Consider the following 46633-nt stretch of genomic DNA (forward strand, 5'->3'; position numbering starts at 1 on the left):
GCGAAATGCAGGGCGGTACGCTTGCCGTGGCGCTTGACGAGCGGCGCTCGGCCAAAGAGATCAGCTTGCTCATCATGCGGTTCAACACCATGGCCGAAGAGCTGCAGGGCATCTATTCGAACCTTGAAGATCAGGTGGCCGATCGAACGGTTGATCTGCGCGAAGCGAACGACGCCCTCGAACGGCAACGTGATGCGCTCGAGCAGCTCAACGAGAAGCTCGAGCAGGAAATGCGATTCAAATCCGACCTGCTTTCCATGGTCAATCACGAGCTTCGCACGCCTCTGACCTCTATCATCACGTTTGCGCAGATAGCTCGCGAGCGCAGTCAGTTGGGCGATGAAACCGAGCGGCATTCGTGGGAGGAGATCGAGAAGAACAGCCAGATTCTTCTGAGCATGATCAACAACATGCTCGATATTGCACGTTCCGACGCGGGGAGCGTGAGGGCAACGTGCGAACCGATGGACCTTGGCGACATCGTAGCATCGGTGCGCACGACCATTGCACCGCTTGCCCGCAAGTACGACGTCGGCTTCGGTACGAGCGTCGCGCCCGACGTTCCGCTTGTAAACGGCGATTACGAGAAGACGGCGCGCATTCTCGAAAACCTGGCGAGCAACGCGATCAAGTTCACTCCCGACGGCGGGACGATTCGCCTTATCGTCGAATGCGATGAGGATACGGGCGGCGTGCGGATTGTGATGCGCGATACCGGAATCGGCATTGCCGAAGAGGACAAAGAGCGCATATTCGACAGGTTCTTCCAGGTCGACAGCACGTCGACGCGCAAATACAACGGCAGCGGCCTAGGGCTGGCGCTCGTAAGGGAGTATGCCGCCTTGCAGGGCTTCGCCGTTTCGGTGGAAAGCGAATTGGGCAAAGGGAGCTCGTTCATCATCGAGATTCCCCGCGAATCGGTGATAGGAGACGGCGATGTATAAGGTGATGCTGATCGACGACGAGGACAATCTTCATGCGGCCATCAAAGAGCTGTTGGTTGCGAACGGTTACGAGTACTGCGGTGCGACCTGCGGGGAGGAGGGCCTCGCCATGCTCGGGTCTGAAAAGCCCGACTTGCTGTTGCTTGATGTGATGCTGCCGGGGATCAACGGATTCGATCTGTGCCGGAAGATCCGCGACGAGGGCAGGCGCATACCGGTCATCTTCGTTTCCGCGAAGAACGACATCGTTGACAAGAGCATCGGGTTCAAGGCGGGCGGCGACGATTACGTGACCAAGCCGTTCAACGCGACAGAGCTCTTGCTGCGTATCGAAGCGAACATCCGCCGCCATAAAGACACGATCGAATTCGCCCATTGCTGCAACCGCGAGGGCGTCGCTTCCATTGGCGATCTCGAAGTGCATTTCGATGAGTACCAGGTGTTCGTGAAGGGCAAGCCGGTGCAATTGACTACCAAGGAGTTCGAGATCGTGGCGTTTTTGGCGACCAACCCCGGCAAGGTGTTCACGCGCAGCCAGATTCAGGAGTACATTTGGGGTGATGCCGATGCGAAGGACACGAACAGCATCACGGTGTTTGTGCGCAAGATCCGCGAGAAGATAGAGGAGAATCCCTCCGAGCCGAAGTATCTGCTCACGGTGCAGCGCGTCGGATACAAGATGGCCGATGCGCTGTAGCGGGTTGTTTGCGCCGGCGTTTACGGCGGTTTGCCGCCACGCGGAATGCTTGCAGGTCAGGATAGCCGCCGCAGGCGCTTTCGGTTTCTCGTTAATATCGGGTTAATAACTTTTTAATCCAAAACTTATTTTCGGTTAATCGCAATAAGCCCCTCTTCTCGATAGAGTTGGATCATGGGAAAACCAGGGGAAGAGTTTTCCTCAACCGATCGCCAGGATCATCCATACCTCCCCCGGATACCTGGCGGGTCTAGGTTGAAAGTCGGACTCGCGACTTGAGACAGAAGGAGAGAACATGCAAGACGAAAAAACGCATGGACTGACACGAAGGAGCTTCATCAAGGGTGCAGCAACGCTGACGGCAGCAGGCGCGCTTGTCGGATGCAGCCCCAAAGCGGAGAACCTGGAAGAGGTAAAGGAGCCCGAGGCGGTTGTTTCGGATGAGATCTACACCGGAGTATGCAGGTCGAACTGTTTCGGCGGGTGCTTGCTGAACGTTCATGTACGGGATGGGCAGGTTGTCCGTACTTCGGCGGGAGATTTTCCAAACCCCGAGTACAATCGTATCTGCTCAAAGGGCCTTACGCAGGTGGCCCGTGTGTATAGTGCCGACCGGCTTCAATACCCTATGCGCCGAACGGGCGAGCGCGGCGCAGGGGAGTTCGAGCGGATAACCTGGGATGAGGCGCTCGATGAGATTACCGATAAATGGAAGGCGATCATCGACCAATATGGCCCCAACGCAATTGCGACATGGATGAACTCGGGAAATTTTGGGACGTGCACGGGGGGCGGTTTTGCCGGCATAATGCCCCGTTTTGGTGCGGTTATGGGATTTTCTTCTATAAAAGGAGATATTGATGCGGCGCAGGGATTTGCGGCGACGAAGATATACGGCGGGATGTCTGAGGCTCAAGCTAACAACGAGCCGACCGACTACGTGAATTCGAAGACATTCATCAACTGGGCGTCGAACCCGACCATCTCGCAACCGCAGATCGTTCACTTTATGCTGGATGCCAAAGAAAACGGTACCAAGCTTATTGTGATCGATCCCGTTTACAACGCAACTGCCGCGAAAGCCGATTGGTACATTCCCATCAATCCTGCAACCGATGGTGTCTTAGCCATGGCGATACTCAATGAAATCATGGTGGCCGGGAATGAGGATCAGGAATTTGTGCGCTCGCATACCGAGGCGCCGTTGCTGATAAAGGAAGACGGCATGTTTTTGAGGATGAGCGATTTGGGGGGTGGAGCCAACCGAAGGCGATGCCGATCCTCTTACTGGCAAGCCGGCCGTCATCGATCCTTATGTCGTATGGGACGAGGAGTCGGGCGGAGCTGTGGCGCTCGAAGAGGCGAAAGCTCCGTCGTACAAAGAAGTTGCGCCCATTGAGGGCATTGCCGTTCAAACCGTGTGGGACAACGCGGCTGAAAAGGTGGCTGCCTGGTCTGCCGAGGTGGCATCGCCCGTATGTGGCGTTTCGGTTGACGACATCAAGGAACTTGCTCGGATATACGTGGAGGAAGGACCCGTCAACACCTATGTGCAGCTGGGGGCCGACCACTATATCAACGGTCACTATAATTACTGGCCCATGTACGCGATCTCTGCGGCAACGGGAAATATTGGCAAGCCTGGCGCTGCTTGCGGCCCTATTTGCGTGTTGCCGAACAATTGCATCGATTTCATGGTGTCGGTGGCTCCAACCGACACCGCTGGCAATCCTGCCCAGGGAGCCGGTCCCAGTTACAATGCCAACAGCGTTCTTGGGATTGTCGATACGGGTAAATTTGGAGATCAGGATGCCGTGATAAAAGGGGTGTATATCGCCACCACGAACCCTGCAACGGTGTGGGCTGATCACGGAAAGACCGTCGATCTGCTGAACAAGATCGAATTCATCGTCGTTGCCGACGTGACTATGACGGAGACGGCGATGTATGCCGATGTCCTTCTGCCCGTTGCGCATTGGTTCGAGGTAACGGATATGCATACGAATTGTCACACGCATCCCTATTTCGTATGGCAGGAAAAAGCTATCGAACCTCAATTCGAATCGAAGAGCGACTTCGAGATATTCAAGCTTCTTGCCGAAAAGATGGGCTATGGGGATTTCTTCGATTTCAACGAAGAAGAGTTTATTGCTATGGGCCTCGACAACGACGGCGCGAAGGCGTTGGGCTTAACAGTCGATCGGCTGAAGGAAGAACGTGCTGTCCGGTTTATGCCTGGAGAAACGTACATCTCATTCGAAGGCGGCAAATTCCTTACCGCAACGGGGAGGGCTAGCTTTTACAAGGAGAGCGTAGCCCCTGCATACAACGTCGGCCAGGATATCGATTTCAGCAAGGAAACATGTTTGTACTGGGAGCCGACCCTTGAGGCCGATAAGAGCAGCGCCGTTCGCGCGCAGTACCCGTTCCACTGCATTTCGGAACACATGCGCACGCGCACTCACAGCCAATGGTACGACGTAGACTACCTCAGGGAGTTCGATCCCGAACCAATTGTCCGGATAAACCCCGATGATGCGGCTGAGCTTGGGATCGTCGAGGGTGATACGGTGAGAATGTACAACGATCGCGGTTCGGTTGTGATGAAGGCGACCGTGAATGCCGGGTACCCGCGCGGTATCGTCGGAAGCCCTCGGAGCTATCGAGAGAAAGAGTTTATCGAGGGGCACTTTGCGAGCCTGTCAACGAATCAATACAACCAAGTCTGCGCAAACCAGGCATTCAACGATGTCGCTGTTGCGATCGAGAAAGCATAGGGTGATGTAAATGACTCGATATGGAATGGCTATCGATCTTAATCGCTGCTTCGGTTGCCAAGCATGTGCGGCAGCTTGCAAGGTGGCGAACAACCTCCCAGCAGAGCTGTCATACAACGTGGTTTATACGAAGACGGATAGGGACTTCAGCACATTTGGGACTGCTGTCGTCAAAGGCGCCGTCGCAAACGACAATGCGGGCGGAACGTATCCTGATTGCACGTTAAGCTACCTTCCCGTGCAATGCCAGCATTGCGACAATCCTGCGTGTTTGGACGTCTGCCCGACTGGAGCTACTCAGAAAGACGAGGAGACGGGCATCGTAACCGTTGACGACGAATTGTGCATCGGGTGCGAATCGTGCATTCAGGCTTGCCCCTATGAGGGAGTGCGTACCCTGATCAAGGGACAGCCCGAGTATTACCTCGATGTGGTGGTCGGAGAAGCTGATGCTCCTGCTCACAAGGGCGGCACGGTCGAGAAATGCACGTTCTGCAAGAACCTGATAGATCGCGGCGAAGTGCCGGCATGCATGCAGCTTTGCCCTGGGCGTGCTCGCTTCTGGGGGGATCTCGACGATCCCGAGTCCGATGTCAGCAAAGCGATAGAGGGACGCGAGTTCATCCAGCTGCACGAAGAGGCAGGAACGGCTCCGAAGGTATACTATCTTCAGTAAATACGATTTGAGCAGGCAGCTCAGAGGTTGATTCTGGGCTGCCTGGTAAGCGGGGTGCGGAAATGGACAAGGATCTACAATTGGCAAGAACCATAGGGAAGGCGGACATGTGCGAGCTTCTTACGCACGCATTCGCATATCCCGACGATAAGCTCGCACATGCTTTGCTGGACGAATCGTTCATCGGGGATTGCTCGTCTTGCTTTGCGGACATCGGTTGCGATGGCTGAGGTGCGGAGGCACTGCCTTTGCCGCATGGTGAATCGGGTGACGGGGTGCTCGCTTTCATGCGTAAAGAATATACGCGGATTTACCTTAGCCCCGTCCGTGTTCTCGTATATCCCTATGAAAGCGCGTTTCTCCATGTTGAATCCGGTCGCGAGGGCGTTCCGGTCCTCTTCCGTTCCGCCGTTACGCTCGACGTCGAAGCGCAGATGCGCGAGGCGGGCGTCATGCCCAAAAACGCCCGCAAAGAGCCGTGCGACAGCGTCTTCCAGGAATTCGAGTTCATGTCCTTCATGTACGGGAGCCTCGCCGCTGCGATCCAAGAGGGCGACGAGGCGGCTTGCGACCTCTGGCAGGGCAGGGTCGAGCGGTTCCTCGACGAGCATGCGCTAAAATGGATGCCCGCCTTCATGGAGCGGACGATCGAACATTCGGGCGAGGGGCTCTATGCTTCGTTCGCGAGGATCGCCCTGGTTTTCCTCGGCATGCTTTCCGAGGAAGTCGTCGAACGCGAGAAGGAGCTCGTATGACGTTTCTCGGAGCGCTGCTGCTTGCCGTGGTTTTCTCGGTTGCGCTGAAGAAGCCGATCAAGAAGTACCCGGTGCTTTTTTACGCGATCGCCATCGCGATCGACGTGCTGTTCATCTGCAACTCGTATATGGCTTTGCCTCGCATCGTGTCGAGCGCCCTGTTCTTGCTCGTCCACAAATGCACACTCTCGCTCGCCCTGTTCGTCGTCGTGATGTACATCGGCGTCTTCGCGCGCGAGTCGAAGGCCAGGGCGTATTTGCTTCCCATCCGCGCGGAACTTTCCATCATTGCGTGGATCCTCTCGCTCGGGCACATGACGGTGTACCTCATGTCGTACGTGCCGCAGGTTATGGGCGGCATCGACCACATGAGCGGCCTCGTGCTCGGGTCGCTTGGGGTCGCACTCGTCTTGTTCGCCCTGCTGCTCGTGCTCGGCGTGACGTCGTTCGCGGTCGTGAAGCGGAGCATGAAGCTGCGCACTTGGAAGCGGGTGCAGCGGCTGGCGTATCCGTTCTTTGGGCTCGTCTACGTCCACCTGTTGCTCATGCTGCTTCCGCCCGCCCTCAAAGGCGGCGAGGCCGCGCAGGTCAGCGTGGCGGTGTATTCGGTGGTCTTCATCGGGTATGCGGTGCTGCGTCTGTGCCGGGCGGCGAAAGACGAAGCGGATTGCAGCTCGGCGCAAATCGAGGCTCTCGACGGGGCGGACCTCGCTTAGCCAGCCCCCGCCTGGCCGGATCCTGCGAAACCGGACCCTGCTTATCCGGATCCCGCTTCGCGGAAGGGCCCCCTAGGCGTGCGGGAGCCCGCGTCTGCGGCGCTGTGAAAAGAGATGGCCGCCGGGGCTGTCTTGCAACAGTTCCTTGCTTCGCCGCCAGCAGGAATCGCCTTGCGTCCAAGCGGCTTCGGAGCGCCGAGTTGCTGTCGGGCGCTCTGCGAAAGCGCTTCAGCGGGGGCTGGTCGGTGAAAACGCCCCGAATTGCACACTATTTCGCGATATGTTGCGTTTGCGGGGCTTTTCGGGCGGCCAAGGGCCTCGAAAACGATGCCTGCGGCAACGGGAAAATGAGAGCGAGTCTGTGAGCAGGCGTTATGAAAAGGCGAGCAGCGCCTGTATTTTCGCAGCGCAACACTTCGGCATTTAGTGTGCAAGCGAAAGCCGATTCGCCGGCGAGCCGTGTCGGCGGCGGCCGATCGTCGCGTTCCCCCTAAATATCCACGCCCAGAAACTGCTTTACCGCGATGCCGATCACAAACGAAAGCGCAGCCACGCCGAGGCTTATGCCCGCCATCTGCCCGAAGCGCTTCTTGAAGGGGAGCCCCTGCGCAACCGAGAGGTAGTAGTTGAAGGCGACGAGAATCAAAAGCACGATGACGATCATCGTCGCCAGCGCCCACAGGTAATGCGCTTCGTCGAACAGAAGGTAGGGAAGGATCAGCAGCGCTACGGTGATGAGATAGGCGACGCCGGTATAGCTGGCGGATTTGAGGGCGTCGGAGCGCCCTTCGCTTTTGGACGAAAGGTACTCGCTCGAAGCCATCGAAAGCGTTGCAGCGATTCCCGTGATAAGCCCCGAAAGCGCGATGAGCCTCGTATTCTGCATGGCGAGCGTAAGCCCGGCGAGCGTGCCGGTCATCTCTACCATTGCGTCGTTCATGCCGAGAACCATAGACCCCACATACGAAAGCCGCTCTTCGTCGAGCATTTCGAGCAGCGCTTGCTCATGTTCTATTTCGTCGGCTCGGATCTCCATTGCCTCGGGCACTTCGACGGCGAGTTTCTCGTAGGCGTCTTTTGCATTGTTTTCGCCGTTTTCCATCAGCTTGACGGCGAAGGTGAATCCAAATATGCGTGCGATGGCGGTATGGAACAGCACTTTGCGCTTCTCGGGTCTCATCTCCTCGTCGGTGTAGTGCTGCCACCGCTTTGCATGGTAAGACTCTTCTTGCGATATGCGCGAGAGTGCGTCGCGGTTTCGCGCGTCTTTCGTGCGCGCTGCAATGCGGCGATAGATTTCCGCTTCGGTCACTTCCCCTTGCTGGAAAACCCGTATCTGAGCAAGCGCTTCAGGTGAAATCGAAGGCTTTGCAGATTCGGTGCTGCTGTCGGACATGGTGCGCTCCTCGTGTAGGTGCCAGGCTCAACTGCATAGGATAACGCGTTCGGCCGTCGGTCGACCGCGTTGTTTACGATTCGTCCCGAAATGGCTTTGGGGCTCGGCGGCCGTCGGTGCATTGGGCGGCGTACACGTACGGGAGCGCTTCAAGCGCCTTCGCGCGTCGGCGCCGCCCCGTCAGTTCGACCGGGCGGCGCCGACAAGGATGGCCGAGCGCTATCGGAGCCGATGTCCGGCAAGTCGGGCATCGGACGAGTCGATGGCTACTCGATGCCGAGTGCGTGATGCGCGGCGATGTAGGCCATCGTGCCGCCGGGGCACAGCGTTGCGCCGCCGCCGAGGTAGGCGCCGCCTGCGATGGAGGCCGTGCAGTTGCCGCAGGCGTACAGACCGCCGATAACCTCGCCGTCGTTGTTGATAACCTGGGCGTTCTCGTTGATCTTGACGCCGCCGCAGGTGCCGGTCATGGCGGGCAGGTACACCGCTCCGTAGAACGGGCCCTTCTCGATGGGGCCGATCATCTGGTTTGCCAGGTCGGGACGGTCGATGTTTTTGAGCCACGCGCTCTTGCTCGACTCTTTTTCGCCACGATGGTAGTCTTCGTCAACGCCGGTTTGCGCATACCCGTTGAACTTGGCGACTTCCGCAACAAGGCCTTCTCTGTCGATGCCGAGTTTGTCGGCAAGCTCTTCGATGGTGTCGGCGGATACGAACCACGAATTTTCGCCCTCGTCCATGCTGGGAAGGTTGTAGGTTTCGGTATAGGTTGAATCGCAGATGAAATAGGCGGGAACATTCTCGTAGGTGAGCGTGTCGGAGCTGAAGTTCTGCATGCTCATGTTGTATACGGGATACGTCGCCGACTCGTCGCCGAAACGATGCCCTCGGCCGTTGACGATCATGCTGTTCGGGTAGCCGCGATAGCGGTTGAAGTCGTTGCCCTTGATATCGAATTGCACTGATGCCGAGGGATCGAACGCATCAGGTTTTCCGGGGAAGAAGTTCGGCATGGCCCAGATGAAGCTCATCAACCCGAGTTTGGCGTTGATTCGGCCGGCAGCGCGATGCCCGTCGCCGGTGTTGGTCTGCGCGGCGTTCGAATAGAAGATGGGCGCGGGAAGGTTCTCGCGCGTCATCTCGGGGTCATGATCGAATCCGCCGGTGCCGAGCAGCACCGCTTCGGCTTTGATGTTGACCTCCTTGCTTCCCTGCGTCGCCTTGACGCCGATCACGTTGCCCTCTGCATCGGTGTAGAACTCGCTCAAGGCGGTGCCCATGAGTATCTCGCATCCGCGCTCCTGCAGCTTCGCCTGGATCGCGTTCCAGATATCGCCCGCTTTGCCGCTCTTCACCTTCGAGTTGCGGCCGTAATTGAGAAATCCCTCGACGTTGTCGTAGTAGTCGTGCGCGCCGCCAACGGCGAATTCGACGCCGGTGGTGTCGCTCAGCCACGACATCATCACGTGTGCGGTATCCACGAACGCTTCAACGGTCGCCTTGTCGGTACGGCCGCCGCCGCATCCCTCGATATAGGAGATCGCTTCCTCGCGGCTGTCGGTCACGTCGACATCGGATTGCCATTTGTTCATGGGCGTCCAGAAGCCGCCGCCTGAGGTGGTGGAGGTTCCGCCGAAGAGCGCATCGGATTTTTCGATGAGCATAACCGATTTGCCCTCGGCGTCGGTTGCGGCGAGGGCGCCGATGGCGGCAGTGCCCGATCCCACGATCAGGAAGTCCACCTCGTGATCCCAGGATGCAGGCGCCGAAGAACCGCTCTCCGCGCTCGCCTCCCCCGATGCTGCCGGCGAGCATGCGGCAAGGCCCATGCTCGCGCAGGCCATGCCCGCTCCGACGATAAACGCCCTGCGGCTCAGTCCGCTCGCTTGGCGCTTCGATGCTGTTTGGTTGTTGGTACGCATCCCTTTTCTCCTTCGTATCGTTTGCACGCGGTTGACGGATCGGCGTCGGATGCAATAGGATCGATGTTCGCAAAAGCAACCTGAGAAACTGCTTTCCGATCGCGCATCCGAGCGCCAATCCGCCGTGGTATGAGCGTGCCATGGCGCAATGCGGGCTGCCATCGCACGCATCATGCGAAATGTCGGCGGCGTGCGTGTCATCCATTTCGAGTGAGGGACTTTCATGAGGGGTTTTCCTGTAGGATCGCAAAAATCATTCGGTTTCGCTTCGCTTGTTCCCATCGGGCTCATCTCATTCGCGCTCACGCGCGTATGGATGACGCTTGCCATCAACCTCCATATCACGATCGGCCCGTCGGCCGACGCCGTTGCCGCCATTCAGGCCCTCGTGACCATAACCATCGTTGCCCGGTTCCTCACCGACGCCGTGCTCGTTGCCTTGGGAAGCAGAATCTCATCGCTCGCATCGCATGCCACGGTTGTCGCCGCCGTGCCCATAGCCCTCTCGTTCGGCACCTTGTTCGTCACGTGCGCCGCCAACGGATGGATCGACAGCTTTGCGCTGCTTGCCATCGGCGCTGTTTTCTGCGGCGTGGGCATCGAGGCCTTCTGGCTTTTATGGAGCGAGCTGTTCGTCAAGATGGATTTCGATGCAGTGAAAACGATCATATTGGCCAAGATCGGCATCGACGCCGTATGCGCGCTTGCTTTGAACTCCATCCCCTTCGACGTTGCTTTTGTAATGTTGATCGTCGTGCCGCTGATCTGCCTGGCCGGATATAGGCTAGCTTGGTCGCTTCGAAGGAGCGAGAGCGCTTCCGGTCAGGCAAAACCGTGGAGGAACATATCGCTTGGGCAATTCGCGCCGATCGGCATCGGTGTTATGCTTCTGTGTTTCGGATTCAACTTCTCCCAATCGGGGTTCCAAGACGCGCTCTCGGGAATCGACAATTCGTATACGCTGGGCATTTGGGTGTCTATTCTGGGGCGGTTCGTCACGTTCGCCGTGATGGCCGTTGCGCTGAAATTCATGAAAGATTACCACTTCGAGGTACTGTTCCGCGCATCGATCCTCATTGCCGCGATTGGCTTTCTTTCCCTCATCCTCCCGTTCGAGGGGAGGTTCGCGTGTTTTTGCGTCGCCGTGATCGTTGCGTCGTTCATTGCGGAAAACGCCATCACGTTGCTTACCGTGTATGCGGCGAAGCATGCGACGAATTCGCCGGTGCAAATCCTTGCCTGGGGTCAGTTGGCGCTTCGCGCGGGAGGCCTGTGCGGCGTTATCGCCGGAAATGCGATTGCGCTCACCATGTCGGCGGGCGTGCATGAAGAGGTGCTGCCGTATTTGGTGTCGCTCGAGGTGCTGCTGCTCACCTTCGCCGCCATGTACTTCATTCGCGAGCAGAGCGTCAACAAGTTTTTGTGGGAAGTCGTCCCCGAATCGTCTGACGAGGAAAGCTCCGATGCTGCAGCGCCTTATACGACGGCGCAGCTTGCCGGTTCGTATGGGCTGACGCAGCGCGAACAGGAAGTGCTGGGATTGCTGCTGAAAGGTCGCAGCATCCCCTATATCAAGGAGACGCTCTACATCAGCACGAACACCGCCAAAACCCACGTGCGGCATATCTACCAGAAAATGGGGATCCATGAGAGGCAGGAACTCATAACGCTCGCCAACACGTTTCGCGGCAAATAGGGCGGGTTTCTTCCAGGCGCGCTATACTCGTAGTTGAACATGATATGCAGGCGGCGGCGATCGCCGTGCGCGTGCGCACCCGCGTTCAATGGGAGGAGCCAGGGCGCTACGCAGGGATGACCGACCAACGCGCACGTTCGCGCCCGCGTTCGAACGGATGCTAAAGGCGATGCTGACCGGCAGGCGGGTCGCGCGTGCATGCAATTGCACCGCAGATGAGGGCCGAGATGCGGCTCTCGCAAAGACAGGAGCACGATATGACAGAGCAGGATCATGCGGATTTCAGCGATTTCGTTGCAACCATCGCCGCGCTTCGCGCGCCTGACGGCTGCCCGTGGGATCGCGAGCAGACGCACGGGAGCATCGCGAAGAACATGATCGAAGAAGCATACGAGGCGGTCGACGCAATCGAGGCGAACGATATCGTCCATCTGCGCGAAGAGCTCGGCGACGTGCTCTTGCAGGTGGTGCTGCAAAGCCAGATCGCTGCCGATGCGGGCGAGTTCACCATCGACGATGTCTGCCGCGATGTGAACGCCAAGATGGTTCGCCGTCATCCGCACGTGTTCGGGAGGGCGAAAGCCGAGAGCGCGGGCGACGTGCTCGCCTTGTGGGATACCGTCAAACTCGCTGAAAAGGGCGACGCCGATGCGCAGGCCGAAAGCACAGGCGCTGAGCGCGAAGGCCTGCTCGACAGCGTGCCAACGGCATTTCCCGCGCTTATGCAAGCCCAGAAGATTTCGCGTAAAGCGGTTTCGGCGGGCTTCGAGTGGGATACGGTCGAAGAGGTGTGGGCCAAGGTCGCCGAGGAAGCGGGCGAGCTGCGCGAAGCGTTCGATGCCGCGCCGAAAACGGATAAAGGCACGGTCGCCGAAACCGCCGAGACCGTCGTGGAGCTCGAATTCGGAGACGTGCTGTTCACCTTGGTGAACGTTGCTCGCAAAATGGGCATCGATGCCGAGAGCGCGCTGCGGGCCAGCTGCGGCAAATTTCGAAACCGCTGGTCGTTTATCGAGGGGGCCGCATGGGCCCAGGGGCGCAAGGTCGAAGAGCTTTCGATGGACGAGATGCAGGCTTTGTGGGATAAGGCGAAAGAGCGCGAAAGGGAATAGCCAACCGGCGGTTGATTGCCCGACTGTCGCAAGTGTTTGTATAGCGAACGGCCTCGATGAGCGGTATCATATAAAACCTATTTAGTCAGCGTTGCAAACGCAGAGACGAGGAGGCGCTCGATACCGGTGGGTGACCCATATGCACACGGGGCAAAGCGACTCAAAAAGCCGTTTGCCGAACAGGTTGCGGCGGCTTCTCGCAACGATGCGATTACGGGGCTCTACGATGCCGACGGCTTTGCCGATACGGTGCGTCGTCTGCTCGAAGAGAACCCGCAGACCGAGTTCATCATCGTCTACGGCGATCTGGATCGGTTCAAGGTCTTCAACGATCTGTACGGAGCAAAGGCAGGCGACGATTTGCTCGCGGCCGTCGGCAGGATGATCGCCGACAGGCTGCCCGAGCACGCCGTGTCGGCCCGCCTGCGCGCCGATCACTTTGTTTGCTGCATGCCCAAGGAATCGTTCGATCCCGTCTTGTTCCTCGCCGAACTCGATGTTTGGCTTGCCGCCTACCCTGTCGACTTCGCCTTTTTCGTGCGCTTGGGCATCTATGCGATCGATGATCCCGCACTCGATGTCGCGCGCATGTGCGATCGGGCGCTTCTCGCCCTGCACGAAGCGAAGAAAGGAGCCGGCGCAAGCAGCTGCGCGCGCTACGACGACAGTTTGCGCGACACGCTGCTCAAGGAGCAGGAGATGGTGGGGGATATGGCGAACGCTTTGGAACAAGGGCAGTTCGGTCCGTTTTTCCAACCCCAGTACCGTTATTCCGACGGATCGATAGTCGGGGCCGAGGTTTTGGCGCGGTGGAAGCACCCTGTGAGAGGTTTGGTGGGCCCCGGCGAGTTCATTCCCATATTCGAACGCAACGGCCTTGTCGCGAAGCTCGATTTCTATCTGTGGGAAGCGGCTTGCAAGGCGCTGCGCTCGTGGCTCGACGACAAGACGATAGAGCGGGTGCCTCCCTTGGCGGTGAACATATCGCGCGTCGACATCTACCGCGACGACCTATGCGATTTTCTCAAATTGCTGGTCAAGCGCTACGATATCGCTCCGGATCTGCTTCATCTCGAAATAACCGAGAGCGCATACATGGAGGCGCCCGAACAGCTGATCGGCGTTGTCGCCGAGCTGCGCGAAGCCGGTTTCAGCGTTGCCATGGACGATTTCGGCAGCGGGTACTCTTCGCTCAACACGCTCAACGACGTGCCGGTCGATGTCCTCAAGCTCGATATGGGCTTCCTTGAGGCACGCAACGATACGCGCGGCGGCATCATCCTCGCTTCGATCGTCCGCATGGCCCGCTGGCTCGATCTGCCCGTTATCGCCGAGGGCGTGGAAACGCAATATCAGGCCGATTACCTGGCGGGAATCGGATGCGATGTCATGCAGGGGTACTTGTTCGCCAAGCCGCTTGATCGCGATGATTACGAGAGTCTGCTGGTCGGGCAATCGAGCGGAGCCGCCGGCCCGCATATGGGAGAAGAGGTTGAAGACGTCATACCCGATGTGTGGGATGCCGATTCCCATTTTGCGCTTCTGTTCAACAGGTTCGTGGGGCCTGCCGTGTTGGCGGAATACAGCCTTGCCAACCAAAATCTTGAAATCATCAGAGGAAACGATGCGTTTCGCAGCTGGTTCAGCGGACGGTTCACCGAGAAGGTGGGGTGGAGCGTCCGGTTCCTCACCGAGCTTTCCGACGGCGATCGCATGGCGGCCGAAGCAACGATAGAGCAGGTGGCTCGCAGCGGCGAGAGCGGCGAATGCGAGGTGAGGGTTTGCGGCGAAGGCGGCGAGAAGGCGTGGGTCCGCATTCGCGTGCGGGCGCTGGCTCGGACGTCGGATGTGTGCTCGCTGTTCCTGCAGTTCGAGCAAACGTCCGAACCGCAGGTGCTGCGGGATCGGCTGAGGGCGACCATCGACAGCATTCCCGGCGGCATACTGTTCCTCGAGATCGGCAGGGGTTCGGCGAAGCTGCTCGACTTCAGCGACGCTGCAGCGGAGATGTCCGATTGCACGCGGGAGGAATTCGAAGAGGCTGCGCAGCCCGATGTGAGGAGCATCGTCGTCAAGCGGGACCGAAAATTCATCGAAGCCGGCATCGATGACATGCGAAATGGCTCCGATCGGTTTGCATGCACGGTTCGCATTTACGGGAAGAAGGGCGGCATCCGCTGGGTGCATGTATCCTCTTCTGTCATGTACCGCGATGAGGAAACGCTCTGCATCGCGGCGGTCCTCATCGACGTCACGAAAGACAAAGAGGTACAGCAGCGGGTGAAGTTGCAGGCGGCAACCCAGATGCGTCTATACGATGCCATGCCCTGCGGCATCTTGCGCTATGCCGCCGAAGGCTCTCTCAAGCTGGTTTCGATCAACCGCACGGGATGCGAGATGTTCGGGTGCGCCAACAGCGACGAGTTCTTCGAAATGGTGGGCGACGACGTGTTCGGGCCGCTCGCGCCGGAAAGCAAAGACGATCAGCTCGCCGCCCTCGAAGAACTCAAGCGCGGCACCTCGTCCATCATGCCGTTCGAATGCAGGGCAATGCGCAAAGACGGATCGATGATCTGGATCGAGGGCTATTCCTCGCTGACCGAAGGCGAGGACGGAACACCGCTTGTTCAAGCTGCGTTCAACGATGTATCGCATCAACGGCTCGAGGAGCATGAGCGCGACATGCGGCGCTACTCTTCGGTGCTGTGCTCGGTGTACGACGAGGTTCTCGAATACGATTGCGTGCAGAACACGTGCCGCGTCGTGTACTCCGCGCACAGGCCATCGGCGAATGCCGAACCCATCCCGATGAAGCTGGCGATCGAGCGATGGTCGAAGCACATTCCCGAAAAATCGGATCGGGACAAGCTGCGCGCCGCCCTCGAGGCCTGTTCGGGCACCTCTGGGCGGGAGCCGTTCGTGTGCTCGTACCGTCTGATGGCAGGGGGTAAGGCCGTTTGGTGCCAATCGACGTTCCTGCGCGTTTCGGATGATTTCGTGCTGTGGTGCAACAAAGACGTGAGCGAACACGTATCGGCCGAAGATCGCCGCATGATCGCGCGCGTTTCCGATATCGTCGGCAAGCTGCCGGTCGGCATCGGCGTCTACCGCTACACCGACGAGGGCGTGTATCCTTTTTACGTAAGCGATCTCATGTGCTCGATGTTCGGTCGCGAGCGATCCGAATACAACGAGATCATCGAAACGGGTTCGGCCCTATCGGTGCTGCCGGTATTCTTGGACGCGGGCGGCGGGATCGCCATCGGGGATATCGTGCAAAACGGCATCGACGTCGAACTTGAAACGAAGCGTCTCGACGGTACGTCGATCAACGTCCACGTGCAAGGCCGTGCGGTGCGCGAAGGCGAGGGCTTCGAGGCGGGCGACGGCGAGGGCGTGTTCATCTACGTCGTCGCAACCGACGTCACCGAAGCGGTTCGCGAGCGCCGCGCTGCGGCGTGGCTCAACGAGCGCTATCGGATTCTCAGCGAAATGACCCATGCGATCAGCTTCGACTACGATTTCGAGAGCGATACCGTGTACTTCTACATCGATCGCACCGGAAGCGGGATGGAGGCGCAGGTCATACCCCGTTACTTTGAGACCTTGTCCAAATCGCGCTGCGGCGTCGTCCATCCCGACAGCATCGATACCGTGCATGCGATGTTCGAACGGGTGCGCAACGGCGCGGAAAGCGGCGCCATCGAATACCAGGCCGATTACTACGGTCGCGGTTACGAGTGGTATCGCACCAATCTGTTCGTGGTGAGCGACGATGCTGGATCGCGCCACTTGGTGGGATTGATCGAAAGCATCCAAAACGAATTCGTTTTGCGCCGCCGCGCGGAGCTCGATGAAACGACTGGGCTTACCAACCACGCTACGGCGAAGGACCTCGTCAACCTTGCCCTGTCCGATCCGCAGGTTCGCGGATCGAGCGTTTGCGCCGTTCTCGACATCGACGATTTCAAGCTGGTGAACGATACGTGCGGCCATATCGAGGGCGATGCGCTGCTCCATGAAGTGGGTACGGTGCTCATTTCGAGCTTCCGCGAAAGCGATATTCTCGGACGCGTAGGCGGCGACGAGTTCATGCTGCTGCTCAAGAACATCGAACTCGAAGACGCCCTGAGCAAGTTGCGGGGTGTGGCGGATCGCATCTCGGAGTATGTGTTGCCCAAGCTGGATGCATCGCCCTCCTTGAGCATCGGAGTATACGCGATCGGCGAAGACGATCTGACGTACCGCGATGCGTTCGTGAAGGCGGATGACGCTCTGTACCGCGCAAAACGGGCTGGCAAGAACCGCATCGTGGTGTATCAGCCCAACTGCATGCCGGAGTGATGCCCAAACGCCGCAAGCTCCCGACAAACCTAAAGATTTGCTGACAATTGGGCCGAGGGCAAGCTTGGAGCGCCGATACTTCGGTATGCTGGAGCGTACTGACGCACATGCGTGCACGGATGCGATCCGTGCCACCGTATAACGATAGGCGGGTTACATGGGAAATACGGTATCGGCCGAGCCGGAGCTCGACCTTGCGGTAGCCGAAGGAAGCGAGATCCTCAAATCGCGCAACCTGACGATCGACGACATCAAGAGGATGCGCGATCTCGAAAGCGCAACGCGCGGCATCATGCAGAAATACCACGCGGCGATGCGTCAGATGGAGGTGCGCTTCGAAATCATCGACGCCGACCTGAGTGCAAGGCAGAACCGCAACCCCATACACCACGTCGAGTCGCGGCTCAAAAAACCGGCGAGCATATTTGAAAAGCTGCAGCGCTACGGCAGGCAGACGACCATCGAAGATATGGAAGCCTACATCATGGACATCGCGGGCATCCGCGTCATCTGCTCTTACATCAGCGATGTCTACAAACTGCTCGATCTCATCAAACGGCAGGACGATTTGACGCTCGTCACGGTCAAAGATTACATCTCCGAGCCGAAGCCCAACGGATATCGAAGCCTTCACATCATCGTGAAGGTACCCGTGTACTTCCTCGACAAGAAGGAGGAAGTGCCGGTAGAGGTTCAGTTCCGCACCATTGCGATGGATTTCTGGGCGAGCCTCGAACACGATCTCAAGTACAAGGCCGTGCGCGCCATCGAAGGAATCGATTCGTTCGACGAGCTGAAGGATTGCAGCCATATCATCGAGGATGTGGAAGCACGCATGCAGATCCTTGCCAAAGCGCTCGAGGTTGAGGAATAGGTCTCTCCCGCATCGGCGGAACGGGCGTGCGGACGCTCCGGTCCCGTCATGGGACGACGGAATGCTGTGTTGGAAATACAACAGACGGCATCACGGCTTGCTGGTACCGTATCTCGAAAACAACCTGGGAGCGTCAGGAGCGGATAATGGCTAAGGAAATGAGAACCGTCATTGCGATCGACGAGGATCGCTGCAACGGTTGCGGGCTGTGCGTGAGGGCGTGCCACGAGGGCGCGATTGCGCTTGTCGACGGCAAGGCGAAGCTTATGTTCGAGCACTATTGCGACGGACTCGGCGACTGCTTGCCCTCGTGCCCTGCGGATGCCATCTCGTTCGTCGAGCGCATGGCGGCACCGTACGATGAAGCCGCTGTCGCTGCGGCCCAGGCGGCCGCCGCATCGGCTGCCCAGGGCAGTGGCTCGGCGCAGCACGGCGGATGTCCGGGGGCTGCCGCAAAATCGTTCTCGCCCCATGCGCCATCCGAGGCGCCGCATGGGGCCTCGCCCGAAAATGCCGCGAGCGAGCTTCGCCAGTGGCCCGTGCAGATCAAGCTCGTCTCGCCTGCCGCGCCGTATTTCGCGGGCGCGGATTTGCTCGTTGCGGCCGATTGCACCGCTTTTGCCTACGGTGCCTTCCACCGTGATTTCATGGCTGGCAGGGTGACGCTCGTCGGCTGTCCGAAGCTCGATGCGATCGATTACGCCGATAAGCTGACCGAGATCGTAGCGGGAAGCGATATCTCATCGGTTACGGTGGCTCGCATGAGCGTGCCATGCTGCGGCGGCATCGAGAGGGCTGCTCGCGAGGGCGTGGCTGCAAGCGGCAAAGCGATACCTCTTTCCGTGCGCACCATAGGAACGGACGGGATGCTGCTCGATTAGCCCCGCGTGTCTTCGCCGTCTTTACGTCTCTCGCCTGCAAGCAGAAGTTGAAGCAGCGCGATTCTTCTCCCAAAAAAACGGCAAACGGTATCATTGCATCGAATGATAATGTCCATGCTCGCATAGGGGGAAATGCGGGGCGCCGCAGGATAGGCGCCCCGTTTGCAGACGCCATGAGAAAACGCATCTACGAGATCGTGCAGCGCGCCCAGCCTGGGGATGCGCTCAGCCGCGCCTACGATGTATTCATCGTCGTCGTGGCGTTCGTCAGCTTGATTCCCCTGATGTTCAAAGAGCAGGATGGCGTGCTGACGATGCTCGACGTGGTAACGGTCTACATCCTGTTCTTCGATTACGTTCTGCGGTGGATGACGCATGATCTCAAGACGGGGCAAGGGGGCTGGAAGACGTTCGCGAAGTATCCGTTCACGCCGCTCGCCATCGTCGATCTGCTCGCCATCCTCCCGTCGCTCGGCGTGCTTCCGCAAACGTTCAGGTTCCTGCGCGTATTGCGCGTTGCGAAGATATTCCGGTATTCCAAAAACCTTATGATCGTGGGAAACGTGTTCAAGGCGGAGCGCAAGACGCTGCTATCCGTGCTCGTCGTAGCCATCGCCTACATCTTCGTGTCGGGACTCATCATGTTCGTCAACGAACCCGATACGTTCGAGCATTTTTTCGAGGCGCTGTACTGGGCGACGACGGCGCTCACGACGGTCGGCTATGGCGACGTGTCGCCCATGACCGATCTGGGGCGGGGAATCTCGATGGCGTCTTCCCTGTTCGGCATCGCCGTCATTGCGCTTCCGGCCGGCATTATAACCGGCGGATACCTTGAAGAAATCCGGAAAAGCCAGGCGGATCATGCGGCGTACTTCCATTCGGCGATACCGGGCCGCTACAAAGGAAAGCCTCTGCATGCCTATATTAACGTGGGGGAGTATGCGAGGGCGCATCCTAAGGTCATGTACTACCTGAAAATCATGGCACTCGGCGTTGCGCTCGATATCGTTTTGTACGATCTCGTTTCATGGCTCGGACTGCCGCTCTGGCTCGATACGGCAGGCACCGCCCTCGTCGCCGTTGTGCTCGAGCCCGCCGCCGCGCTCATCGTCGGCTTCATCGATAATCTGTATTTGGCGATCGTGTTTCAGAATGCGGGCAACCTTCTGTACTTCGCCCTGTCGGCGATCGTCGCTTTGGTCTATGGTATTCTTTTCGCCAAAGGCAGAAAGATTACGGGGCGCTCGATCGGGTTCGCCGTGCTGTTCCTTGTTGTGGCGAGCGCAGTTATCTCGACGCTTCTGAGCTACGCGTTCGACGGCGGCGTCCCCACGCTTGCGGGTACGGTGAACTACTGGGAGATTCTCGTGGAGTGGGGCGTTCCCGCCCCGCTTGCCTGCTTCTTCGCGATCGCTTTGGACAAGCTTGTCGATTCCATCGGCGTATTCGCGATCGTTATGGGAGCGGCCCGCCTCTTCAAGCCGAGGACATTCGCTTCGGACGACGTGCAGGGCCTTCCGAGCGTGGAATTGAAAGGCGGGGCAGCCGTGGTGCATTGCATACCTGAAGCGCCTATCGAGACAGACGAGGATATGGTTCTCGGCATTGATGTGGGTGGAACGTCGACGAAGATCGGCATCTTCACCGTAAGCGGGACGTTGCTTTCCCGCCACGCGTTTCCGACGGTAGCCGTTCGGGCCGACGGATCTTTCGCGAAGCTTGACGAGGGATACGATGCGGTGCTTTCGCGCATCGGCGTAGAATCGAGCAGAATCGTTTCGATCGGCTTGGCGGTTCCCGGCATGATAGCTGCGGAAGACTCGCTGAGGCTCTGCCCGAACGTCGATCTCGATCTGCGGGCGTACAAATCGTATCTGCGCGTACGGTTCGCCCGCGCTTCGGTTCACGTGATGAACGATGCCGACGCCGCAGTGCTCGGCGACATGTGGAAGGGAAGCGCTGCGGAGCGCGGAGCCACCACATTCGCGCTGCTGACACTGGGTACGGGCGTCGGTGCCGGGGTTGTCGTGAACGGCAAGCTGATTTCCGGCAACAACGGGGCGGTGGGCGAAATCGGGCATCTGTGCGTCGATCCTGCGAGCGATGTCGCCTGCGGGTGCGGAAGGACGGGGTGCCTTGAGCAGTTCGCCTCGGCGGGGGCCCTTGTGCGGATGGCGACCGAGTATGCAAGCGATGGGTGGGGCGGCTACGAGAGCGCGAAAGACGTGTTCGATGCCGCAGGGGCCGGCGACAAGGCGGCCCGTGCCGCGATTGAACGGTTCGCCGACCGACTGGCTTTCGGGCTTTCCCAGATGGCATGTTTGCTCGATCCCGAACTGTTCGTTCTCGGGGGCGGTCTGTCGGTTTCTGCGGAGGCGTTCATCGGAGTCGTGCGCGAGCGCTACAGGGGCTATGCGCTCGAGGTTTGCCGTTCGACGCCTATCGTCGCTTCCGCTTTGGGCAACGATTGCGGCATGTACGGTGCGGCGTATCGGGCGATGAAGAAGCTCGGCCCTGCGGGATAGGGCAGCTTGCTGCATGGGGCGTCGCCCGTCTTGCAGTGCGAATTCGGTCATATGGGGTAAAGCCGATCGAACGGGATGGACGCAAGCCGGATGAAGCTTTGGGAACGGTGCCGTGCGGCAAGCCCGTCGGTCCATATTGTGCAGGGGGCTTATCCGCGCAGATATCTTGCTGCGAACCTATTCATGCAAACCGCCGCCTCCGTATTCTTTTTCGACGTGTGGAAAGTGAATATTTTTTATCGATATACAATAATTGACGTGTCGTGGGGCACCCTCTATTCCAATTGATGAGGCATTAGCGTTTATATTTTGTGCACTTGAACAAAAATAGTGCCAAAAGTGATCAAAAACGTTCGTAAAAAAATCTTGCACGTGAACAAAAATATTTCTTGCACTTGCACAAAAATGATGGTATACCATAGGCAAGGGCAAAACTGGCATAGAAAATGCCACGGAGGAATCGGGGATTCCACAAGCACGGCAGAGTCCCTTTGCGTGTTCCTGCAGCCGCGGTACTTATGCTGGGAAGCTGCATCAGGTAGTGCGCCACTTACACATTTGGAAGGCGTCGCCTTCCAGAAAGGAGACTGTCATGGCGAAGATAGTCAACTCTTGGAACGACTGGGATCCGTTGAAGCGCGTTATTGTCGGCCGTTGCGACAATTCTATGATTCCCCCCGAGGAGCCCGCGACTTCCGAGAAGGTTCCCGTTGATTCCGAGATGCGCGGCATGTGGGGCCTCCGTCCGCTCGCAACCGTCGAGCGCGGCAACGAATGCCTCGAGAACCTCGTCAAGATCCTTGAGAGCCGCGGCGTTCAGGTAGACCGCCCGACTCCGCTCCAGTGGAACCAGGCCATCGGCACTCCCGATTTCCGCAACGACTCCATGATGACCTGCATGCCTCCCCGTGACATTCTGCTCACCATCGGAAACGAGATCATGGCTTCTGCGAACTCCTTCCGTTGCCGTTATTTCGAGTATCTGGCTTACTGGCCGCTCATGAAGCAGTACTTCGACGAGGATCCCCAATTCAAGTGGACCCAGGCTCCCCGTCCGCGCCTGACCGACGCTTCCTACAAGCACAACTACTACGACGAGAAGATCTCGCTCGAAGAGCGCCTCATCCGCACGGCCAACAAAGACTTCGTCACCACCGAAGTCGAGCCGATGTGGGATGCCGCCGATGTGATGCGCATGGGCAAGGACCTGTTCATCCAGCACGGCCTTACCACCAACCGCACCGCTATGGAATGGTTCCAGCGTTACTACCCCGATCTGCGCGTCCATGCCGTGAATTTCCCCGGCGACCCGTATCCGATCCACATCGACGCCACCTTCGTGCCGCTTCGTCCGGGCCTGATCATCAACAACCCGGTTCGCCACCTGCCCGAAGAGCAGCGCGCTATCTTCGAGGCCAACGATTGGCAGATCGTCGATGCTGCTCAGCCGGCTCACGACGAGCCGCCGGCGCTGTGCTACAGCTCGGTGTGGCTGTCCATGAACTGCCTCGTGCTCGACCCGAAGACCGTTATCGTCGAGGCTTCCGAAGTGTATCAGCAGGAGCAGATGGACAAGCTCGGTATGAACGTCATCCCCTGCGATCTGCGTGACGCCTATCCGTTCGGCGGCGGCCTGCACTGCTCCACCGCCGACGTCTACCGCGAAGGCGGCTGCGAGGATTACTTCCCGAACCGCGTCAAGGATTCGACGCTCATCCATCCGGAGATGTGGAACGACTAAGTTCTCGCAACCCGCTCGTTTTACTGCTACTACCGATTCAAGACCAGTCGATAGAAAGGGGGTTTGGTCGCTTAAGCGAACCAAACCCCCGTTTTGTTTTGGGGCATACCACCCCTTAGGTCGTTGCATGCTTAAACCCATCGCATGCCGAAGGCGAAGCGGCTTTTCGCACGACTTGGCCTCGATTTCGCCCTGCGATGGGCAGCGCCTCCCGTGCTGCGCATCCGACGACCGCCCTCATTTCCCTGCTACTGGTTAAGGAGGACCAATGGCGGATAACAATGATCTCAACCCCATGGGGACAGAGAAGAAAAACGGGAACGGCAAAGACGGATCCGGCGGATACAAGATGAGGGTGGGCTTCGGTACCATCGCCATGCTGATCTCTGCCACGGGCATGGGCCTCGTACCGCTGTTCAGCCGTTGGGCTACGCGCACCGATATGTTCGACGGTACGGCGGGGTTCAACGCCGGAGATAGCATCGGGGCGCTCATGGCGGTCGGACGCATGGGCATGGGCGTCATATTCTTCGTGATCCTGCTTCTTGCCACCCATAAAGTGCATGTATTCAAGAAGCTCAAACTAACGCCCGCCATAGCGCTCGGCGGCCTCATGATCGGTCTGTCGCTTGCGTGCTACGTGACGTCGACGCTTTTGACCACGGTGTCGAATGCGGTGCTCTTCATCTACATCGGCCCTGTCATCTGCGTTTTGCTGGCGCGAATCTTCCGTAAGGAGCCCATGTCGAAGCTGCAGTGGGTTTGCTTGCTTGCGGTGTTCATCGGCATGCTGTTCGGCAACAACCTCATGGGATTCAATGAAAGCGGCTTTTTCATCGATTTCAATCTGCAAACGTCGACGCCCGAATTCCCCATGAAGGGAATCGGCGATATGTTCGGCCTCGCATCCGGCGTGTTCTACGGCGCGTCCATGTTCTTCAACGGCTACCGCAAAGACGCCGACACCACGGCCCGCGGCGTATGGAATTTCATCTTCGCAGTAGTCGGCGCCGGCGCCGTGACCATCATCCTCAACTCGCTCGGCTCGTCGCCGGATATGGCGAACTGGGCTCTCAATGTGCACTTCACGCCGTTTAACTGGGCCGGCGCCGTTCTTCTGTGGATCATCTGCGGGCCCATCGCCCTCGGGTTCTTGCTGGTTGCCGGGCGCAATCTTCCCGCAGCCGACTACGGGACCATTGCGTATTGGGAGGTCCCCGTCGCGATCTTCGTCGGGCTCGTCGTCTTCGGCGAGGCGCTTACCGTCAACACGATTATCGGCGGCATACTCATTATCGGAGGCGGCGCCGTGCCCTCTATCAAAGGCATGATTGCGGGGCGCAAGCTCAAGCAGCAGGAGGAAATCAGCCAAAAGCTTGCCGCCCATCTTGAAGAGGAAGAAAGCAAAGAAGGGTTGAGCTAGATTCTGCGATACGCACTCGGCCGCGTGTTCCTGCTTACGGTGAACGAGATAACGAAGCGCAGGCGAGCAGCCGACCGACGGGACGGTTGGCTGCTCGGCAGAATAGCGTGGAGGTTGTCGGGCGGTTGAGGCGTTTTATGTATGCTCGGATGAGCAGAAAGAGGTGTGGCACATGAAGATGACGAACAATCTGACCCACATTGCTACCGAGGTCGAGTTCGAAGCTGCAATGAGCGAAGAGGAGCTTGCCTGCGTGTTCGAGCGGCTGGGCATTCCCGGCTTTCCCGCAGAGCTCGACATTGCGGAGCGCACGGAAGATCACGTGCAGATGATGTCGCTCGAATCGCTGCTTGCGTTTGCGAAGGCGAACGGCGCGGGGGCGGTTGCCTACGACGTGACGTACTTCCCGCATGCGGACGACGAAGAGGTTGCTTACCAGCTCAAGCAGCTGGCCCGCGATTTGGAGATCAGCGCCGAAGTCATTCGCGACGTGTGCGCAGATGAGATCAAGGAGTATCTGGCGCTCGACAAGAAGCGCAACGCCGATCTTCCCGTGCACAGCATCGTGGAGGCGTATGTCGGCGGAACCGCGTTCGCCTGGTACGGCATGAATGATTACCCGCGGCTGAAGCGCGTCATCTTGAGCAAGCTCGCCAAGGGCGGCCAGAAGGCGAAGCGTTCGTTCATCGACCGCGTGAGCAGGGCGCAAGTCGAGCTGCTCGAAGATTACTGATTGTTTACAAGGTAGGTCTACTGACTGCACATATTGTTACATGATGACGAGAATCTTAGTTTTTAGGGGTATTATGCTCTAGAGGCAAGGCTATCCATTCCCGTCTTGGAAGGAGGGCTTCACATGAACTACGCGTTTCGCGGAAGGTTCCGCGCGCACATGAACGAGGCCGCACATTTCTTAGGGGATTATCATGAATGCTGAAAAAACCATGGCAACCGAGCCGTCGCTGCGCGAATTTTCCGAAGAAGAGAAGCACAGAACGCTCAAGAAGGTTACGTTCTCGTCGTTTCTCGGGAATTTCATCGAATGGTTCGATTATGCGAGCTACTCGTATCTGGCAACGGTTATCGCGCTTGTCTTCTTTCCGGGCGAAGACCGCTTGGTTTCGGTTATGAGCACCTTCGCCGTTTTCGCCCTTTCGTTTCTCGTGAGGCCCATCGGTGCGATCTTCTGGGGCAACATGGGCGATAAGAGAGGCCGCAAGTGGGCTTTGTCCATTTCGATCCTCATGATGAGCGGGGCGACGTTTCTCATTGGCTGCCTGCCCGGTTACGCGGTCCTCGGCGTCGGCGCGCCGATCCTTTTGCTGGTGCTGCGCATGGTGCAGAGCTTCTCTGCAGCAGGCGAGTACGCCGGTGCGGCCACCTTCATTGCCGAATACGCGCCAAAGAACCATCGCGGCTTCTACTGCTCGATGGTTCCCGCTTCGACGGCGACGGGCCTGCTCGTGGGTTCTCTGTTCGCCACTTTCATGTTCAACGTATGGGGCGCCGAATCGTCGTTCGTGGTCGATTGGGGCTGGCGCATTCCGTTTCTTTTGGCTTTGCCGCTTGGCTACATCACCCACTACATCCGAACGCATCTCGAGGATTCGCCGGTGTACGAGGAGATGCAGCGCAACCTGAAGCGCATGGGTTCAAGCGTGAAGAAGCCCATCCGCACGCTGTTCAAGAAGCATTTCCGCGTGTTGGTCGTTTCGTTCGGCGCCTGCGTGCTCAATGCGGTCGGGTTCTACGCCGTGCTCACGTATTTGCCGAACTACCTTGAAACGACGCTGAGCTACGATGCGAGCTTGGCCTCCGTCATCACCACCGTCGTGTTGGTGGTCTACATCGGCTTCATTTTCCTTTCGGGGCGCATATCCGATCATTTCGGACGCAAGAAGATGTTGATTATCGCATGCGTTGGCTTCATCGTATGCACCATACCGGCATTCATGCTGTTGGGAACCAAGAACTTTTGGATCATCCTCATGGTCGAGCTTATCATGTGCTTGCTACTGACCATCAATGACGGCACCCTGTCAAGCTACCTGACCGAGACGTTTCCCACCGATGTTCGTTATTCGGGATTCGCCTTGAGTTTCAATTTGGCCAATGCCATCTTCGGCGGATCCGCTTCGTACATCTCGTTCTGGCTGATCGACGCTACGGGCAACGATATCGCACCGGCGTTCTATATGGTGTTCATCGCCGTGCTCGCTCTGGTGGCAATGATCATGTCGCACGAACATACGGGCAAGGATTTGTCGGAAGTGTAGGGCCGGCCTGCTGGCTATCGAAGGATTCGAGCGGCTGCATCGTTTGCTTTGCTTGCAGCCGTCGGTTGTTGCCCCGCATGCCCTTTGGGCTGCGGGGCGATCTGCCGTATAATAGGGAGAAATACATGTGCGGGCAGCGGAGCGAACAGAGCGGGACTGTCCGATGGGAGGGCGTATGGGCGAGACGTCGCAAACACCGAAATCTCTGAAGGCGCAAATCACGCGTGCATCGCTGGTGCTGGCGGCGGCGGCTCTTCTGCGCGAAGAGGGGCCGAGCGCCGTAACGTATAGAAGGGTTGCCAAGTGGGCGGGCGCCGCCTCGTCGTCGGTCGGATACTACTTCGATTCGGTGACGGAGCTTTTGCAGGAAGCAGGCCAGCACAATATCCAAATGTGGGCGCAGCGCGCCGAACGTGCGGCCGAGGCGGCTGAAAAACTCACTCCCGAAGAATGCCGCAAGAACTGCGTCGATCTGCTGATCAAGGCATGCTTGCCCGAGGATTCAACCGTGCCGGCAGCGCACTACGCCCAGCTGATCGCGGCAGCCGAATCGGAAGCGGTCACGAAAGCCTACCAGCGGGGCAGGCAGGCTCTCGATGCGGCGGTGCAGCGCATTCTCGATCGGGCGAGCGTGTCGATGTCGCCGAGGCTTGTCTACGCCATCGTCGACGGTGCCGCCGTCGCGGCGATATCCGAAGGCTACGATGTGCACGACACCGCAGCAACGCTGCTTGCCGAAGTCATTGCCGACTATATGAAGTAGGTGTACTGCGGCCTGCTCGACGTCATTTTGGCCCGACGATGCGCTTGCATTGCCCAATTCGTTTCCCATGCGATAATTCGGACGGCGTTTTCCTTATCGCGGTTCTTCCCGTTGCGCTTCTCGCGCAATCTCCCTCTTACGGCAGACGATTCGACGGTTTCGGCGGCAAACGGTCGCTAATGCTATGCTGGCGGCATCAAATATGCGGCGGACGGTTGAACCTATAACCTCGGGACTCAACGATTACAGCTGAGTTTCACGGAGCTTCCGAGACGGTCACGGGTCGACCACGCGAGGGTTAACGATCTCCTGTAGCTCTTGCATGCAATTTCTCAGATGGTAGAACGGGTAAGAACCTAAATTCGTGTGCGCCCATGCAGGCGCGCACCCGTCTGAGAAAGGAGATGATGAGCATGAGCAAATCGAGCGGACCATCCACGTCGTCGGAAAGCGCCCCCATCGGTGCAGTCGGCAAGCCGAGCTTCAAGCGCAGCCTGAGCTTCTTCGGCTTCTTCGCCATCACCGCTTCAATGGTTATGACGGTGTACGAGTATCCCTCGTTCGCCTCGTCGGGATTCCAATTGGTTTTCTTCCTGATTATCGGCGGCCTGCTATGGTTCCTTCCGGTTGCCTTGTGCGCTGCCGAGATGGCAACGGTGAAGGGGTGGGAGTCCGGGGGCATTTTCGCCTGGGTCGGCAACACGCTCGGCAAACGCTGGGGCTTCGCCGCGCTGTTCTTCCAGTGGTTCCAGATTACCGTCGGCTTCGTGACCATGTCGTTTTTCGTTTTGGCCGCATTGGCCTACGTGTTCAAATGGGACGCGCTCTACAATAACCCGCTCGTCATGTTCATCGGCGTTGCCATCATAGTATGGGCGTTGACGTTTACGCAGCTCGGCGGTACGAAATTCACCGCGCGTATTTCGAAGGTCGGCTTCTTGGGTGGCATTCTGCTTCCAGCCGCGATTCTGTTCGTCGGCTTGGCCGCCTATTTTCTGACTGGCGGTGCGTCCCAGATAACGATGGACTTTCACACGCTTATCCCCGATTTCAGCAAGGTGGATACGCTTGTGATATTCGCATCGTTCATCTTGGCGTACATGGGCGTAGAGGCGAGCGCTTCGCATATCAACGAGCTGAAGAATCCGACGCGCAACTACCCGCTCGCCATGATCATCCTCGTCGTTATGACGATTGCGCTTGACGCGCTCGGCGGGCTGGCCGTTGCGACCACGCTTCCCGCCGAAACGCTCGACAGCAATCTTTCGTTCGGCGTTATCGAGGCGTTCAAGGCGATCTTCGTAACGCACCTGGGTGCGGAATGGGGATGGCTCGTCTACGTTGTCGCCGTGCTGCTTGCACTCGGCGTGCTCGCCGAGATCTCCGCGTGGATCGTCGGTCCGTCGCGTGCGCTGCTCGATACCGCGCACGAGGGCATTCTTCCTCCCACGTTCAAGAAGGTCAACAAGCACGGCGTGTCTGTGAAGACGGTCGTTATCCAGGCGGTCATCGTAACCGTATGGGATGCTGTGCTCTGCGGATCGATCGCCCTTTCGGGCGGATCGAGCTCGTCGGTCGGATATCTGACCGCCATCGGGCTTACCGTTGTCATCTACCTCGTGGGATACGTGCTGTTCTTCCTCGGCTACTTCGTATTGGTCTTCAAGAAGAAGGATCTGCCGCGCAAGTTCCAGCTTCCCGGCGGCACGCCGTTCAAGGCTATCTTCGCCGGCATCGGCATGGTCGTGACGATTGCGACGCTCGTCATCTCCTTCTTCCCCTCTTCGGAGCTGACGCCGCAGGCGAACATGGTTTATCAGACCACGTTGTTCGTGTGCTTCGCGGTTTCGGTGGCTTTGCCGTTCATCATCTACGGCCTGCGACATCGCTGGTCGGGTTCGGGAACGCTTCCGCCGACCGGTGGCGATCCGCTTCCTGCAGGCAACGCCGCCGCAGCGCAGGGCATCGGCGGGCCCGATGCGAAGCCGAGTGCTTCGGTGATGGAATCGGCGGCGTTTAAGGATGCGCGCGCCAAAAACCGTCCGGGCAGTTGAGCCCTCAGGTGGTAAGCACCGCGAGCCGGTCGGTTCGCCAGAAACAACGCTGAATGCATTCAACGAGAACATAGAGCAATGTATCAAGAGAAAGGTAAAACAATGAGTGAGAAAAGCACCGTGCTCGAGCAGATGGATGAGAAGACCAAATATCTCACCCCGATCTTCGGATCCGAGGCAAGCGATACCCAGATGCCGCTCGATAAAATGAATCAGGAACCGGTCGAGCCGCGTTTGGCCTACGAGATGATCAAAGAGTACCTCTCCATCGAAGGCAATGCGACGCAGAACCTGACCACGTTCTGCCAAACCTACATGGAGCCCATGGCCACCAAGATCATGGCGGAGACCATGGAGAAGAACGCAATCGACAAAGACGAGTATCCGATGACGGCCGACCTCGAGAACCGCTGCGTTGCCATGATCGGCAACCTCTGGAACGCCGATCCGAGCGAGGAGCCCATGGGCACCTCGACTGTCGGGTCTTCGGAGGCGTGCATGCTCGGGGGCCTCGGCATGCTCTTCCGCTGGAAGAAACTTGCGAAGGCTGCTGGCGTGAACATCTATTCCGAGCGCCGTCCGAACCTCGTCATCTCTTCGGGCTACCAGGTGTGTTGGGAGAAGTTCTGCCGCTACTGGGATATCGAGATGCGCCTTGTGCCGCTCGAGAAAGATCATCTGTCGCTCAACATGGATACCGTCATGGATTACGTCGACGAGTACACCATCGGCATCACGGCTATCCTCGGTATTACCTATACCGGCAAGTTCGACGATGTCGAGAAGCTCGACGAGCTCGTTGAGGCGTACAACCAGGAGCACAAGGATCTTCCGATTCGCATCCATGTCGACGGCGCTTCGGGCGCCATGGTCGCGCCGTTCGTCGATCCCGATCTCAAGTGGGATTTCCGCTTGAAGAACGTTTGGTCGATCAACACCTCCGGTCACAAATACGGCCTCGTGTATCCTGGCATCGGCTGGGTTATCTGGCGCAGCAAAGAGGCGCTTCCCGAGGATCTGATCTTCTGGGTGAGCTATCTCGGCGGTGAAGAGGCTACGATGGCCATCAACTTCTCACGTTCCGCTTCTCAGATCGTGGGCCAGTACTACGTTTTGATGCGCAACGGTTTCGAGGGCTTCAAAGAGATCCAGCAGCGCACGCTCGACGTGGCGCGCTATCTTGCCGCCGAAATCAAGGAGATGGGCCTCTTCGAAATCTACGAAGACGCTTCCAACATCCCGATCGTCTGCTGGGGCCTCAAAGATGATGCGGACGTGTCATGGTCGCTCTACGATCTGTCCGACCGCCTGCGCATGAGCGGTTGGCTTGTGCCCGCGTATCCGATGCCGAAGGATATGGAAGATACCACGGTGCAGCGCGTGGTTGCCCGCCAGGATTTCTCCATGCAGCTTGCCATCAAGCTCGTCGAGGATATGAAAAAGGAAATCGACACTCTGAACAAGGCGAGGTTCGTAACCGGAAACACGCAGGGAGTCATCAACACCGGATTCAACCACGGTGGACGTGCGGCGGTTGACAAGGCTGCCGATGTGCAGTCCTCCCAGACTGCGAAGTAATCGTTTCCGACACCCGGTGCGATAACGGCAGGGCGAAGAGGGGCGCATCCGCGTAAGCGGGTGCGCCCTTGCCGTTCTGCTTGGGATTGCACGCGGGCGCTGCATGCGGGGCAGGGTGCGCGCGGGCGCGCACGGCGTTGCAGCCGGATGCCCGGATAGCTGCCTGCGCTCAATGCGCGTGGGGAACCGGCTTGTCAGCTCCGCCGTCTTGCGAAAACGCGAAATCTCCCGCGTCTACGAGCGCGAGCAGCTCTTCTCGCGATGAGACGCCGATCTTGCGATAGATGTTGCGGATATGGGTGCGCACGGTGCTCACCGAGAGTACGAGCGTCTTGGCGATGAATACGGGATTGTGACCCCGTCCGATATAGAGCAGGATCTCTGCTTCTCGCGGCGAGAGCGATTTTTCCCGCGCGATCTCTTCGCAGCGGGTTTTCAGGAACTCTTCCACCGGCACGGCGGCGACGCTCGTCGTGGGAGCATCGCCGTGATTGCGCGAGAGGGATATGAGCGCAGCGAAGATGAGTCCGGTAAAGTAAAGCGTGCTGATAACGAGAAGCGCGGGTCCGAGGGTGTCTTCGGGGATGATCTGGCTGACCTGTATTCCCCCGAGCGAAATGACGGAGAATGCGGTAAGGGTGCCTCCGAATATGAGCGACGGCGGAAACTCGCGAGCGTGGGCGACGGCACACAGCGCGGCGAGCGCAAGCAGCCCGAGCATAGCGAAGAATACGTAGACCGCTGCGGCCCCGATCCATTGCGGGACCGTGTCAAGCGGAAAGCTGTTGAACACGATGAGCACAAGAGAGCAGATAGGCAGCAGAAGCTGGTAGATGAACGAGAAAAACGGGCGCTTGATGGGAATGAAGCAGAAGGGGATCACGATAAGCGGCGCGATCATTCCCGCGAAGATCTCGATGTCGTAGGAGCCGAACAAGCTGAACTTGCGTGCCGACATCGTGAAGGCGAACACGATGAACCCGATGAACGGGGCGGCGGCAACCGAGGCAAGCCGCTTAAAGGTCTGGATGACCGGGTCGTTGCCCTGTCGCACGGGAAGCGATTCTGCTACAAGCGAATCGGCGGCGACCCCATCGTCGCTCGGTTCTTTTTCCGATTCGGGCCTCCCGTCTGCCTCGAGTGCGATGCCATGGGAGAGCGCTTTGACGATCGGCGTGGATACGCCGATGATGAGCATTAAGAAATACGATGCAAGAAGGGCGAGCCCGTCTAGAGACGAAAGCATGAAAGCCACGAGCGATCCAATGCCGCAGAACACTGCAAGATGGAGAAGGACCCTCCTGATGTCCATCGAGGCAAGTAGCGTTCCCCATGCGACGCAAAGGGGGATGAGTCCGAAGCCGCAGGCGATGCCAGCAATGGCCTTGAGCGGAAGAATCTGCCCCCAAAAGGCATCAATCGCCATGAGCGCGAATCCCCCCAGGTAAAGAACCGTCGAGATCCCGATGGACTTCGACGAGAAGAGTGCGTCTTCTATAGGGCATCTAAACGAGGCGAGCGCTAAGGCGATGCCGGAAGCAAGGGCGCTGATCAGCAGGGGGTTGACGAACCATCCTATGGAGTCGGCGGCAACATTGATCGATTCGCCGAACGTGACAACGTTCGGCGAATAAATCGGTATGGTGGCGAAAAAGGCCGCGAAGGCTGAAAGCTCTGCTCTAAATCGAATGCTCGATCGCATAACGCCTCCCATCGTTCCCTTTCCCATGATACGTCAAAGCAGGTGTCTTCCGCTAAACGAAACGGGTTGATTGAGCTCGAGAGCGGGATTTACCACAAAAGCGTGATGCCGAAACGGAGACGTGTGCGGTTTTACCGAAATAGTGCGATTCCTCGGCAGCCAGCCATTTTCGACAATGGATGCGTGCAATGGCGAGGGCGTCTGCTTGGAAATTGGTTTCCTCCTTCCATCCCTCCCTTGGATCGATTTCCAAGCAGACGCCCTCGCTTGACGGATTTGATGCCTGTAGGAGGGAATTAGCATGAGTGAAAAAGCACTGCATGAAAAAACGATGGAAGAAAAGCAAGCGGGCTTGTCGCGAAGGGCGTTCCTCGGATGGGGAGCCGCTGCTGCGGTTGTTGCCGGGGCGGGGCTTGCGGGATGCAGTCCGGCGACATCCGCCGATGCCGAAGGTTCGGCGAACGCTTCGGGCTCGGGCTCGTCGAGCTCTTCTGCCGCCTCTTGGCGCACGGCCCCCGAAGCTCCTGCCGAGGTCGCCGAAGAAGCGACGTGCGATGTGCTCGTCATCGGATTGGGTCATGCGGGGAGCTGCGCCGCGCGAGCCGCAGCGGAGAGCGGGGCCACGGTGTACGCGTTCGAAAAGCAGACGCAAGATACTCGTTCGTACATGTCGGGCGGGCAGGTAGGCCACATCAATTCCGAGCTTTTGGCGAGCCAGGGCGTCCCCGAGGTTGATGAGCTCGTATTCATGAACGATTGGATGCTGCGCCACAACAACCGTCCGAACCCGGGCCTCATTCGCCGGTACGCCGCCAGCTCGGGAGAATGTTTCGATTGGTTGTTCGGCGATTACATTTCCGATCCCGCGAGCGTCGTTATCCGCCAATGGCCGGCAAACGATGCCTACCAGGAGCAGATTGGAGGCTTGCGCGGTTTTATCGGCTGCGCGCACACTGGCGACTTCATGGTTGAAGCGCTCGATCATTGCGCCGAGGTTGTCGAGCAAAACGGCGGCAAAGTGTACTACGGGACGAGCGGCTACCTGCTCATCACCGATGATGCGGGTGCGGTGACCGGCGCTTACGGAGAGCAATCCGATGGGACGTACGTGAAGGTGACGGCGAGCAAGGGCGTCATTCTGGCCGGTGGCGGCTTCGGCGGCAACGAGGACATGCTGACCGATCTTTACACTGAAAGCCTTGGCCTCAAGCCCGAGGGCGAAAAGCTCTCCGCGGGCATGGATCAGGACGGATCGGGCGTGGCGCTCGGCTATTGGGCGGGCGGCAAGCTCGATCCTTGCATGAGCGGCATGGGCGGTAATTACTTCTATCCGTGCGATTCGCCGAGCGACCCGGCGGGCACGGCGCCGGTGCTATGGCTCAACAGCCACGGTAAGCGCTACTGCAATGAGGGGTTCGGCTCGATCGAGCTCGCCGCTATCCCCGGCGCAAAGGAGCCTTCGGGCATTATCGCGACTGTGTTCGGCAGCAACGTCGATGATTACGTGCATGCGCAAGTCCCTTCGCATATGGCGATAGACTACGCGCATGAGGCGAGCCAGCCGAGCATGTCGGGTCTCCACGAGGCGATGGAAAAAGCGCTTGCCGGAGGCGCCGCGGGTTCTGCAGGCGCGGAAGAATCTTCCGATGGCGCTGCAGGTGGCGGTGCAGATGCTGCGGCTGGGGAAGAGGGCGGCGGAGCCCCTGCTGCTGGCGGCCCCGGCGGTAGCACGACGGTGTACTGTTCGGATGATCTTGCGACGCTTGCGGGATATCTCGGCTACACCGGGGAGGCCGTTGATAACTTCGTTGCATCGGTCGAGCGCTACAACGAGCTGTGCGATCAGGGTCGCGATGAGGACTTCGGCAAGGATGCCCACCTCATGATCAGGATGGAGGCTCCCTATTACGCGTATTGCGCCGAGAAGGAGATCGGCACGCCTATGGTTACCACGTCGGGTTTGCTTGTGAACGAGGATAGCCAGGTGCTCGATCAGAACTGCAATCCTATCAAGGGCCTGTTCGCCGCCGGCAACAACTCCGGTAGCCGTTTCGGGTATCAGTACACCACGTCGATTTCGGGCGTGAGCCTTGGCATCGCCCAAACGCAGGGCTATATGGTCGGGAAGCATGCGGCTGAGCTGTAAGCGGTAAAGCTGGGGTTTCCAGGCGGGTGAACTTGCCTAGCATGCGGGTTGGCGGGCGCGGCGCATCGCATTTGCATCCAGCGAGTGTCAGGTGCATATGCCCAGAGAAAGCGTGCGGCCGGAGGCGAATGTTTCCAGCCGCACGCATGGGTGTCCGGGCGGCCGAGCAGCCGGATGCCCGAATAACTGCCCGGCTCGTCGCCGGTTGCCTAGCTGAACAGCATCAAGCTCGCATACGCGATGATGCCGCCGCATGCGCCGAAGCCGATGACGAGCAGCGTTTTGCGCACCAGATGGTTCTTGCGCTCGCGGGCGGCTTTTTCGCGATCGACGGGCTTGCCCTCCATGAACGCGAGGATCTCGGAATACGTTTTCACGTTGTTCTTCTTCTTGATCCTGTCGACGATAACTGCGCTGACCATGGCGACGGCCCAGAGGGCGAACGGCAGCACCAGGCCGGGAAATCCCCACATGCTGAAGCACGGGCCGATCAGCGCCACGCAGAGCACTACGCAGACGAGCATGATCCATCCGAGCTTGTTCATCTTGTTGGCTTCGACGGTTTCTCTCATGGTTTTGACATCTCCTTTGACTAGTTCGTCTATCGTTACGTCGAAAAGAGCGCTCAGCAGAAGGAGGCTTTGCACATCCGGATAGGTACGGTCGGTCTCCCAGTTCGATATCGTCTGACGCGAGACGTATATCTTCTCTGCGAGATCTTCCTGCGATAACCCGCGGGCCGTACGATGGATCCTGATCTGGTTGCCGAGTTCCACTGCATTCCTTTCGCGATTCGGAGCATGTCATGTCGGGAGATACGATACCACCAAAACGGTTTGACATGAGGGTTTTGGCGCTGTCTAAAGTGTTTGACAGGCGTGGGATCTGGACGTTCGGCGCGTGTGACTCTTTGCGTCGATGGTGTTCCGTATCCCCCCGTGAAGAAAATCGTTACGTGGGTGCAGGTTATTTCGGTTTTGTACGCTTTCTCGTGCTTCTAAAGGCCATGTTCTCGCCATGCGGATGGCCCGATATTGGTAACGTCGGAAAGGTCCCAGATCAGAGAAATGGTCGATTTCCAACATGAACGGCCTCGCCTCGCCTCGACGCCGTGAAGCACGCAAAACCGAAATAACCTGCACCCAGGTCAAGCTTTTTCTCACGAAAGCTTGGGATTCTATTCGATTTGGTGGTGATTCGCGGCATCGCGTGAATACTGCGTTTCGCGAAGAGGTTGGCTCCTTGCAGCGTTCTTTGCGATGATGGGCGGCGACTTCTTGCGCAGAAGGCGATGGCGACAGGGCGACCGCGGCGGCCGCATGATTCGCGCGGGGCGGCATCGGGGTGCGCAGGCAAGCCGAAGCCAAGGCGAAGGCGGCCGGAGCATGTCCGGCCGCCTTCGCAGAGTGTAATCGATGTCGATGCTTACGGTAGCGAAATCGCTATTTCAATATCGTAAAGATGACGGTGGCGAGCGCCCAGAGGAAGAAAAGCGCGCCTTCGATCTTCGCGATGACGTTCAGCGCGGTGTTCTGCGTCTTTTTGCGCGTGAACAAAATCTCTGCGTTGAGCAGAGAAAACGACATGATCATGAGTGTATAGCTGGATACGTTGCTCTGGTTGCCCTGGTACAGCGAGTAGAAATACCCGACCCAGAAGAAAAGCAAGAATACTATCAGCACCGACTGCGACCATTTCTTGAACCTCAGATCCCTCTCGGCTTTGCTTGCTTCCTGCGTGCTGCCTTCGGCCAATTGGTTTTCCGTCATGGTGAAACTCCGTTCTCGAATACGTGGCGAACCTTATGCCGAGAACCTTACCCGTCTTTTCCCGACAGCGCTGCCCAATGGCTTTTGCATCGGGGGTTTTCGGGCCGTCAAAAGTATTTGACATATGCTTGAACTGGGAAAATACTTTAGTTTGGTTCAGGTCCTGCTTGGGAGCGCTTGCAGTCGCCCCGCTTCACCAGACCGCCCCGTCTTGGCGAAGCAGGGCGACTTCTCGGCGGGCGTCGATAGGGGCGTGCGGACGGATGCGTCGATCATCCCGAGATGACAAAAAGGCGCAGCCGAAGCTGCGCCTTTGCGAGGATCGCGTGTTGCGGCTTGTCTATCCGCCGATAAGCGAGGTGAGCGAACTCAAGAAGCTCGACATGTTGCGCCAGCACATGAACAGCGTGATCACGATGATCACGACGCCTGCGATATTCGCGAACAAGTGGTTTCTCCACTTGCCGAGATCCTTACCGTTCGCGCAGTACAGCACGAAGAATGCGATGAAGGGCAACAGGATCGCATTCGCCGCCTGCGCAACCAAGATAAGCTCCGTCGGGCTGTGACCGAGCACGATTGCCATGATGCAGCCAGCCAGAAGCACGATCATCCAAATGACTTTGAACTTGATGTCCTTGAGCGTTTTCTTCCAGCCAAGTACGCCGTTGACCGCATAGGCGGCCGAAAGCGACGCCGTGATGGCCGAAGAGAAACCGGCTGCCAGAAGGCCAAGGCCGATCATCCAGGTAGCCCATGATCCGAGGAGCGGCTGCAGGGCGAGCGCCATGTCCTTGCCGTTGGCGACGGTAACGCCTGTGCCGTAGATGTTTGCGGCGGCGCAGATGAGGATGGCCATCGAAATGATGCCGCCAAGCCCGATGGAGATTACGGCATCGAGGCGCGCATCGGATACTTTCTCGGGGTCCTTCCAGCGCTCTCCGGCGCCCGATGCGTGCAGGAACAGGTTGTACGGCACGATGGTGGTGCCGATGAGGCCGACGGCGGTTAGGATTCCGGCAGATCCCTCGGCGGGCAGCGCCGGCATGAACAGGCCGTGCACGACCGCGCCCCAGTCGGGGCTCGAAGCGAACGCGGTAACGGCGAACACCACGCCCATGAATACGACGATGGCCGTGAGGATAACCTCAACCACCTTGTAGCTGCCGATCCACATGGCGGCGAACGCCAGAAGGCCCAGCACGATGACGATGGGGATCATAGGGATGTCGGGAGCGAATGCCTGGATGCCCAGAATGCCGCCGGTGATGTTGCCCGTTTCGTAGGCGATGTTGCCGACGAAGATGGCGATGAGAACAACCACAATAGCAATCCACATCAGTGCTTTGTTGGGAATGCGATCGCGGATGTTTTCACCCAGACCCTTTTGGCTGACAATGCCGACGCGCGCAGCCATCTCCTGAAAGATGATGGTTGCAACCGTTGCGAAGAGCAACGCCCATAGCATCGTATACCCGTAGTTTGCGCCGGATACGGTACATGTAGTAACGGTGCCGGGGCCGATGAAGCCGGCAGCCACGAGTGCGCCCGGGCCGATGCTCTTCAGACGCTGAACTATCGATGAGCTCATACAGCCTCCTCCTTCTTCTTTTGTCGTTGCGGATACTGCCCCTCATGCATTGTCTCAGCGGAAACCGCGCAAAGCCCCGAGACGGTCGTGAATTAACCGACGCGAAACGCAGAGGCAAAACAATCAGGTTGATTGTACCTGAAAATGCAAGATATTATGCTCACGCAATGGACGAAGGGCGACGCGGTCCCAGTGAGCCGCGAATTTTACCTTGCGGCTCTGCCTGTGCCTCGTCGGTTTGCATTGCAAAGAGCCGTTCGTTCGATTTCGAAACGCAGTGCTGTTCTTCTCCCCCGATCATGCCATAATGGATGCGACCAATAGGCGGGCTCGCAAGCCCAGTGGATTTCGAAGGCTGCAACAACATGCTCGAACAGGCGCAAAAGGCACTCAAGGAATATTTCGGACACCAATCGTTCAGGCCGAATCAGAGCGAGCTTATCGAGCACGTGCTCAAGGGCGATGACGTGCTTGCCGTGATGCCTACGGGTGCGGGCAAATCGCTTGTGTATCAGATTCCGGCCATCATCTCCGACGGTCTTGCCATCGTCGTGTCGCCGCTGATATCCCTCATGAAAGATCAGGTGAGCGCGCTTAACCAAGCGGGTGTGAAGGCAGCGTTTCTCAACAGTTCGATTTCCCCTGTCGAGCAGGCGGAAGTCCTCGAGTACGCCGCTTCGGGCTCGTGCAAGCTGCTCTACGTTGCGCCCGAGCGCCTTGACGCCCCGCGGTTTCTTTCGCTGTGCAAAACGGCAAGACTGTCGCTTGTGGCGATCGACGAGGCGCATTGCGTGTCTCAATGGGGGCAGGATTTCAGGCCCAGCTATTTGAGGATAGCCTCCTTCATAGAAGGTCTTCCCAAACGTCCGCCCGTATGCGCGCTTACGGCAACGGCGACGCCCGAGGTGCAAAAAGACATTGCGCGGGCGCTCGAGTTGCGCGATCCGTTCACGCTCGTTTCCGGATTCGACAGGGCGAATCTGCACTTCGGGGTAGAACGGCCCGATCCCAAGGCGAAGCGCGCCTGTCTGCTGCGTCTTGTTCGCGAACACGCAGGGCAGGCGGGCATCGTATACTGCTCGACGCGCTCTGCAGTCGAAGATGTTTGCGGTCTTCTGTGTGAAAACGGGTTTGCGGCGACGCGCTACCACGCGGGGCTTGCCGCCTCGGAGCGACATGCAAACCAAGAGGATTTCCTGTTCGACCGCAAGCCGATCATGGTGGCTACCAATGCGTTCGGCATGGGCATCGATAAGTCGAACGTGAGTTTCGTCATCCACTACAACATGCCATCCGATGTGGAAAGCTACTATCAGGAGGCGGGCCGTGCAGGGCGTGACGGAAGCCCTGCGGATTGCATTCTCATCTACAACAAGAAAGACGTGCAGACCTGCCAGTTCCTCATCGACAAAAGCTACGAGGACCGGGGCGGAGGTTTCGCCGACACAGGCGCATGGAGCGATTCTGCAGGCGAGTCCGCCCTCGCGGATGCCGATGGCGCCTCTCGCGCGATCTACGATCGAGATTGCGATCGTTTGCGCCAAATGGTCTTCTACTGCACCTCGACCGATTGCCTCCGCTCGTTCATCTTGCGCTATTTCGGGCAAACCGATTCCCCTTATCGCTGCGAGAATTGCTCGAACTGCTCGACCGATTTCGAGGTTGAGGATGTGACGGTCGAGGCCCAGAAAATACTCTCATGCGTGCTGCGTCTTGCGCAACGCGATCGGCGGGCGGGCAAGGCGCTCATCGTCGATATTCTCCGCGGGTCGAAAGCGGAAAAGATACGCGCGCAAGGCTACGACGGGCTTACAACGTACGGCATCATGGGTGCCGTTCCCGCCAAGCGCATCCGTTACGTACTCGACGCGCTGATTGCCGAGGACTACCTTGTCCAGACGGCAGGCGGCTATCCTGTCGTCGAGATCACGGGGAAGGGAGCCGCCTTCTTGAAAGAGCGCGGTTCGTTCGAGATCAAGGTTCCCAAGCGGTTGCCGAAAGAGGAGGTTTTCGTCGAGCCGGGTCGGCGCGGCGAAGCGCGCGGACGGTCGTCCTCTGCGGATGCCGAGCTGTTTGAGAAGCTCAAGGCGCTCCGTTTCGAGCTCGCGTCCGAAGCGGGGGTGCCGGCCTACATCGTGTTCACCAATGCAGCGCTGCTCGATATGTGCGAGAAGATGCCCTCAAACGAAGAGGAGCTGCTTGCCGTGTCAGGCGTCGGACAGGTGAAAGCCGAGCGCTACGGCCGGGCGTTTTTGGATTGCATCAGGGAACATGCCGAACGGCGTTCGGCTGCACCGCCTTCTACTCAACGGGTTTGATTTCGATTCCCTCTGACTCGAGAGCGCTGCGGATCTTCGAAACGAATTCGAGCGCATGGGCGTTATCGCCATGCACGCAGATCGTGTCGGCTTGGATCGCGATGGTCTTTCCGCTTGCGCTTTCGATGGTGCCCTCCTTGACGGCGCGAACGGCGCGCCGCACGGCGAACTCCTCGTCGGCGATGAGCGCATCGGCGCGGCTTCGGGGCACAAGCGTTCCCTCGTCGGTGTAGTTTCGGTCGGTGAAGAACTCCTGGGCGACGGCGAGACCGCGCGCGCGGCCCGCTTCGATGAGCTTGCCGTTCGCAAGGCCGACCAGCACGAGTTCGGAATCGACATCGCAGACCGCTTGCGCGATGGCGGAGGCGAGGTCGGCATCAACCGCAGCGCGGTTGTAGAGCTGCCCATGCGGTTTCACGTGATTGAGCTCGACGCCTTGCGCAGCGCAGAACCCGGCGAGCGCGCCGATCTGGTAAACCGTGAAGGCATACGCTTCTTCGGGAGAGAGGTTGAGGTCGCGACGGCCGAAGCCCTGCAGATCGGGATAGCCCGGGTGCGCCCCAATGGCGATGCGTGCGTCTGCGGCCATGGCAACGGTCTTCTTCATGACGAGCGGGTCTCCCGCGTGCATGCCGCACGCGACGTTGCAGCTCGAAACGAGCGGAATGACCTCTGCGTCGAGGCCGAGGGCGTAGCGACCGAAGCTTTCGCCGAGATCGCAGTTGAGATCGACGGTAAACACGAGGGCTCCTTTTCCCTTCTTGAACAACCTGTCTCGCTATTGTAGCGCAAAATGTCTCTTGCTCTTGGGCTTCCGAACTGGGAAATCCCCTTTTAGGGGAGGTCTTTCTGACAAGAAACCTCCTTCTGAGGGCTATTGCGCTCGAGGGAGGACGCATAGGGTTTTCCCAGCAAGTCAAGCGATTTGCGCGATCCGAAAGGGGAGAAGATGAAACAGGTAACAAGAAGAAACTTTTTGGGGCTGAGCGCCGCAGCGGTATCTGGCATGGCGCTTGCAAGCGTAGCAGGCTGCTCGCCATCTGCCGAGGGAGATTCGGGTATCCAGAATTCTGCTGTGGGTGCCGGCACTGCCTCCGATGCGTCTACTGCGTATGCGGTTCGCGCTTCTGGAGCGGATAGGTTTGCGATCAAGCCCGTGAAGGCATCGGAGCTTGGGGAGCCGTACGCGACTTGCGAATGGCTGGTGATCGGTGGAGGAAATACCGGTCTGTTTGCGGCCATTCACGGGTTAGAGCTCGGGATGGACACCATATTGCTTGAGAAGAATCCGATGACGGGCGGTGCGGGTGTAGGAACGGAGGCAACCCAGCTTTTCAACGATAGCAAGTATTTACAGGAATCGGGTTCTCCCTGCGGCACCTCTGCCGAGGTCTACCATTATTTCCAGATGCAAAACGCATGGCTCTCCGACGGCCTTTTGGTATCCAACTACATCAAGCATAATCACGGGCCGCACGATTGGCTCTACGATAACGGTATGGGCATTGTCTTTTGCGCTTCGGGTGGCGTTGAGGCGCCGGTAGGCGGAATTATGTATGAAGGCATGGGATCTGGCGTCAATGCATTCGTGACCGAAAAATTCGAGGAAAAAGGCGGTCGTCTGTATACTTCGATGGGAGCTACCAAGCTCGTCGTCGATGATAGCGGCGCGGTCGTGGGCGCACTGGCAGACGGAAAAGACGAGAAGGATTTATACTTTTCAGCGAAAAACGTTTTCTTGGGAACGGGCGGATTCGGAGCCAACCCCGATATGGTTGCTTACTATATCGGCGAAGCGGGAACGATCGCATACAAGCGCGATGAGCAGATGGGCATCCCTCACAATGGAGACGGTATCGCTATGGCTTTGGGCGTTGGCGGTGTCGAGTCGCAAGAGATGTGGGCTGCCGCACCTGGGCAGGGGTCGCCGGCAAGCCCCGACAACGTTTGGGATTCTGAGATAGACCGTGCATGTCGCGAGGCCAATCTTTGGGTGAACGAGCGAGGAAAGCGTTTAGGCAACGAGAAGTGGGATGCGATTTCGTCGAATTTCGGTACGGCCTATCGTCAAAATGGAGGCTTTTACTTCAATGTCTTCGACCAGGCTGCCGTTGAGCGCATGGAGACGGAGCCCTTCATCATGGGGTCTCGCTGGGTTATCGCTCCGGAAGGAGATGGGGATCCCATGCCGAGCATGGGAGAAGCGCTGGATGCTGCCGTCGGGGGAGGTGCGGTATGGAAAGGCGATACCGTTGAGGAGCTTGCCTCATCTGCTGGGATCGATGCAGAGGGCCTTGCCGCCACGATTGCCCGCTACAATGAGTTGGCGCGCAACGGCGAAGATGTCGATTTCTGGAAAGACCCCGTAGCGCTTCACGAACTGGCTACCGGTCCTTTCTATGCAATAAAGGTGGTTCCCACCTGGTTTTCTACTCTGTGCGGGGTAAAAGTTGATGAGGATTTGCGCGTAATAGACGCCCAGGGTTATCCCATCAAAGGACTCTTTGCAGGTGGAGCCGATGCCTCGCAGTTTTTCATGACCGAATACAGTCACGGCTTTGGGGGATCATGTTCGGCATTCTCGTACTTCTGCGGATGGTATGCGGCCGAAGTAGCTGAATCTTCTTTATAGTGCTCGAGTTGTTTTGAGCAGCCTGTTTTCTGCTGCGTGAAAATCTCAATATTGACGAAGGGAGCCGTCGGATCTATACAGTCCGGCTGCTCTCTTCGTCAATTAGCGGGACTATAGCTGCGGGCTTGTTTCCTCTCTGCGAAGCTCGTCGTACACGAGGTCTAAGAGCTCTTGCTTGGAATGCACGTTGACCGTGGCGTAGATTGCTTTCCGGTAGGTTTTTACTGTATTCGAGGAAAGGAACAGCGCCTCTGATATATGAGGAATGCTGTGTCCACCGACAAGCAGCGTCAGCACTTCGAGCTGGCGCTTTGGAAGCGAATATCGTTCAGCGATATTTTCACAAGCTTGTGCGAGGTCGGATACCGTGAGCGCCTCTTTGGCGTTCCAGACCTTATTCGACTGCTTTCGAAGGAAAGGCAGGAAGAATGTGGGGATCGTCAAAAGATACAGCAGAAGGGCTGTTATGGCAAAAGGTGCGAGGGCATCGAGGGGGTGGGCCGTTGTTGTGACTAAAAGAATTTCAGGGATTCTGGCCAAATACACGAACCCGCCGAACAGTCCGTAAACGACGATCGCCGACGTGTTCAATTGCTTCGAAATCGAACAGCATGTGAGCATCATCAAGAACGAAACCGTGCAGAAGCAAACGTCTCCGAGAAACAGGACGAACCATCGCTGACTCGGTTCGAAAAATGAAGCTATGAGCACAGAGCTTGCCAGTACGGGGAGCAGCATGCAGTAAGCATTGAACATGCTTACTTTTCTGTTCATGCCGAGATAGATCACAGCGAGCACCGCAAGGGCAACGGCGTTTGCAATTTGGGCCAGCAGCGTTCTGAAAAGGTCTTGCCCTGTCGTGTCTATGTATGTGGTGCTGGCGATCGGGGCAACAAGCGTCAGCACGATTGCGCAGATGATTGGGACGGCGAGGCTGGAGAAAAGTCGCCTGGAGCCTCCTTCGATGTTCGCTGGCGCAGCCTTGTTTCCTGCGACTCGAAGACTTTTGGTATTGAGATGCAGCAGCACGATCGTTGCGGGAACCAATGCGATGGCGAAGATGAGAATACGCCATTCAAATGGGACGAAACAGAAAACAATACCCGAAACTATGGAAAACCCTGATGCGATGAAGAGGAGCAATCCGATTTCCCTCGTTGGTCGCTCTGCAACAATGCGGATCCATTGCATGAATCCCGCCGCAATGCCCACGCCCATGCTCATGCCGTATGCGACGAGGAGTGCGCTGACCTCTAGGCCAAAGTAAAGAGCGGCAATGCATACGATTGCGATGACGAAGCTCCCGAGCGTAATTCGCTCGAAAGCATGCTGGCCGATAGGCCGACGCTTCCATTCGATGAGCGCGGCAACGAAGAACAGGGCGACGTAGGCTCCTTGTTGCGGAATGACGTATGCTTCGACGTTCGCTTCGGGCGGCAAGAGCGGCAGCATATAGGTTGATCCCGAGCATGAGACAAGTATCATCCAGACAGATATTCCCACAGCGTACAACGTGAAATCCGACAAGTGGAATTTGGTCAGCAAGGATTTTGCTCCGTTCGGTTTCTCGGGCTTCCGTGGGCCATCGCTGCCCCTCGATCCGTTCATCGTTACTTTATCGAACAAGCGCTTCGCGCGCGAGCTATTCTTTCAAATCGATGTTCTTCGTATCGGTGATGAGCATGCAGCCGGGTGCATGGGTGATCGCGAATTCGGGCTTGGAATTCATGACGATCGATTGCGGGGTTACGCCGCATGCCCAGAACACGGGAACTTCGCCTTCGCGGATATCGACGGGATCGCCGAACTCGGGATGGGCTATGTCGCGCACGCCGATCGCGGCGGGGTCTCCGATATGCATCGGCGCGCCGTGCACTTTCGGGATGGCGCCGGAAATCTGGACGGCCTTAACCACTTGATCGTGGGGGATGGGGCGCATCGACATGACCATTTTGCCGCCCATAGAGCCGGCAGGCATGCAGTCGATGTCGGTGAGGTACATCGAGACGTTGCGGCCCATGGTGTTGTGGCGCATTTCGATGCCCGCCTCCACCAGTTCCGACTCGAAGGAAAAAGAGCAGCCGATCACGAAGGAGACGAAATCGTCGCGCCAGTAGGCGGCGACATCGGTGGTTTCTTCGACAAGCTCTCCGTGGCGGTAAATGCGGTACTTCGGAAAGTCGGTTGCGATATCGCAGTCGGTCGCGCAGATCGTTGCCTCGCGAGCTCCCACCTCGGTCACCTCGAGCAGGGGGCAGGGCTTGGGGTTTCGCTGTGCGAACAGCAGAAAATCGTAGGCCTGCTCCTTTGGCAGGACGATGAGGTTCGCCTGCGCATATCCAGGGCAAAGGCCGCTGGTGGGGGCCTGGAAGGCTCCCGAGCGAATGATGCGGCGCGCCTCGGCGGGCGTCGCGCGAAGCATGCGATCCCAGACCTCGGCATCAACGCCTTCGGGTTTGTTCGAAACGGTGCTCATCGTTGTTCCTTTCATCGGCTCGGCTGAATTCGAGGCTTTCCGCATTGCTTCTGCGCCATCGGCCAACGGAACCGTCGGGCATGCCGACCGTTCGGGCGCGTCGGTATCGCTATACCTCGCCCTTCAAGAACTGCTCGATGAAGCCAGTATCGGCGGTTCCCGCGGCGAACGTTTCGTTTTCCATGATGGCGTACTGGAAATCGAGATTGGTCTTCACGCCCACGACTACCATTTCCTCAAGTGCGGTGCGCATTTTGGCGATGGCTTCGGTGCGGTCGCGTCCGTGCACGATGATCTTCGCGATCATCGAGTCGTAGTAGGGGGTGATCTGGTAGCCGTCGTAGGCGGCGGTGTCCACGCGCACGCCGTTTCCTCCGGGCAGGTGCATCTGCGAGATGGTGCCCGGCGAGGGAAGGAAGCCGCGGGCGGGTTCCTCGGCGTTGACCCGGCATTCGATAGCGTGTCCGCGCGGGTCGATGTCTTCCTGGGTGAAGGTGAGCGGCTCTCCTGCCGCAACGGAAATCATTTCCTCGATGAGGTCGGTGCGCGTGACCATTTCGGTGACGGGATGCTCCACTTGAATGCGCGTGTTCATCTCCATGAAGTAGAACGTGCGATCCTCGTCGAGCAGGAACTCGACGGTTCCCGCCGATGTGTAGCCGACCGCCTGTGCGGCGCGGATGGCGGCTTCGTTCATGGCGGCTCGAATCTCATCGTCAACGAACGGAGACGGGCTTTCCTCCACCATTTTCTGATGATTGCGCTGCACCGAGCAAACGCGTTCGCCAAGCGCAACGATATTGCCGAAGGGGTCGCCGACGAGCTGCCCCTCCACGTGGCGTGGAT

34 protein-coding genes and 1 pseudogene (1 of these 35 running past the window's edge) are annotated in these 46633 nt (G+C 58.3%); 25 read left to right on the plus strand and 10 right to left on the minus strand.

The features are described from left to right. The 9 genes and pseudogenes from C1719_RS01475 to C1719_RS01505 form a co-directional block, all read left to right on the plus strand. Positions 1-944: the 3' portion of a c-type heme family protein gene (locus C1719_RS01475; RefSeq protein ID WP_102373478.1), read on the plus strand. Its footprint begins 727 nt before the window's first position; 944 of the gene's 1671 nt are visible here — the last part of the coding sequence; its start codon lies off the left edge, out of view; the stop codon is at positions 942-944. Further along, a complete protein-coding gene (locus tag C1719_RS01480) occupies positions 937-1641 on the plus strand; it encodes a response regulator transcription factor (RefSeq protein WP_102373479.1) in 705 nt (234 codons plus the stop codon). Before C1719_RS01475 ends, C1719_RS01480 begins: the two co-directional genes overlap by 8 nt. 295 nt (positions 1642-1936) lie before the next feature. Then, positions 1937-2236: pseudogene (locus tag C1719_RS16290) on the plus strand (twin-arginine translocation signal domain-containing protein); the annotation flags it as partial. Positions 2237-2239: 3 nt separating this feature from the next. Further along, the gene (locus C1719_RS01485; RefSeq protein ID WP_245874240.1) at positions 2240-3040 is read left to right on the plus strand and encodes a molybdopterin-dependent oxidoreductase; all 801 of its coding nucleotides are present in this window, start codon (positions 2240-2242) and stop codon (positions 3038-3040) included. A 151-nt stretch (positions 3041-3191) separates the two neighbouring features. Continuing rightward, complete coding sequence (locus C1719_RS15945) at positions 3192-4418, plus strand: molybdopterin-containing oxidoreductase family protein (protein WP_342745896.1); 1227 nt, start codon at positions 3192-3194, stop codon at positions 4416-4418. Between the two features lie 10 nt (positions 4419-4428). Then, positions 4429-5094 (plus strand): 4Fe-4S dicluster domain-containing protein, encoded by a 666-nt coding sequence (locus tag C1719_RS01495; protein ID WP_102373482.1) that lies wholly within the window; start codon positions 4429-4431, stop codon positions 5092-5094. An 80-nt stretch (positions 5095-5174) separates the two neighbouring features. Further along, the gene (locus C1719_RS15950; protein ID WP_245874241.1) at positions 5175-5324 is read left to right on the plus strand and encodes a hypothetical protein; all 150 of its coding nucleotides are present in this window, start codon (positions 5175-5177) and stop codon (positions 5322-5324) included. Positions 5325-5381: 57 nt separating this feature from the next. Further along, complete coding sequence (locus C1719_RS01500; protein WP_245874242.1) at positions 5382-5849, plus strand: TorD/DmsD family molecular chaperone; 468 nt, start codon at positions 5382-5384, stop codon at positions 5847-5849. Continuing rightward, positions 5846-6565: a hypothetical protein gene (locus C1719_RS01505; protein WP_102373483.1), complete on the plus strand. Its 720-nt coding sequence runs from the start codon at positions 5846-5848 to the stop codon at positions 6563-6565. Before C1719_RS01500 ends, C1719_RS01505 begins: the two co-directional genes overlap by 4 nt. 490 nt (positions 6566-7055) lie before the next feature. Here the strand turns inward: C1719_RS01505 and C1719_RS01510 are convergent, their stop codons facing one another. Both C1719_RS01510 and C1719_RS01515 read right to left on the minus strand, forming a co-directional pair. Continuing rightward, positions 7056-7961 (minus strand): VIT1/CCC1 transporter family protein, encoded by a 906-nt coding sequence (locus tag C1719_RS01510; protein ID WP_102373484.1) that lies wholly within the window; start codon positions 7959-7961, stop codon positions 7056-7058. A gap of 266 nt (positions 7962-8227) precedes the next feature. Then, positions 8228-9883, minus strand: a complete 1656-nt coding sequence (locus C1719_RS01515; RefSeq protein ID WP_180963411.1) for an FAD-dependent oxidoreductase — start codon at positions 9881-9883, stop codon at positions 8228-8230. A gap of 223 nt (positions 9884-10106) precedes the next feature. On the opposite strand from C1719_RS01515, the gene C1719_RS01520 reads away from it, so the two are divergent. From C1719_RS01520 to gad, 13 genes are all read left to right on the plus strand, one after another. Then, complete coding sequence (locus tag C1719_RS01520) at positions 10107-11579, plus strand: response regulator transcription factor (protein WP_102373948.1); 1473 nt, start codon at positions 10107-10109, stop codon at positions 11577-11579. 257 nt (positions 11580-11836) lie between these two features. Further along, positions 11837-12691: a nucleoside triphosphate pyrophosphohydrolase gene (mazG, locus tag C1719_RS01525; protein WP_219717777.1), complete on the plus strand. Its 855-nt coding sequence runs from the start codon at positions 11837-11839 to the stop codon at positions 12689-12691. 126 nt (positions 12692-12817) lie between these two features. Further along, complete coding sequence (locus C1719_RS01530; protein WP_102373487.1) at positions 12818-17035, plus strand: EAL domain-containing protein; 4218 nt, start codon at positions 12818-12820, stop codon at positions 17033-17035. Between the two features lie 157 nt (positions 17036-17192). Continuing rightward, positions 17193-17909 (plus strand): GTP pyrophosphokinase, encoded by a 717-nt coding sequence (locus C1719_RS01535; protein ID WP_102373488.1) that lies wholly within the window; start codon positions 17193-17195, stop codon positions 17907-17909. Positions 17910-18055: 146 nt separating this feature from the next. After that, positions 18056-18790 carry an ATP-binding protein gene (locus tag C1719_RS01540; RefSeq protein ID WP_219717778.1) on the plus strand — a complete coding sequence of 245 codons (735 nt, stop codon included), beginning with the start codon at positions 18056-18058 and terminating at the stop codon, positions 18788-18790. Positions 18791-18963: 173 nt separating this feature from the next. Further along, positions 18964-21318: an ROK family protein gene (locus tag C1719_RS15615; RefSeq protein WP_180963412.1), complete on the plus strand. Its 2355-nt coding sequence runs from the start codon at positions 18964-18966 to the stop codon at positions 21316-21318. A gap of 592 nt (positions 21319-21910) precedes the next feature. Next, positions 21911-23059, plus strand: coding sequence for a serine/threonine protein kinase (locus C1719_RS01550; protein ID WP_102373489.1), 1149 nt, complete (start codon positions 21911-21913; stop codon positions 23057-23059). 268 nt (positions 23060-23327) lie between these two features. Continuing rightward, positions 23328-24482, plus strand: a complete 1155-nt coding sequence (locus tag C1719_RS01555) for a DMT family transporter (protein ID WP_245874243.1) — start codon at positions 23328-23330, stop codon at positions 24480-24482. Positions 24483-24654: 172 nt separating this feature from the next. Next, a complete protein-coding gene (locus C1719_RS01560; protein ID WP_102373490.1) occupies positions 24655-25215 on the plus strand; it encodes a hypothetical protein in 561 nt (186 codons plus the stop codon). 211 nt (positions 25216-25426) lie between these two features. Continuing rightward, positions 25427-26758: an MFS transporter gene (locus C1719_RS01565; RefSeq protein ID WP_102373491.1), complete on the plus strand. Its 1332-nt coding sequence runs from the start codon at positions 25427-25429 to the stop codon at positions 26756-26758. Between the two features lie 175 nt (positions 26759-26933). After that, positions 26934-27521 carry a TetR/AcrR family transcriptional regulator gene (locus tag C1719_RS01570; protein ID WP_102373492.1) on the plus strand — a complete coding sequence of 196 codons (588 nt, stop codon included), beginning with the start codon at positions 26934-26936 and terminating at the stop codon, positions 27519-27521. Positions 27522-27934: 413 nt separating this feature from the next. Further along, positions 27935-29575 (plus strand): amino acid permease, encoded by a 1641-nt coding sequence (locus C1719_RS01575; protein WP_245874245.1) that lies wholly within the window; start codon positions 27935-27937, stop codon positions 29573-29575. Between the two features lie 102 nt (positions 29576-29677). Further along, the gene (gene gad / locus C1719_RS01580; RefSeq protein ID WP_102373493.1) at positions 29678-31153 is read left to right on the plus strand and encodes a glutamate decarboxylase; all 1476 of its coding nucleotides are present in this window, start codon (positions 29678-29680) and stop codon (positions 31151-31153) included. Between the two features lie 169 nt (positions 31154-31322). Here gad and C1719_RS01585 read toward each other — a convergent pair whose 3' ends face one another. Beyond that, positions 31323-32867 (minus strand): helix-turn-helix transcriptional regulator, encoded by a 1545-nt coding sequence (locus C1719_RS01585; protein ID WP_180963413.1) that lies wholly within the window; start codon positions 32865-32867, stop codon positions 31323-31325. Between the two features lie 289 nt (positions 32868-33156). Here C1719_RS01585 and C1719_RS01590 point away from each other — a divergent pair, with 289 nt between their 5' ends. Beyond that, complete coding sequence (locus C1719_RS01590; RefSeq protein ID WP_102373495.1) at positions 33157-35001, plus strand: FAD-binding protein; 1845 nt, start codon at positions 33157-33159, stop codon at positions 34999-35001. Between the two features lie 209 nt (positions 35002-35210). Here the strand turns inward: C1719_RS01590 and C1719_RS01595 are convergent, their stop codons facing one another. The 3 genes from C1719_RS01595 to C1719_RS01605 form a co-directional block, all read right to left on the minus strand. Next, the gene (locus C1719_RS01595; RefSeq protein WP_102373496.1) at positions 35211-35777 is read right to left on the minus strand and encodes a helix-turn-helix transcriptional regulator; all 567 of its coding nucleotides are present in this window, start codon (positions 35775-35777) and stop codon (positions 35211-35213) included. 666 nt (positions 35778-36443) lie between these two features. Beyond that, positions 36444-36770 carry a hypothetical protein gene (locus tag C1719_RS01600; RefSeq protein ID WP_102373497.1) on the minus strand — a complete coding sequence of 109 codons (327 nt, stop codon included), beginning with the start codon at positions 36768-36770 and terminating at the stop codon, positions 36444-36446. Between the two features lie 340 nt (positions 36771-37110). Continuing rightward, positions 37111-38361: an Nramp family divalent metal transporter gene (locus C1719_RS01605; RefSeq protein WP_102373498.1), complete on the minus strand. Its 1251-nt coding sequence runs from the start codon at positions 38359-38361 to the stop codon at positions 37111-37113. 365 nt (positions 38362-38726) lie between these two features. Here C1719_RS01605 and C1719_RS01610 point away from each other — a divergent pair, with 365 nt between their 5' ends. Further along, positions 38727-40679 (plus strand): RecQ family ATP-dependent DNA helicase, encoded by a 1953-nt coding sequence (locus C1719_RS01610; RefSeq protein ID WP_102373953.1) that lies wholly within the window; start codon positions 38727-38729, stop codon positions 40677-40679. Here the strand turns inward: C1719_RS01610 and C1719_RS01615 are convergent. Next, complete coding sequence (locus C1719_RS01615; RefSeq protein WP_102373952.1) at positions 40663-41421, minus strand: LamB/YcsF family protein; 759 nt, start codon at positions 41419-41421, stop codon at positions 40663-40665. The genes C1719_RS01610 and C1719_RS01615 overlap by 17 nt on opposite strands. A 207-nt stretch (positions 41422-41628) precedes the next feature. On the opposite strand from C1719_RS01615, the gene C1719_RS01620 reads away from it, so the two are divergent. After that, positions 41629-43311 (plus strand): FAD-dependent oxidoreductase, encoded by a 1683-nt coding sequence (locus C1719_RS01620; protein ID WP_102373499.1) that lies wholly within the window; start codon positions 41629-41631, stop codon positions 43309-43311. Positions 43312-43422: 111 nt separating this feature from the next. On the opposite strand, the gene C1719_RS01625 is transcribed toward C1719_RS01620, so the two are convergent. The 3 genes from C1719_RS01625 to C1719_RS01635 all read right to left on the minus strand — a co-directional run. Next, a complete protein-coding gene (locus C1719_RS01625) occupies positions 43423-44529 on the minus strand; it encodes a helix-turn-helix domain-containing protein (protein ID WP_180963414.1) in 1107 nt (368 codons plus the stop codon). Positions 44530-44953: 424 nt separating this feature from the next. Further along, complete coding sequence (locus C1719_RS01630) at positions 44954-45787, minus strand: putative hydro-lyase (RefSeq protein ID WP_102373501.1); 834 nt, start codon at positions 45785-45787, stop codon at positions 44954-44956. Between the two features lie 109 nt (positions 45788-45896). After that, positions 45897-46633 (minus strand): ATP-binding protein (locus C1719_RS01635; protein ID WP_483880058.1); only part of this gene is annotated, 737 nt, incomplete at its 5' end.

The sequence above is a fragment of the Raoultibacter massiliensis genome (genome assembly GCF_900199545.1).
GTDB lineage: Bacteria > Actinomycetota > Coriobacteriia > Coriobacteriales > Eggerthellaceae > Raoultibacter > Raoultibacter massiliensis.

Bases quoted from the DNA above. Each gene is read 5' to 3' on its own strand.
- C1719_RS01585 (WP_180963413.1), bottom strand. From the start codon at position 32,867: ATGGGAGGCGTTATGCGATCGAGCATTCGATTTAGAGCAGAGCTTTCA.
- C1719_RS01555 (WP_245874243.1), top strand. From the start codon at position 23,328: ATGGCGGATAACAATGATCTCAACCCCATGGGGACAGAGAAGAAAAAC.
- C1719_RS01575 (WP_245874245.1), top strand. From the start codon at position 27,935: ATGAGCAAATCGAGCGGACCATCCACGTCGTCGGAAAGCGCCCCCATC.
- C1719_RS01610 (WP_102373953.1), top strand. From the start codon at position 38,727: ATGCTCGAACAGGCGCAAAAGGCACTCAAGGAATATTTCGGACACCAA.
- C1719_RS01510 (WP_102373484.1), bottom strand. From the start codon at position 7,961: ATGTCCGACAGCAGCACCGAATCTGCAAAGCCTTCGATTTCACCTGAA.
- C1719_RS01535 (WP_102373488.1), top strand. From the start codon at position 17,193: ATGGGAAATACGGTATCGGCCGAGCCGGAGCTCGACCTTGCGGTAGCC.
- C1719_RS01570 (WP_102373492.1), top strand. From the start codon at position 26,934: ATGGGCGAGACGTCGCAAACACCGAAATCTCTGAAGGCGCAAATCACG.
- C1719_RS01540 (WP_219717778.1), top strand. From the start codon at position 18,056: ATGGCTAAGGAAATGAGAACCGTCATTGCGATCGACGAGGATCGCTGC.
- C1719_RS01620 (WP_102373499.1), top strand. From the start codon at position 41,629: ATGAAACAGGTAACAAGAAGAAACTTTTTGGGGCTGAGCGCCGCAGCG.
- C1719_RS01500 (WP_245874242.1), top strand. From the start codon at position 5,382: ATGCGTAAAGAATATACGCGGATTTACCTTAGCCCCGTCCGTGTTCTC.
- C1719_RS01625 (WP_180963414.1), bottom strand. From the start codon at position 44,529: ATGGGCGTGGGCATTGCGGCGGGATTCATGCAATGGATCCGCATTGTT.
- C1719_RS01560 (WP_102373490.1), top strand. From the start codon at position 24,655: ATGAAGATGACGAACAATCTGACCCACATTGCTACCGAGGTCGAGTTC.
- gad (WP_102373493.1), top strand. From the start codon at position 29,678: ATGAGTGAGAAAAGCACCGTGCTCGAGCAGATGGATGAGAAGACCAAA.
- C1719_RS01590 (WP_102373495.1), top strand. From the start codon at position 33,157: ATGAGTGAAAAAGCACTGCATGAAAAAACGATGGAAGAAAAGCAAGCG.
- C1719_RS01600 (WP_102373497.1), bottom strand. From the start codon at position 36,770: ATGACGGAAAACCAATTGGCCGAAGGCAGCACGCAGGAAGCAAGCAAA.
- C1719_RS01605 (WP_102373498.1), bottom strand. From the start codon at position 38,361: ATGAGCTCATCGATAGTTCAGCGTCTGAAGAGCATCGGCCCGGGCGCA.
- C1719_RS01480 (WP_102373479.1), top strand. From the start codon at position 937: ATGTATAAGGTGATGCTGATCGACGACGAGGACAATCTTCATGCGGCC.
- C1719_RS01565 (WP_102373491.1), top strand. From the start codon at position 25,427: ATGGCAACCGAGCCGTCGCTGCGCGAATTTTCCGAAGAAGAGAAGCAC.
- C1719_RS01550 (WP_102373489.1), top strand. From the start codon at position 21,911: ATGGCGAAGATAGTCAACTCTTGGAACGACTGGGATCCGTTGAAGCGC.
- mazG (WP_219717777.1), top strand. From the start codon at position 11,837: ATGACAGAGCAGGATCATGCGGATTTCAGCGATTTCGTTGCAACCATC.
- C1719_RS01520 (WP_102373948.1), top strand. From the start codon at position 10,107: ATGAGGGGTTTTCCTGTAGGATCGCAAAAATCATTCGGTTTCGCTTCG.
- C1719_RS01505 (WP_102373483.1), top strand. From the start codon at position 5,846: ATGACGTTTCTCGGAGCGCTGCTGCTTGCCGTGGTTTTCTCGGTTGCG.
- C1719_RS15615 (WP_180963412.1), top strand. From the start codon at position 18,964: ATGAGAAAACGCATCTACGAGATCGTGCAGCGCGCCCAGCCTGGGGAT.
- C1719_RS01515 (WP_180963411.1), bottom strand. From the start codon at position 9,883: ATGCGTACCAACAACCAAACAGCATCGAAGCGCCAAGCGAGCGGACTG.
- C1719_RS01630 (WP_102373501.1), bottom strand. From the start codon at position 45,787: ATGAGCACCGTTTCGAACAAACCCGAAGGCGTTGATGCCGAGGTCTGG.
- C1719_RS01495 (WP_102373482.1), top strand. From the start codon at position 4,429: ATGACTCGATATGGAATGGCTATCGATCTTAATCGCTGCTTCGGTTGC.